Below are 57,332 nucleotides of genomic sequence, written 5' to 3'. Positions count from 1 at the left end.
CTTCTCCTACCTCACCCACAACCTGGTGCAGGAGCGGCTGGGTATCGCCGTCGGCGCCACCGCGGCGGCCCGTGCCGCCGTGGACTTCGCCGTGGCGTACGTCAAGGACCGCAAGGTCTTCGGCAAGGCCGTCGCCGACTTCCAGAACACCAAGTTCGTGCTCGCCGAGTGCGCCGCCGAGGTCGAGGCCTGCCAGGCGTTCACGGACCGCGCCCTCGACCTCTTCGAGGAGGGCCACCTGACCGTCGCCGACGCCGCGGCGGCCAAGCTCTTCACCACCGAGACGGCCGGCCGGGTGATCGACAAGTGCCTGCAGCTGCACGGCGGTTACGGCTACATCCTGGAGTACCCGATCGCCCGCCTCTACACCGACAACCGGGTGTTCCGGATCTACGGCGGCACCAGCGAGGTCATGAAGACCGTCATCGCCAAGTCCCTCGGGCTGTGAGGCCATGAAGATCTTCGCCTCGCCCGCGCAGCTGGCCGCCGCCGTCGGCACCGAGATCGGCGTCGGTGACTGGACCGCCGTGGAGCAGCACCGGATCGACCTGTTCGCCGAAGCCACCGGCGACCACCAGTGGATCCACACCGACCCCGAGCGCGCGGCCGCCGGCCCCTTCGGTGCCACGATCGCCCACGGCTTCCTCACCCTGTCCCTGCTGCCGGTCCTCGCCCAGCAGGTGTACCGGATCGACGATGTCCGGATGGGCGTCAACTACGGTCTGAACAAGGTCCGTTTCCCCTCCCCGGTCAGGGCCGGGTCCAGGGTCCGCGCACGGATCGCGCTCACCGCCGCCGACGAGATCCCCGGCGGTCTGCAGCTCACCACGCTGGTCACCGTCGAGATCGAGGGCTCGGAGAAGCCCGCCTGCGTCGCCGAGTCGGTCTCCCGCATCTACGTCTGACGTGATCGGCCCTATCAACTGACGAGGAGTCACCATGCGTACGAACACCGAGGAGGTGGCCGTCGTCACCGGCGGCGCCCGCGGTATCGGTGCGGCCACCGCGCTGCGCCTGGCCAGGGACGGGTTCGCCGTGGCCGTCTGCGACCTGGAGGAGGCCGCCTGTGCCGATACCGTCGCGGCGATCGAGAAGGCGGGCGGCCGCGCGCTGGCCGTCGGTGTGGACGTCGCCGACAGCGATCTCGTGGATGCCGCGGTCGCCCGGATCGCGGCCGAGCTCGGCGCCCCGGTCGTGCTGGTCAACAACGCCGGCATCACCCGCGACAACCTGCTGTTCAAGCTCACCGAGAACGACTGGGACTCGGTGATCGCCGTCCACCTGCGGGGCGCCTTCCTGATGTCCCGCGCGGTCCAGAAGTACATGACCGAGGCCCGCTGGGGACGGATCGTCAACCTCTCCTCGACCTCCGCGCTGGGCAACCGGGGCCAGGCCAACTACTCGGCGGCCAAGGCGGGCCTGCAGGGCTTCACCAAGACCCTGGCCATCGAGCTCGGCCAGTTCGGGGTGACCGTCAACGCGATCGCCCCCGGCTTCATCGCCACCGAGATGACGGCCACCACCGCGGCCCGGATGGGCATGGACTTCGAGGACCTCAAGGCGGGCGCGGCCCGGCAGATCCCGGTCCGCCGGGTCGGTGTCCCCGAGGACATCGCGGGCGCCGTCTCGTACCTGGTGAGCGAGGACGCGGGCTTCGTGTCCGGCCAGGTGCTGTACGTCGCCGGCGGCCCCCAGGGCTGATCCGGCCGCCTCCCGGTGTGGCGGCACGTCAGGGCGTGGCGGTCGGCCCTGACGTGTCGCGCCGGCCGCGGGTCACCATGGCGTCCAGACAGCGGGCCACCCTGCCGTCCAGTTCCTCGACCGGCACGTCGATCTCCCGGGCCAGGTGCTCGCGGAAGAGAACGTAGCCGTAGACGGCCGAGGCCACCACGGCCTGCACCCCGTCGGCGTCGTCCACGGGCAGTTCGCCGCGCGCGGCCTCGGCCGACAGCAGCCGGTGCTCCTGTGCACGCTGCGGCAGCGGGCGGGGCCGCTCGTCACCGTCGAGCACCAGCAGGGCCATCAGTCTGACCGGTTCAGGCCTGCGCAGCGCCGTCCAGAAGAAGCGGGACAGCCGCTTGCGCAGCGGCAGGGCCTCGGCTGCCGCCGCGGCGGCGTCCTGCACGCTCTCCTGGCCCTGGGCCCACAGCGCGGACCGCAGGAGATCCCGCCGCGACCCGAAGTACTGGTACACCAGCCCGCGGTTCACGCCCGCTGCGTCCGCCACCTCGCGCAGGTTCAGCCCGGTCAGCACGCCCTCGCGCTGGAGCAGTTCCAGCGCGGCGGTGCGCAGTGCCTCCTCCGTCGCCGCCCGGTCGTGGGACGAGCGGGCACGCTGCGGTGTCCGTGGGGTGCTCACCGGATGGCCCTCCGCGTCTGTGTTCTGTGCCGACGTGCACGCGAAGACTCTACGGCCTCCCTGAGCGCGACCAGGCCCCCAACCTGCGCGATCGCCAGTCCGGCAGCCTCCGCGAGCGCCGATCTGACGTGTCGGCACCGGGGAACCGGGCGTGCCCGGTCATGCCGGAATGGGTTGGAAGCAGCGCACGGTCTGCTGGCATGCTGGCTGCGTGGAGAGACCGGAGATCTGGATCACCTTTGCCCCTGAGCTGCACATTTTCGTCGCCGCCAGGCAGCGGGCAGGGCGATCGGCGGTACGAACGGACGGCGCCTCGACGCTCGGACACCTCGTGGAGTCCCTGGGGGTTCCGCTCACCGAGGTCGGCAGGCTCCTCGTCGGCGGACGGCAGGTGCGCCCCTCGCACGTCCCCACGGACGGGGAGGAGATCTCGGTGCACGGCGTGGCGAAGCCGCAGCAACTCGCCGGACCGGCCCGCTTCCTGCTCGATGTTCACCTCGGCACCCTGGCGCGGCGGCTTCGGCTGCTTGGCGTCGACGCCGCCTACGAGAGCCCGGACATCGGCGACGCGGCGCTGGCCGCGCGCTCGTCCGTCGAGCAGCGGGTGATGCTCTCGCGCGACCGTGGGCTGCTGCGGCGCCGGGAGATCTGGGCGGGCGCCTACATCTACAGCCACCGCCCCGCCGACCAGCTGAAGGACGTCCTGTCCCGGTTCGCACCCCCGCTCGCCCCCTGGACCAGGTGCACGGCGTGCAACGGAACGCTCCGCGACACCGCGAAGGACGCGGTGCACGGGCGGCTGCACGACGGGACGGAGCGCTCGTACGACGCCTTCGCGCAGTGCACCGACTGCGAACAGGTCTACTGGCGAGGCGCTCACCACGCCCATCTGAACGCGATCGTGGAGGAGGCCGTGCGCGAGTTCGGCGGCGAGCCGCCGGCCCGGCCCGGCCCCGACCTGCCGGTCAGCGGGCAAGCGGCGGTGTGACCGTCACTACTGGCCCTGCTCGACCGGTCCGACGGTGAGCGAGTGGATGGTCGGGCCTGCGCAGTGCTCGGTCTTCCACGGGAGGAAGAGCGCGGCCGTCTGGTTCGGCGGATAGATCCGCAGGCCCTCGGCGGGCGAGAGCTGACACTGCGCCGGGTCGTAGCCGCCGATGCCGTTGCTGTCGTGCAGTTTCGCGCTCGCCTTGCCGCCCGGCTGGAGGGTGACCGTGGTGACCGTGCCGTTCTCGCGCACGGCGGCGTTGCCGGACTGAACGCCGTTTGCCGCGACGTAGGAGACGCCCGGGTAGCCGGTGAGTGTGCAGCTGATGGCGGAGGTATTGGTGAAGACCAGGGTGGCGTAGCGCTGGCCTGCTGCCACGTCCGGATTGGTCTGGGTGACCGAGAGCCGACTGGTGGCACAGGCCTGCGGCGATGTCCCGGCCGGAGGAGCGGTGGGGCGCGCGCTGGGCGAGGCGGGGCCGGCGGGGGCCGAGCCGGGTGAACTCGCGCTGCTGGATGCCGAAGGCGGGGCCGGTGACGTCGGGGCCGCAGGTGAGGGCCCGGACGAGGACGAGCACGCGGTCATGGTCAGTGCGGCGGTGGTGAGGACGGCGGCCGGAAGAGCGACCGGCCGATTCCGCACTATCGCCCGGAGGACAGTCATCACGGCCATGGTCCGCTCCCTGCACGCCTCTTGGGACCTCGGTGTCCCCCCACCAGCGTGCGCGCCCGGAGGACGAATGTCGCCCCTCGTTCCAGGATTGGCAGCAGCGCCGAGCAGACCGGGCCCGCTATGCGGAGCGGGTCACTGCCGGCCGATCTCGCGGCCCAGCTCCAGTGCGAGGACCTGGTCCACCCGCAGGTAGGTCTCGAAACGGGCGCCGGGCGGCAACTCGGTGCGCTTCTCCAGGTCGTGGAGCGCCTGCAGCGCGGGCATGGCGTCCAGGTCGTCGGCGAGCCCGTCGAACGCGACCCTTACGGCATCGGCGACCAGCGGTTGGGAGGGGAAGCGGGCCAGGTCCGCGACGACGGCCCGCCACCGGGTGAGCGTGGCCTGGGCATCGGCAAGGCTCTCGGCGGAGAGCCGGGCGGGCGCCTCGTGGGCGTGGCCGAGCAGGGCCAGGCGCACGGCCAGCGGCTCCAGCCCGTCCAACGGGATGCTGCCGAGCGGACCGGCCGCCGTCGACGGGTCCGCGCGGCCGGCGGGGACCACGGCGCCGATGGTCACCAGCGGAGTGCCCTCCTGGTCGTCCCCTGCTCCCGGTCGGGCTGCGATCTCGAGGTCGGCCGGGCCGCCGGTGGTGCTGGTGATGTCGGCGGGTCGGCGGATGCCCAGCAGGTCGGCGTCCCGCAGCAGCGCCGTGACCCGGTCGTCGCCGGCCTCGGGCAGACTGAGCCGGGTCTCCACCTGCGGGCCGGTCGCCTCGACGATGCGCGCCAGCAGGTCGGCCGTGAGCAGCGCGCGCAGGTCTTCCAGGAAGAAGGGCTGCCCCGGCTGCCCGGCGCGGACGGTCACCCGCAGCAGACCGGCGCGACCGGGGTGGATCTCGGTGCTGCGGCCGGTGCGGGCGTCGGTGATACGCAAAGGGGCCTCCCAGCCAGGCATTGAGTTCGGCGAGCTCCCACCGCAGATCCTGCCGGATCTCTCGCAGCTACACGGCTGGCGCGCCGGGACGCCCTTCAGCTGGGCGCGGACGGGGCGCTGATCAGGCCAGCGACTTGAAGAGGTGCACGTCCGCGTGCCCGCCGGGGATGCCCTGGGTCCGGCCGGTCTCGGCATAGCCGTGGCGCTGGTAGAAGCCCGGGGCCTGGAACGTGAAGGAGGAGACGGCGACGCGATCGCAACCGCGCCGCCGTGCCTCCGCCTCGGCGGCCTGCAGGATCCTGCTCCCCCACCCGTCCTTGCGACTCTCATCGCGAACCCACAGCAGCTCGATGCCGCACAGACCGCCCCACGTCCACGCGGTCAGCCCGCCGACCAGCTCACCCGCTTCATCGGTGACCTTGACCGAGAACGTGCCGCGGTCGGCCGCACCTGTGGCGGCGGTGTTGAAGGCGACCAGTTCCTCGGTCAGCCGGTCGCTGAGTTCGGTGTCGCGTTCGCCGATGGCCAGCATCGGTCCTGAGCTGTCGTCAGTCCTCACGACGGGGAGTATGTCAGCCTGCCCGGCCTCACTGTCATGGCATCAGTCCACGAACCGAGCCTCGGGGTAGCGGTCCGAGGGAGCGTCGAGCAGGTGGTCGTCCCGGTGGCGCACCGTCCTGGGGATGATTTCGGCCGCAGGGCGGGCCTTCACCGGAGGCGGCGCAGGCCGTCGCGCAGGCGGCGGGCGTCACGCAGGCGCTGCTCGTAGGTCGCCCCGAGAACGAGCAGGAGCAGCCCGGCAACGGCGAGCGGGAGCCAGCGGGGAAGCAGCCCGAGTACCTGGGCGACGGTGGGGGCGAGCTCGTGAAAGGCGGTCAGGACGAGAGCAGTGCCACCGAGGAGCAGCAGCGACCGGAGCCGGAACCGGACGCCGAGCACCGTCACGGTGAGGGCGGCGGTTCCGAGCAGCAGCGGGCGCAGCCAGTACCCGTCGGTCCAGAGCACCAGCACGCTCGGCGTCATGGCGATGGACAGGCCGGGCCCGTACGTCGCCCAGGACGAAGCCGCCGGCTCTCGACGGTGGCGGAGATGACCCACCACCAGCGCGGCGCACGCCAGGGTCAGGGTGTACGCCTCGGGCGTGTCGACGTCCCAGAGTGCCAGCCGGACCCATGAGGAGCCGATGAGGAGGCCGGTGGCCGTCACAGCGGCCGCCGCTCGCCGGTCGGGGCGAAGGGCGATGGCAAGTGCCGCGACTCCGGCGACGGCGAGGGCGAAGGCGAGGCGGCCGGGGTACGGGGCCGTCAGGAGCAGCGCCACGGCGGCCAGGGCGTAGCCGGTGAACTCGAGAGACAGCGAGACGGAGTGCTGGACAGCCTCGGCGCTGACCGGACGCCCAGGACCGAAGGCGGCCACCGGCGCGGAGGCGGCGGCGACAGCGAGGACCACGAGCATGGTGGCCGGGAGCGAGAGGCCCAGCGTGGTACCGACGGCCGCAGCCTCGGCGCCGAGCGCGAGAACGGTGCCGGCGGCGGCGGTCGGCGCAACACGCGGGAGCTCGAGGGTGGCGACCGTGCGCCAGGTGACGACGGCACCGAGGGCGGCGCAGACGCCCAGGGCGGTGATGCTCGCAGCGCGGTCGGCCGACGCCCACAGCAGTGCGAGCCCGGGCGCGACGACGAGCGCGGCAGCCGCCGCCGGACGGGGCGGACCGATGGCGACCGCCGCGGCGGCGAAGGCGGCGAGCAGCAGGGCGGACGCGACCGCGACGCCGTACGGGAGCCCCAGGGAGGCCGGCAGCAGGGCGAGCGTGGTGACGGCAGCCGTGGCGGTCGCCGCTTCGAGGACGGCGACGGGCTCGGTGGTGACCCGCAGGGCCATGACGGCCGCCAGCGCGATGGCGAGCAGTCCGAGGCCGGTCAGCGCGGCGCCCGGGACGTGCCAGGCCCACGCGTGAGCGGGAGTACCGGCCCAGGTTTCCGGGGCGTGGGCCGGCGGTTCGAGGACGGCACGCGCGAGATCGGGGACGGCGGCGAGGAAGCTGGTCAGCAGCGCGAGCGCCGCCACGTGGAACAGTCCGGTGGGAGCGGCGGGCTGCCCACCGCGACGGCGCAGGAGCACCGCAGCGACGACCAGCAGCACGGCGGCCGGAACGCCGAAGGCGACCGGCGTCCAGACCGGGCTGAGCAGTTGACGGAGAGTCCCGCCGGCCGCCATCAGCAGAGCCGCGCCCGCACCGGCCGCCGCCAGGCGGCGTGCGACGTACGGGAGCGCCGGGTAGCGCACGGAGGCAAGCAGCCCGAGCAGCGCCAGAGTCCCGAGCGGACCGAAGGCCCAGGCTGCCTCACCCGGCTGATCGGCCGTCATCGACCCGAGGACGGCAAGCCCACCGCCCACCAGCGCCCAGGCAAGGGCGAACCCGGCCGCCGCCCGCCGCAGGAACCGGTGCGGGCCCCCGTGGTCGGCATCGGCGCCGTCGCCAACGAGCGTCTCGACGCGCCACAGCAGCGCGCAGTCGAGCGCCGCCGCGCCCACCAGGGCGGCGGCGTACGCCTGGACGTGGCTGACCCCGGCGGCCAGCAGCGCCAGCGGCACCGGCAGCCGCATCAGCAGGAACCCCGCCCCGAGCGGGAACCGCAGACGCTGCCCCCACCCGTACGCCGACGCGCCGCCCGCGACCAGGGCGGTGACCACGGCCCAGTAGCCGGACGTGTTCACCGCGTCGAGGCCGGCCGGTCCGGCGGCCCGGGTGGCGTAGCAGTCCAGGAGCACCAGTCCCAGGCCGACGGCGGCCGCGGCCTCGGCCGTGGCGGTCAGCCGCCGACGGCGCAGTGGACGAGGGAGCACCAGGGCGCAGGCGGTCAGTGCGAGGAGCACGGCCGCGCGCCCGCCGATGCCGAGGTATCCCCAGCTGACGACGGTGAACACCAGCGCGGCCACGCTGACGAGCAGCCCACCGAGGACCAGCAGGACCGCCTGCGCGGACCGTCCGGAGACCTCGGGCGGAGCGCTGAGCCCGGGGGCCGGACCCGTGACGGGCGGAGCTCCCCATACTGGCGGGGCGTCGGGCAGGAGCTCGGCGGGCGCGCAGCCCGGCGAGCAGGCCGTCGTGCTGCCGGATCAGCGCCGACCGGTGCTCGTCGAGCGCTCGCAGGGCCATCATCACCTGCCAGAGCGCGGCCGCGTCGGCGCCCGACAGCGGCAGGCGGCACTGCGGGCACCGCAGGTTCGGGCCGGGGCCGAGCGAGGTACCGCAGTCGGGGCAGGGCGACGAAGGGCTGGTCATGCCTCAGAGTGTGGCGGTGACGGTGATCGCCGTACATGAGTACGGGTACTCATGTACGGCAGTCCCCGGCCCCGGGTTCGCCGGACGGGCGGTCAGCCGCCCGCGGGGCCGGTCCAGTCCGCCGCCACATGGCCGAGGCGTACGCGCTGCGGGTGGTCACCGACCTGGACGGAGGCGGTCTTACGGCCGGTCGCGAAGTCGATCGCGGTGACCTGGTCGGCGCCGCTCTCGGAGATGACGCAGGACTTGCCGTCACCGCTCACGGTCGCCCAGTACGGCTTCGAGGCGGGCACCAGCGGCCCCTCCTGGAGTGTGGCCCGGTCGACGACCGTCGCGTAGTCGTCCATCGTGCCCGCGACGCACAGCTTGTCGCCGGCGGGGCTCATCGACAGGCCGTGGTGGCGTGAGTCGTTGACCCAGGTGGTCCGGTCCTCGCTGGTCGCGGGGTTCTTCGGCAGCGTCTTCACGCGGGTGATCCGGTCGGAGGCGACGTCGTACTCGACGAAGCCGTTGAAGAACGAGACCTGGAAGTAGAGCTTCGACTCGTCGGGCGTGAACGCGGCCGGCCGGATCGCGTTCGACAGGTCGGACCGGCCGGCCGCGTCGAGCCGCGACCGCATGTCGATGACCTTGACCGGGGCGAAGGTGTCGGCGTCGACGACGGTGATGTGGCGGTCGCCCTTCGTCCAGTCCAGCCACGGGGCGTCGAGGGCGGTGTTGACCTCGCCGATCGACATGTTCCAGATGCGCCTGCCGCCGTCGGTGAAGAGGTTCTCGTGGGGCTTGTCGCCGGTGCCGAACGACCCGAGCTGCCTTCCGGTCCGGATGTCGAGCACATGCACCGTGTTCGAGGTGGAGGCCGAGACCGCGACGCGCGTGCCGTCGGGCGACACCGCCATGTGGTCGGAGCGGTAACCCGACACGGGGAAGCGCCAGTTGATCCGGCCCGTGGCGAGGTCGATCGACACGACATCGGCGAAGCTCGGGCGCGAGACGACCACGGCCGACCCGTCCGGGGTCGAGTACATGTCGTCGGCGAACTGGTCGTGCCCCTCGCCCGGGCCCAGCCTGATCCCCAGGAAGTAGGCGAGCTTCACGGGGTTGAGGTAGATCTCGGTGAGCCGCTGGTCCTTGTCCGGGATGACGTTGACCCGGCCGATCCTGGCGAGGTCGCCGGTGGACCTGATGACGTCAGCGGTGCCGTCCCAGTTGTTGCCCACGAACATCACCTCCCGCAGGCCCGGGGCGCCGTCCGGCGCGGCGGTCGCCGTGGCGGAACCCGTGACAGCCATGCTGAGCGCGGCCGCGAGGCCGCCGAGGGCTCGCATGCGCCGCGAACGCCCGGAGCGCTCTGTTCGCCCTGAACGCCCTGTACGCCCTGTACGCCCTGTACGCCCTGTACGCCCTGTACGCCTGGAATCGGAGAGAGACATCGCCGCTCCTTCGCGGTGCACGCGGAGTCTGAAAAGACGGATTGTCAGATTGCGTTACTCGACGGTAAGGACGGCGCGACCACCCTGACAAGACCTGGGTAAGCGACAATTGGGCCGGGCGGGAACAGGCGTCGACCGAGGGCGGGAGCGGGTGCGGCAGACCACGGGTACGTACGGCGGCAGGTCGGCCCAGGAGCGGCGGGCCGAGCGGCGCGAGCGGTTCCTGCAGGCAGGGCTCGAACAGTTCGGCGACAAGCCCGGTTTCCGGGCCGCCTCCGTGACGGCGCTCTGCGAGGCGGCCGGACTGTCGACCCGTCAGTTCTACGAGGAGTTCCGCAATCTGGAGGAGGTGCTCGCCCAGCTCCACCTGCTGGTCAACGACTGGACCGAGGAGGCCGTCCTCCGGGCGCTCGCCGACACCGGCGGCCTCGCCTTCGAGCAGCGGATCGCGGCGGTCCTGCGCGCCTATGTCACCGAGGCGACGGCCGACCCGCGTCGGCTACGGATCGCGTTCGTCGAAATCATCGGCGTCAGCGCGGAGTTGGAGCGCCAGCGGCTGGTCCGCAGGTCCCGCTGGGTGGCGCTGATCGTTGCGGAGGCCGAGGCCGCCGTCGGGCGCGGTGAGGCCGCGCCCCGCGACTTCCGCATCGCGGCGACGGCGTTCATCGGTGCGGTCAACGGCCTTCTGCACGACTGGACGGCCGGCCAGTTCGAGGCCACGCTCGAGCAGGTCGTCGAGGAGCTGGTGGCCCTCCTGCTCGGAGCCGTCCGCCCCCCTTCCGCCCGCCCGTAGCCCGGGCAACCGATCAGGTTCCGCCCGCCCATAGCCCGGGCAACCGATCAGGTTCCGCCCGCCCATAGCCCGGGCAACCGATCAGGACCGGGAATCCCCGGTGCTCAGCCGCCCGAGCTCAGCCGGCGCCGCCGCGCAACACGGGCGCAAGGACGGCCGGGCGGAACAGCGAGGTCGGCGGGGCGACCAGTGACATCACCTCCTGGAAGGCGGCGCACACCCGCGGGTCAGTGGTCGCGCGGGCCAGGACCCGGTCCAGAAAGCGGTGTTGGACGCGGACGAGCGCACCCGATGGGCCGCCGGTGGTGGTCGCGAAGCGCACGTCCTCACTCGAGGACATCACCCAGGGATCCTTCGTCACGGCCGCGACCCCCTTGCGGGCGGCCCGCGCCGCCGCGTGGCCGATGCCGCCGTGGCGCGTGGTCGCTGCCCGCAGTGCCCTGGCTCCGAAGGCGGCGACGGTGATTCCCTGGCCGTAGACGGGGTTGAAGGTGCATGCCGCGTCGCCGAGCGCGACCAGCCCCTCCGGTGCGCGGCGCTCGTAGTGCCGCCACACGCCGGGGCCGGGGCGGAACCCGCGGACCTCGCCCGCCGGTTGAGCGGAGGCCAGCACCTCGCGCATACCGGGGTCGCGCAGCAGATCCAGCTGCTTGTTGAAGCCGGCCTCACCCGGCTCCGGTTCGGCGCCGCGCATGCCGCCGACACTGACGATCCAGCGGTCGTCCTCCACGGGCAGCAGCACCCCGAGGCGCGGCGCGTCGGGCGCCTTGGTCTGCAGATAGAGCGCGGTGTAGCCGAGGTCGAGGCCGGGCGGGCGGTGGAACAGCCGGCTGGCGTACGCGATACCGGCGTCGACGCGTTCCTCGGGCACCGGCGCGCAGCCGAGCTCCGCGAGCCAGGAGGGCAGCGCGGAGGAACGTCCGGAAGCATCCACGATCAACTCGGCCTGCAGGTCCCGTACTTCGCCCGAGCCGTCTCCCCGTTCCCGGACCTGGACACCCGTCAACGTCTGTGCCGAACCGAGCAGCCCGACGACCTCGGTACCTTCCAGGAACTCGATCGAGGACTCGCCGCGGACCCGGTCGAGCACCACCCGGTCCAGTACCGGCCGGGTGCAGGAGAGGAAGGCGAGGTCGCTCTCGAACTCGGCCATCCACCCGGCCGAGCTGAGCCAGCGCAGGTCACCTGCCAGCCTGACGCGGACCGCACCCGCGGCCAGCAGCTCCTCCCGCGCCCCGGGCATCAACTCCTCCAGGACCCGATGCCCCGCCTCCAGCAGCAGATGCGCGTGCCGCCCCTGGGGCAGCCCGGCCCGGAACCCCGGCTGTTCCGGGTAACGGTCGCGCTCCACGACCACGATCCGCTCGGCGAATCCCCGCAACGCCCAGGCCGCCAGCGTCCCGGCGAGCCCGCCACCGATCACTACCGCCGTGCCCCGCCCCTGACCCGTCTCCCGCATAGTCATGGCACGCAGGGTAACTGATTGGTGGTCGAACTGTAACCTCTCGACCAGGGGCCGTCATCGGTCCTCCGGACTCAGGGTGGGTACCGGTGTCTGGTTGAAGGCGTAGTACACGGCCAGCACGAAGTGGACGGCCAGGGCGAGCACGGCGGAGGCGAACGCCAGGGCGACGGTGGCGGGGTAGACGACCAGGCCGAGACTGAAGCGGGCACGGGTGGCCCGGGCGGCCCGGATGTCGACGCGGTCGTCGAAGCAGTGGCCGGTACGGGTGACGTAGTACCAGAACAGGGCCATGGTGGCGGCATGGCCGACCATGACCGCCCCGTACACGGCGACGGCGACGTTCGAGGCCTGAGGTTCCCGGAGGTTCTGCGCGACCAGCGCGGTGGGGAAGGGAAGCGCGGCCACCACGAGGAGCAGCACAAGGTTGAGGAAGATCAGGGTGCGGTCGACCCGGGCGATGTAGCTGAAAATGGTGTGGTGGTTCACCCACATGACGCCGATCACCATGAAGCTGACCACATAGGCGCTGTACGAGGGCCACTCGTCGCCGAGAGCGTGCCAGAGGTCGAGCCCGGTCCGGGCCGTGGGCACCCTGATCTCGAGGATCAGGAGAGTGATCGCAATGGCGAACACCCCGTCGCTGAAGGCCTCGACCCGGGCCGAGTCGGTCATCCTGGCCATCGCCCGATCTGTCGCCACCCCGCGAGGATGCCAGACGGCCGGACCGCGACCGTGGAGCCACGCGACGAGCCCGATGCTCTCGCGCCCGAGCACCCGCCCGCCGAACGGCTGCCGCTCCGGCCCGTCGGCGGCGCGCCCGGTTGACCCGTCGATCCGCAGGTGCTGACCTGGCCGGACGCCGCGCCGGGACGCACCGGGCAGGCCGTCCAGGAAGGGGCCGCTGTGACCGACGTGGATCAGCCCGCCGGACCCTCGCCCCGTCAGGGGTGAAGAAGATGCCCCGCGACGGCGAGACCCGCTACGCGATCGTCCGCAGGTGCGAGGAGTGGCGTGCAATGCTCCTCGGAACCTGCACCCGATGGGCTGACGAGGGCTCACACCGGTGCTCCCGGTGGAGGCGCGAAGGCAGCGAGCGCTGCAGGCGGTGGGCGCGCGAGGGCTCCCAGCGGCCCGGCGAGGTGGCACCACCGTCGTGGTTCTGGATCGCCATGCCGTTCGGCATCGCCTGGTACCAGGTCACCGGCGGAATCGGTCAAGCCTGGTACTGGTCGGCCCGCTGGGCATGCCGCGGCTTCGCCCGAGCGCTGTCCTGGGTGCTCGCCGCAGCCTCCTCTGTTCTGCGGTGAGCACATCCGACGCCGCCACTCCCGCTGAGCCGAGAGGCGAACCGAGCACCCGGCGCGGCGTGGACCCACTGGTACCGGGTCGTCTGCGAGCCTGAGGAGCGACCCGTACGGAAGGACAGGACACCTGCCACGGCCAAGCTGACCCTCACCACGGTCCTCGGCAGCGATGTGCCGGGCGAGGTCAGCAGGCTCAAGGAGCAGGTGTCCGACGGCGAGCTCCAGATCCACGGCAGCGGTGCACTCGCCCGGTCGCTGATGGCCCATGACCTGATCGACGAGTACCACCTGCTGGTCTACCCCGTCGTCCTGGGCAAGGGGAAGCGGCTCTTCCCGGACGGGGGGCTGCCCACCTCGTTCCGGCTCGACGAGTCCCGCACCACCGGCGCCGGCGTCGCCATTCACACGTACCGGCCGACGGGACGGGCGACCTTCGGTTCGTTCTGACCGGGGGCCCACGATCGCGGCCGGCGAGTCCGGTCGGAGTGCTGAGGGGCTACCGCTGTGCAAGGCTGGAAACGGAGGCTGCCGGTCAGCCCGTTCAGGTCGGCCGCGCGGCTTCGCTACCAAAGGAGGCCGATGTGGCCAGCAGCGCCAACGGGCCGCAAGCAGGCGGCGACATCACCCTGACTCCGAAGCATGTCGTCCAATCCGGTTGGACCATCCTTGCTGCGGTTCTGATGATCTTCGGTGGGGCAATGGCGATCTTCGAGGGGATCTCCGCCATCGCCAAGGACGACCTGTTCGTCACCGCGCACAACTACACGTTCAAGTTCAGCCTGACCAGCTGGGGCTGGATCCACCTCATCCTGGGCATCGTCATCGTGCTCGCCGGCTGCGCACTGTTCACCGGTGCCGTGTGGGCGCGCGCCATCGGCGTCATCATCGCGGGGCTGGTCGCGATCGCCAACTTCATGTGGCTGCCCTACTACCCCTTCTGGGCGATCGTGCTGATCGCGATGAACATCTTCATCATCTGGGCACTGTGCACCGGTCCGGCCAGGGAGGGTCCAACGGTCGCCTGAGGAGTCGGAGGCTGACCTGTCGTCACCGCTTCGCTCCACAGGCCCGCCGGCCTACCGCACGCTCTGCGGGTGGCCGGCGGGCAGGGCGGTCGGCGCCGGGGAGAGCCTGAGCGAGATGACGTAGGAGACCACCACCGCGACAATGACGAGCGGCATCACGGTGAGGCCCTCCGATCCCAGGAGCAGCGTGGCCAGCAGCACCGAGGTCATCGGGAGCTTCAGCATCGCCACGCCCATCGCCCCGACGCCCATGGCGAATCCGGACGTCACGTCAAGCCCCGGCAGATGAGCGAAGGCCAGCCCGCCCGCCGCTCCCACGAACATCGCCGGAAAGACCGGGCCTCCCCGGAAGCCGCTCATCGAAGCGCAGTACGCCAGCGCCTTGCAGGCCACGAGCACCAGGAGGGTGCCCAGCGAGTATGCGGCGTGATCCGCGAGCAGCGGGCCGAGCGCGCTCTGCCCCGAGTACAGCACTTGGGAGGCCTCGTTCCCGGTCCACTCGGCGTACACCAGCGCGATCGTTCCGATGATGGCGCCCATCAGTACGGTGGCCACCACCCGCCGCCGCTCGACCCTCGGCTGCAGGAAGAGAGCGAGCCGGTGGATCCCCGCGCCGACGAAAGCCGCCGCCACCCCGACGACGAGTGCCCAGCCGAAGCCGGAGAAGTCGGGTCGGTCGGCGTGGGGCACCTGTGGGAGTGCCAGGGAGTACGTGCCCAGACCGGTCCACGATCCCAGCCCCGTGAAGATGAGCGACCCGATTCCGGCCGCGAGCAGCCCCGGCACGAGGATGATCCCGAGCATCGCCCCGCCGAGGCCGGACACCTCCATCAGGAGGAAGGCGCCGAGCAGCGGCGACCCGAGCAGCGTGCTGACGGCGGCGAAGCTCCCCGAGACTCCCACCACGGCGGTCGCCTCCGCGGGAAAGCCCCTCTTGACCAGGCGTACGGCGCCGACGGCCAGCCCGCTGCCCAACGCGATGAGCGGCGCCTCGGGTCCGAGGACGACACCGAGTGCGAGGGAGGCCACCGCCGCGAAGGCGATGCCGGGCAGCTCGATCGGAGGGGTCGGCCCCGTGGCCTTGAGCCCCTCGGCCGGCTTGTGGCCGCCCTCGCCCGGCAGGTACCGGATGGTCAGTGCGACCAGCAGACCGGCCAGGATGAGAAGCGGCACCGGCCACCAGGACGGCGTTCCGTGGAAGCCCAGCGCCTTGGGCAGGTCCGTATACGTCAGCGACTGGAGTTCGGAGACGAGGGCGAGGAAGCCGAACGCCGCAGCCGAGATCGGGACGCCGAGCACCGCGGCCACCAGGAGCAGGACGGGGTACCCGCGGGTGCGGACGAGCGCGAAAGGGTCTTTCGGGGCTGCCGCAGGGTCTCCGACAGGCTCGGCCGACATGATCACCGTCTCCTCAGCACTGGACGCGGGCACCCGAGGGCATTCAGGCCCGTGATATCACGCGGTGGCGCCGCTACCCGGGCGCGCCGGACCCGACCGGGGGACGGCGGTCCCGTTGTCATTCCGATGGCCCAGCGCCGTCAGGAGGAGGTGGTTCCCGTCTGCACGGCCGGCAGCCGACCGTCACGGACCGCCTCCACCAGCGCCTGGTGGTCGCGCTCGTTCTGGTCGGCGTAGCTCTCGGCGAAGGTCGCCAGCGCACGGTCGAACGCGTCGCTCCGCCCCAGGTAGCCGGCGATGGCGATCCGGTCACCGGACCTCGCGTGGGCGCGGGCCAGGGTGGTACCGCAGAGCTCGCCGAACGCCCGCATGCCGGTCGGCACCATCAGCTCCGGGTCGGCGATTCCCTTCCAGTCGCGCAACTGGCGTACGTAGAAGTCGCGGCGTCGCCCGTCGATCCCGTCCACCCGCTCCCAGCCGAGGAAGATGTCGCTCGCCGCCTGCATCAGCCTCTGACCCGAGACCACCCGCTCGCCCTGGTTGTCGTAGTCGCTCGCACCGACGTGGGGGGCGAGCACCGAAGTATCGGCCTCCTTGGCCTGGAGGAAGAGCGGGTCGTCGTCGTCCCTGCCGAGCAGCAGGACGATCCAGCAGCGGGTGCCGACGCTGCCGACACCGACCACCTTGCGGGCCACGTCCACCAGACGGAAGTCCGCGAGCAGGGACCGGCGGTCGGACGGGAGGCTGCGGCCGGAACGCTCGATCAGCCGGCGGAACTCCCCCTCCAGGACACCGCGTTCGACGTCCGGGAGCAGATCGGCGAGCGGCACGAGAAGGGGTGGGTCAGCGGCGATCCGGGCGTGCCCGTCCACCGTCTCGGTGAGGCTGTCGAACGCCTGCAGACTGTCCCGGGTCCGGGCCTTCGCCACCGCCCGGGCCAGGCCCTTGCGGCCGCGCTTGGCCAAGTGCTCGGACGCCAGACTCTGGAGACGATCCGCATCGATGCTGGCGTACCAGAGGTCGAGATTGCGCATGCCCGCGAACCGCATCATCGACTCGCGGTAGGACCGCACGGTCGCCAGCACGATGTCAGCGCGCTCCGCGTCCGCGAAGTCGTTCGCCCGGCCCGCGATGACGAGGCTGGCCGCCAGTCGCTTGACGTCCCATTCCCAGGGACCGGGCAGCGTCTCGTCGAAGTCGTTGATGTCGAACAGCAGTTTTCGTTCCGGCGAGGCGAGCAGACGGAAGTTCAACATGTGCGCATCACCGCACAGTTGGGCCCTGATCCCGGAGTTCGGGGTACCGGCCAGGTCTGCGGCCATGATGGCGGCGGCACCGCGGTAGAAGCGGAACGGCGACTCGATCATCCTGCCGTACCGGATCGGGACGAGCTCGGTCACCCTGGTCGCCGACTGGGCTTCGAGGATGCCCAACGGGTCCGGTCGGTCGGCCGCCGGCACGAACTCGGCGTGGCTCGAACGGGGCGCGTCACGGCGGGCCGCCTTGCCCCGGGCCGCTCGTTCCGCAGGCGTCTCGGGCGGTAGGGCGTTCTTCCTCGCAGCAGAGTGCTCGGTCATCCTCCGATCATCACGGTTCGCCCCGGGTCTGGCATCACCGGCTAGGACGGACGCGGCGCGCGGCGCACTGATTGCCGGTGCCGCACCACTCTTTCGCGCATCCCCGGTGGTGGGCCGACGCCCGGACGTATCTCCTGGGAGGGCGAAACAGCCACGTGCCGTCCGCGGCGCGGGCAGAAGGCCCCAACCCAGGGAGAGTGCGATGGCCTCGAGTGACTCCGGATCGGAGCCGACGGAACCGGAACGCGCGCAGCCCGGCGAGGGCCCACCGCCGCAGGACCGGACACCGCAGGGGGACCGGCCGGGTGACAAGCCCGCCGCGTCCCCGTCCGACGGCCCGGAGAAGCACTCGGCCGGCGAGCCCGGTGAGGCCGGCGAGGCCAAGGAGCCCAGCGAGGTCGAGGAGCTACGGCACCGGATCGCCGAGTTGGAGAGCACCACGCCGAAGCCCGTCCGCAAGCACCGCCTGCGGACCTCGGGCGCCGTGGTGCTGATCATCCTGGCCTCCGTCCTGTCCCTGCTGTCGGTCATCTCGGTCTGGACGAGCGCGATCGTCGGCGACACGGACCGGTATGTCGCCACGGTCGCCCCGCTGGCCTCCAACCCGGATGTGCAGGACGCGGTCACCGCCCGGGTCACCACGGCGGTCCTGGACCAGATCGACGTGAAAGGCCTGGTGAAGCAGCTCTCCGACGCCGCTGCGGAGCAGGGCGTCCCACCCCGGGCCGCCGATCTGATCAACAACCTGAGCGGGCCGATCACCAGCGGCCTCACCGAGCTCGTCAGCACGACCGTCCACCGGGTCGTCTCCAGCAGTGCGTTCGAAACGGTGTGGATCAATGCGAACCGGGCCGGGCACAGCGCCCTGGACAAGGCGCTGTCCGGCAAGGGCGGCGGCGCGGTCTCGCTGAACGACAGTCAGGTCACGATCGACGTCGGGCCGATCGTCGCCAAGGTCAAGGACGAACTGGTGAACGCCGGCTTCGGCGCCGCCGCGAAGATTCCGACCGTCCACACGGACTTCGTCGTGTTCGCCTCGGACGACATCGGCAAGATCAAGGGGTACGTCCGCCTGCTGGAGATCCTCGGCAACTGGCTGCCGGTGGTCACCGTGCTGATCGCCGCAGCAGGCGTGTTCCTGGCCGTGAACCGGCGCAGGGCTCTGATCGGTGCGGCCCTGGGCGTGGCCGCCGCCATGCTGCTGATCGGGGTCCTCCTCACGGTGTTCCGGTCCTACTACCTCGACCACCTGCCCGCCGGGGCGAACCAGGCGGCGGCCGCGGCCGTGTACGACACGCTGATCCGGTTCATGCGCGCGAGTGTGCGCGCCGTGGGGGCGCTGGCCGTGATCACGGCGCTCGGAGCGTTCCTGATCGGTCCGTCGCGCGTCGCGGTCGCCGTCCGGACCGCCTGTCGCAGGGCCATCGGGGCCATTCGTGACGTGTTGTTTTCCTTCGGGCTCCGGCTGGGAGCGGTCGGCCGGTTCGTCCACCGCTTCAAGCAGTGGATCGGGGCCGCGACCCTCCTGGTGGCGGCGGTCGTGCTCTTCACCTGGAGTTACCCGACAGCGGCAGTGGTGGCGTGGATCACCGTCGCCGTGGTGGCCGCGTTCGCCCTCCGGGAGTTCCTCGACGTCGGCCCGGAGGCGGACTCCGCCCGAACGCCGCCACCCGGCTCCGAGGACGCTCCCCCACTGGCGGGCTGACGCTAGCGCTGGTCCGCCCGGCCACGCCGGGCGCCGACCCTGCGCCAGATCGCCCGCTGGCAGCGAAGCGCGCCGGTACCCACCACGATCAGCACGACGATGTTGAGCAGCAGCTGGACGAGCGACCCCCAGGCCTCGCTCCAGCTGCCGAACGCGACGGAGACACTGAAGTCCGCCGCGGCGGGGATCGTCGTGACCGAGATGAACACGCCGAGCAGCGCGCTCGTCCTCGCCTCGGTGAGAGAGACGATGCCGACGATCCCCGCCAGGGCCGCCACGGCGACCGACAGGAAGTTGGGCGTGTTGATCAGGTTGGAGACGGGCCGCAAGCCCAGGTCGAACGCCTTCGACTGCAGGCCGAAGCCTCGGATGAGCAGGCTGAAGAGGAACGTGACGACGATGGCCAGCAGGAAGCCGACGAACAGCGCGGACAGACCCTGCCGGATTCTCGGCCGGTCGTCCCGGTCGATACCCAGCGCGATGCTGACGATCGCCCCGTACTCGGGACCGACGACCATGGCCGCGACGATCAGGATCTGGGAGTTGGTGACGATCCCGACCGAACCGATGAGTCCCGCGACGACCAGGTAGAGGTAGAAGCTCGGCGCGTACGTCCCCTCGGCCCGGATCCGTGCCTCGACCTGCTCCCAGACGGGCGCGCCGGTGCGTGGCCCGAGTCTCCGCGACCCGGCGGCGGTGGCCCGCCCGGCGAAGGCGATGTCCACCGGTTCGATGACGATGGAGCCCCGGCGGTCCAGGTGCACCGCGCGGAGGCCGAGCAGGATCTCGTTCGCCGCTCCGGTCAGCACGTCGCAGGCGATGGCGTCGCCGTCCGGGTTGCGCGCGGCGCCGGGTTGCACGATCAGGTTGAGGACGCACGGGTCGCCGGCGAGAAGGCCGACGACCTCGTGGGTGAGATCCGGCGGGCTCACCGCGCGGACATGGATCATGTCCATCCTGAACCTCCACGAGTGCCACCGAGCCATGGGCCGGGCCGGGCGCTCTCTCCAGTAACACCGCACGCACGGCCTTCAGCAATCCAGGCTCTTTCACGGCGGCGCGGCCACAGCGGGCGCGCATGCGACACCTGTCAGATGGTCGGATAGTGGGTCGGGTAGGGATCTGTCTGAGATTGGATGCTCATGGACCGCTACCCCCCGATCGCCGAACACGGCCTGGTGGGCGACCTGCAGACCGCCGCACTGGTCTCGTCGCAGGGCGTGGTCGACTGGTTCGCCGCTCCTCGGTTCGACTCCCCCAGCATCTTCGCCGCACTGCTCGACCACGACCGCGGCGGCTACCTCCGGCTGGCACCCGACGGTCCGGACAACACCTGCAAACAGCTGTACTACCCGGACACCGCCGTCCTGGTCACGCGGTTCATGTCGCCGGACGGGGTCGGCGAGGTGCTCGACTGGATGACACCGGAACGCACCGGCACCGCGACCGACCGGCACACCCTGGTACGGACCGTGCGCTCGGTACGCGGCACCGTCCGGTTCGTCCTGGAGTGCAGGCCCCGGTTCGACTACGGCCGGGCCGCGCACGAACTCGACCTTCGGCCCGAGGGGGCCACGTTCCGGGCCCCGGGGATCACGGCGCACCTGCAGACCAGCTTCCCGCTGGGAGCGGGACGGCCAGGACGCCGTGGGCACCGTGACGCTCAACGTGGGTGAGGCGGCCGCAGCGGTGTTCACCGTCTGCGACCCCGGCGGCCCACCGCCGCCGCCCCCCACGGTCGAGGGGATCACCGAACAGCTCTGGGAGCTCGTCGAGTTCTGGCAGAAGTGGGTGCGCAGGTCCCACTACCGGGGCCGCTGGCCCGCGATGGTCAACCGCTCCGCCATCACCCTCAAACTCCTGACCTACGCTCCCACCGGCGCGCCGGTCGCCGCGGCGACGATGGGCCTGCCCGAGCAGGTCGGCGGAGAGCGCAACTGGGACTACCGCTACACCTGGGTCAGGGACGGCTCCCTCTCGGTCCGGGCCCTGCTGGACCTCGGCTTCGCCGAGGAGGCGACCGCGTTCACCCGCTGGCTCCGCAACCGGCTCCTGGCCGAGCAGGAGCGCGGCGGGAAGGAAGCCCTCCAGATCATGTACCGGGTCGACGGGGAACCGCTCCTGACGGAGGAGATCCTCGAACACTTCGAGGGATATCGCGGCTCGTACCCCGTGCGGGTGGGCAACGCCGCCGCCGACCAGCTCCAGCTCGACATCTACGGCGAGGCCCTCTACGCCCTCTCCGAGGGGAGCGAGGTCGCCAGGCAGGCGGACTACCAGGGCTGGAAGGCCGCCGCGCGGGCTCTCGACTGGCTCGCCGACGCGTGGGACAGGCCCGACGAAGGCATCTGGGAGACCCGTGGGGGACGCCAGGACTTCACGTACAGTCGCGTGATGTGCTGGACCGCGTTCGACCGCGGCCTCCGCATGGCGTCCGAGTTCCGCCGGCCCGCCGACGCGGCCCGGTGGACGCAGGCCCGCGACGCCATCCTGGAGCAGGTGATGGAGCGCGGCTGGAGCGACTCCGAGAAGGCGTTCGTCCAGTACTACGGGGGCGGCGTACTGGACGCCTCGCTGCTCCTGATGCCCCGGGTCGGCTTCGTGGCCCCCAGGGATCCGACCTGGCTCTCCACCCTGGACGCGATGGACCGCACCCTCGTCTCCGACAGCCTCGTCTACCGGTACGACCCGGCCGCCTCCCCCGACGGCCTTCGTGGCTCCGAGGGCACCTTCAGCCTCTGCACCTTCCTGTACGTGGACGCCCTGGCCCGGGCCGGGCGCTTTCGCCAGGCCCGCTACGCCTTCGAGAAGATGCACACCTACGCCAACCACGTCGGCCTCTTCGCCGAGGAGGTGGGCCCCAGCGGCGAGCAACTGGGCAACTTCCCGCAGGCGTTCACCCATCTGTCGCTCATCATGGCCGCCACCACCCTGGACAAGGTGCTGGACGAGCAGGCGCGCGGGTGACTCCCCTCCGCAAGGGCCGCTCCTGATGCGCACGCACACCGAGCCCGGCCGCGAGCCGCGCATGAGTCAGGAGGAATTCCGCTCCCTGTACCGGCGGCTTCGCGAGCAGGCCGGCGACGTCTCGCACAGCCGGGGCACCCTGGACACCATCACGCCGGCGACGGTACGCGCGGCTGCGGGCGAAGTCCGCTCGGGTCGTACCGTGACGCTGGCCGCGCCGGTGGAGACCCGGCCCGGCCCGGACAATCCGGAGCCCGCCGGGCACCGGATCACCAGCCCGCCGGAGGCTCAGGGCGGCACCTCCGGGCTGCACTTCGCGACGGACCGCTTCAGCATGAACATCCACGGCGACGCCGACAGCCACTTGGACGCGCTGTGTCACATCGCCTACGACGGCACCCTGCACGGCGGCATCCCCGCCGCAACCGTCACGGCGGCCGGAGCCACCGCGCTGTCCGTCGAGGTGGCCCACGACGGGATCGTCGGGCGCGGCGTCCTGCTCGACATCCCGCGGCTGCGCGGAGTGCCGTGGCTCGAACCGGGTGACCACGTGACCGCCGCCGAGACCGCCCAGCACGTCCGAGTCGGCCAGGGCGACCTGCTGTTCGTCCGGGTCGGCCACCGCCGGCGGCGCAGCGAATCCGGGCCGTGGGACGCCGCACACGCCCGCGCCGGGCTCCATCCCTCTGCAATGGAGTTCCTCGCGGAGCGTCGGGTCGCTGTGCTCGGCGGTGACGGCAACAACGACACGGCATCCGCTGCAACCGGGTCGACGGCTTCCCCTGCCTGGTACGCGGCAAGGCCGACGCGCAGGTGATCTGCGTCGACCCCGCGCTGGAGCACCCCAACGTGCAGATGGTCACCGGCGCCAACGTCCGCAGGCTCGAGACCGACCCGAGCGGACGCACCGTCAGCAGGGTGGTCGCCGAGCTGGAGGACGGCTCGACCGCCGGCTTCAGCTCGGACATCGTGGTGGTGGCCTGCGGGGCGGTGAACTCCGCGGCGTTGCTGCTCCGGTCGGCGAACGAGCGGCACCCGCGCGGCCTGGCCAACAGCTCCGACGTGGTCGGCCGCCACTACATGCGGCACAACAACCTTGCCCTGATGGCGGTTTCGAAGGAGCCGAACGACACCCAGTTCCAGAAGACCCTCGCGCTGTACGACTGGTACCTGGGCGCGGACGACTGGGACCACCCCCTCGGCGGCATCCAGATGCTCGGCAAGTCGGACGCCGACCAGATCCAGGGCGAGGCGCCGCGCTGGGCCGGCATGGCCTCGCCGGACATGCCCTTCGAGGTGCTCGCCACCACGCGGTCGACTTCTGGCTGTGCGGCGAGGACCTCCCGCAGCCGGAGAACCGCGTCACCCTGGACGGCGAGGGAGAGATCCACCTGGCCCTGGACGAGAAGAACAACATCGAGGGGCTGAAGCGCCTGCAGCACAGGCTTCAGGGCATGTTGGGGCGCCTGGGCATGCATCCGCACCACCTGCTCCCGCACAGCCTCTACCTGCACAAGGGGATGCCGATCGGTGCCACCGCGCACCAGGCGGGCACCGTCCGCTTCGGCGCCGACCCGCAGAGTTCGGCCCTCGACGTGAACTGCAAGGCCCACGACCTGGACAACCTGTACGTCGTGGACACGAGTTTCTTCCCGAGCATCGGCGTGGTGAACCCGTCGCTGACCGCCATCGCCGACGCCCTTCGGGTCGGCGACCACATCACGGACCGTCTGGCCTGAGGCAGGGTCTCAGGCCGGCCGTCACTCCTCGATGTCCTTGTCGGTCAAGGGTTCCAGCACACCGTGCGTGTCGAGGCGGTACAGCATGACGAGCGCGGGGCCGATCAGCACCAGTGCGACGAGCGAGACGATCATCAGCCACTGGAGCGTGGCGTCCGCCCCCGCCGCCTCCTGCACCGTGAGGGAGGTGGGCACCAGGTAGGGGCGCATGGCGAGCCCCCAGGCGGCGACCACCAGAGCCACACTCGCGACGGAGGTGTACCGCGCCCACCCGGCGGCCGGCCCTGCGACCAGCCCGCCGGTGGCGGCGGCGGCCACCGCCGCGACGATCACCAGGACGAGCCCGATCCCGTGGGTGAGGCCCTGGTAGACGTGCGAGGTGTGCTGGTGGGTCACGGCCAGGCCGATCAGCGCCAGCGCGCCGAGGACCGCCAGGCTGACCCAGACGCGCAGGCGGAAGTAGCCGACCAGGTCAGGGGCGTCGAAGCGGCTCGCGTCCACGGTGAGGAACGTCGCGCCGAGGAAGGCCGTGGCCGCCACGGTGAGCAGTCCGGCGAGGACCGAGGTCGTGCTGGCCCACACGTCGGCCGAGGCTGTGGTGCCGGGCGCGACCCGCCCGGAGGCCACGGCGCCCACGGCAGCGCCCAGGAAGAACGGCGTGAGCAGGGACGAGACGGCGAACACGGCGCCGTAGATCCTGCGTTCGGACAGTCGCCGGGTGGGCTTGCGCAGGGCGAACCCGGCTCCGCGCAGGACCAGGCCGACGGCCGCCAGTGCCAGCGGGAGCCACAGCGCGGTGAAGACCGTCTGGAAGAACACCGGGAATCCGGTCCACATGATGACCAGGACGAAGATCAACCAGACATTGTTGACCTCCCAGACCGGTGCCATGGCGTGGTCGATCAGCCATCGCGGCCGCTTCCCACGATCGGCACCACCTGCCAGCAGGTCCCAGAACCCGGCGCCGTAGTCGACGCCGCCCCCGCAGGCGTACGCGACGACGGCCAGCAGCAGGACCCACGCCACGATGTCGGCGGTCACTCGGGGCCCCCGGGTGCTCGTCCGGTTCCGGGTTCGGCGGGCGGCGCCGGCTTCGGGCCGGCGGTGGTGAGCTCCGGGCGCGGACCGTACGGCGTGTCGGTCTCCGGAGCGCCGCCGAGCGGGTGGGCGAAGCCGACGTCGGCGAGCCGCCATCGGCGGCGCATGGCCAGCACCACACCGAGGAACGCGCCGAAGACGAGCACGTAGACCACCACCACGATGCCGAACATGGTCCACAGCGAGGTGGCATGAGTCGGTGTCACCGCGTCCGACACCCGCATGTTCTGGTAGACGATCCAGGGCTGCCGGCCCACCTCGGTGGTGATCCAGCCGCACTCCACGGTCAGCAGGCTGGCCGCACCGGCGACGGCGGCGCACCGGAAGAACCAGCGCGACCGGGGAAGGTCACGGCGGCGCAGCCAGCACCAGCCGTACCAGAGCGCGAGCAGGATCAGCAGGCCGGCGATGGTCACCATGATGTCGAAGGCCCAGTGCGCGATCGTGGCCTGCGTCGTGGTGGGGCGGTCGGAGGCCGCTACCGAGGTGAGTCCCGTGACCTGGGTGCTGGGGCTGAACCCGGCCAGGATGGAGTCCAGTTGGGGGATCTTGAGGCCCCCCTTGATGCTTCCGTCCTCCTGCAGACGACCGAACATGTACTCGGGCACATGGGTGTCGGTGTTCCAGACGATCTCCATGGCGGCGAACTTGACGGGCTGCTTGTGGAACACCGCTCGCGCGGTGGCATCGCCCACCATGAACTGCACCGGCGTGAGGATCGCGGCGACCGTGAACGGTACGCAGAACCCGAGGCGGTGGTAGCGGTCCCGGCGGCCGCGCAGCCAGCCCACCGCGTAGACGCCGGCCACGACATAACCCGCCGTCAGGAACATCGCCACGACGAAATGCCAGTACTCCGGGCCGAACATGGGCGTGAACACCGCCGACCGGACGTCGACGTTCACGGGATTGCCCGTCGAGTCGAGGGCGAAGCCCTGTGGGGTGTTCATCCACGAGTTCGCGGCGATGATGCCGAACGCGCCCAGCAGCGCCGTCAGCGGCAGCGGTACGCCGAGCCAGAAGTGCGTCCAGGGCTTGAGCCTTCGCCAGCCGTAGAGGTAGATCGCGATGAGGATCGCCTCCAGGAAGAACGCCCACGCCTCCACGCCGAACCCGAGACCGAAGACATCCCCCCAACGGCCCATCATGCCCGGCCACAGCAGCCCGAACTCGAACGACAGGACCGTGCCGGTGATGATGCCCACGGCGAACTGGACGGCCATCACGGCGGACCAGCGCCGGGCGAGCAGGAGGGCGGCCGGGTCGGCCTTCCGCAGCCCCCGGTAGTGCATCAGCAGCGTGATGAAGGGCAGCGCCACCCCGAACGGCACCAGCATGATGTGGGAGGCCAAGGTGAAGGCCATCAGTTCCCGGGCCGGCAGCAGCTGGGCCGGAGCGTTCGCCAGGACGTCAGTTGCGGTCATCATTCGGCCGGCACGTCCCGGCGGGGCGTCATGTGGTCGTACACCGCGGGATCAGCCTCCGGTGGCGAAGCCGGGGAACAGGGTCATCCCGCCGTCGACGTACAGCGTGGTGCCGACGACGTAGTCCATCAGGTCGGAGGCCAGGACGGTCACCGCGTCGGCGATGTCCGCCGGGTCACCGACCCGGCGGTAGGGGATCAGCCGAAGGAGGTCGGCCTCGGCCTCGGGCGTCTCCCAGGCGCTGCGGTTGATGGGGGTGCGGATGGCCCCGGGCGCGACGGCGTTCACCCTGATCCCCTTCGGGGCGAGTTCCTGCGCCAGGGTCTGCATCAGCAACAGGACTCCGCCCTTGGAAGCGGCGTAGTTCGCGTGGCCCGACCAGGGGATGATCTGGTGGACCGAGCTCATGCAGATGATCTTCCCCGCGGAGCGGGACACCTCCGGAACGACACCCCGGCGGACGAACTCCTTGGTGGCCTCCCGAGCGCACAGGAACTGGCCGGTGAGGTTGACCTCCAGGACCTTGTTCCACTGCTCCAGCGTCATGTCCGCAATGGCTGCGTCCCGCTGCAGGCCCGCATTGGCGACCAGGACGTCGATCGTGCCGAACTCCTCGACCATGTGCTGGAACATCCCGACGACCTGGTCCTCCTGGGAGACGTCCGCCTCGTGGGCGTACGCCCGCACGCCGAAGGACTCGATCTCCTTGACCACCTCCTCGGCCGCCTCGCGGCCGAAGACGTAGTTCACGACGACATCGGCTCCGGCCCGCCCCAGTCCGATCGCCGTCGCCTTGCCGATGCCGGAGTTCGCCCCGGTCACCAAGGCCTTCTGGCCTCGGAGAATGGCCGGCAACACCGGTCGCCGGCCCTCGTCCACAGGTGAGGTCACTGCTGTCTCCTGTCGTCGTCCGCAAGCCGGCACCGAGGCACCACCATTCCGGGCGGCGTCCCGCGCCAGGGCAACGGCTCGCCTCGCTCGCCCGATGGGCCCAGTGCCGCCACTCCGATGGCGCAACGCACGCGGGACGCGCCGCCCGCGCACTCCTCAGGCGCCGGGCGGGACCACGACGTTCTCCAGCGGCTCGCCCGCCAGAAAGCGGTCCAGCTGGGTGCGGATCAGACGCAGGGCCCGTGGCAGGAAGGCCGAGCTGTTGCCGCCCGTATGGGGACTGATCAGGGTGTTGGGCGCCTGCCAGAGGGGGTGCCCGGCAGGCAGCGGTTCCGGGTCCGTGACGTCCAGGGCTGCGGCCAGCCGTCCTCGCTGCAGCTCCACCAGCAGCGCATCCGTGTCGACGACGGGGCCTCGTGCGACGTTGACCAGCAGAGCGCCGTCCTTCATCGAGGCCAGGAAACCCGCGTCCACGAGCCCGCGCGTCTCGTCGGTGAGCGGAAGGGTCAGCACCACGACGTCGGACCGGGGCAGCAGGGCCGGAAGCTCCGCCAGGGAGTGCACCGGCCCGCGGAACGCCGCCCGGGCGGTGCGGGCCACCCTCAGGACCTCGCACTCGAACGGTGCGAGACGGTCCTCGACGGCCGCGCCGATCGAGCCGTAGCCGATGATCAGGACCGTACGATCCGCGAGCGAGGCGAAGCTCCCGGGCGACCAGACCTGGGCGTCCTGCGCGCGGACGAAGACGGGGACACCGCGCAACGCCGAGAGGACGAGCGTCACCGCCAGCTCGGCCGTGCTCGCGTCGTGGACACCCCTGGCGTTGCAGAGCGTCACCCCCGGCGGCAGGACGGGCAGGATCTCCTCGACGCCCGCCGACAGGCTCTGCACGACCCGCAGCCGAGGCATCCGGCGGAGCAACGGCAAGGCAGCGGACGTGTACGTGTAGGGAATGACGAAGAACTCCACCTCGCCGAGCACCCGCTCCGGCGGCGCTTCGCCCCAGCCGTCCCAGAGCGCCGCGGGCAACTCCGGCAGGCCGCCCAGCTGCGAGGTCGGATAGGGAAGCAGGATCCTGACCGTAGGCCCGCCGGGGGCTGCGCTCGTGGGAGTCATGGACGGATCTCAGCAGCGACGGCCCGCCCCGGCAAACCGGCGAAGGCGGATCATCGCCCTTCCAGGGGCCATCCGGGTAGGTCTTGCCGGCCCTGCGGCGTCGCGGGCGCCCCACCCGCCTGCCCGCCCCGCAGGATCTCGGCGGGGGTGGCGAGATCGCCCGAGGCCCCGGAAGGAGCACGGTGGAGACGTCCGGAACGGCGCCGACGATCGTGGTGGTCATGGGTGTCGCCGCATCCGGCAAGAGCACCGTGGGGCGTCTGCTCGCCCGCCGACGAGGCGTGCCCTTCGTGGAGGGCGACGACTTCCACTCGCCGGAGAACATCGCCAAGATGGCTGCGGGCCGAGCGCTCGACGACGAGGACCGCGAGCCATGGCTCCGCTCGGTGTCCGGCTGGATCCGGGAGACCACCCACGCCCGACAGGGAGCCGTCCTCTCCTGCTCGGCCCTCAAGCACGAGTACCGGGTCCTCCTTCGTGCGGCCGGCCCGGGCGTCTGGTTCCTTCACCTGGCCCTGGACCGGAAGATCGCCCGCGCCCGGATCTCACAGCGGGCCGGACATTTCATGCCACCGGGGCTCCTGGACTCCCAGTACGACGCCCTGGAACCACTGCGCACGGACGAGCCAGGACTGACCGTCGACGCGACCGCCGACACCGAGGGCAACCTCGACCTGATCCAGGACGCCGTCGCGCGATTCGAGGCCAAGGAGCAGGCATGACCGGGCGCCGTCCGCCCCTCGACCGAGATGCGCTCGGGTCCGCCCACTGCTGGAATGACGAGTGGAACGACGAAGGCGGCGGTGACCGGCCGGATCCCCGGTCGTGGGCCGGCCGGCCGACCGGACGAGGAGCTGACGTGAGCAACGAGCCTTATGAACCTGGACCGATCGACTACCTGGTGGTCGAGTTCCCGGGAAGCCGGATGACCGGCGAAGGACTGCCCCTCCTGGTCGACCTCGTCGATCGGGGCATCATCCGGATCCTGGACCTGATCTTCGTCAAGAAGGAAGAGAACGGAACGGTCGAAGGAGTACAGCTCGTCGACCTGACCGGCGACAGCGACTACGACCTCACCGTCTTCGAGGGCGTCTCCTCGGGCCTGCTCGGCCAGGACGAGATCGACGACGTGAGCGCCATTCTCGAGCCGGGCAGCTCCGCGGGCATTCTGGTCTACGAGAACGTGTGGGCCGGACCGTTCGCGGCAGCGCTGCGCCGCGGCGGCGGCCGGCTCGTCGCCAACGGGCGCATCCCGGTCCAGGAGATCCTGGCCTCGCTCGACGCTGCCGAGTCCAAGGCCTGACCCTTTCCCGGCCATTCCCGCCCGGCCCTTCGAAATCGGCCGGCCAGCAGAGGAGAAACATCATGCCAGGCCTTCTTCGCGGTGTCGCTCGTACCGCCGTGGTCGCCGGGACCGCCACCGCGGTCTCCAATCGCGTCTCCCGACGGCAGGCCGGCCGCTGGGCCCAGCAGGACGCCGCCGCTCAGCCCGTCTACGCCGAACCGGCTCCGGCTGCACCAGCTCCGGCCGCACCTGCTCCGGCCGCACCGGCGGACGACATGAGCAGCAAGATCGCCCAGCTCAAGGAGCTCGGCGAGCTCAAGAGCCAGGGCCTGCTCACCGAGAGCGAGTTCGAGGCGCAGAAGGCCAGGATCCTCGGCTCCTGACCACATCGGGCTCTCCGGATACACCGCCTGACGTACAGTCAGTCCGTCCACGCTCCGTGGGACTGAGCTCAGCGGTCGAACAGGAGAAGCCCCCGTGGCCACGGAATCCCACCTCGCCTCCGCCCCTCCGTCCGCTCCGGGCGCCGGTCGACCGGTCCCCGAGCTGGATGCCGCCGTCGTGGAACGGTGGCGCTCGGGCGGGGGCGAACTGATCGACCTGCTGGCCCAGGCGCGCGACCGGCTCGGCGGCATCGCCGCCTTCCGCCTCGGGCCGCGCCCCACGGTCCTGGTGACGGAACCGCGAGCCGTCCAGCACGTCCTCGCCCAGCACCCGGATCGATACGTCAAACGCTCCCACCGCGCCCGCCTGCTGGTCGGCGACGGAGTCCTCGCCGCCACCGGCGAGGCCTGGAAGAAGCAACGGCGCCTGCTCCAGTCCCAGTTCACCGGCACCGGGATGCGCCGGTACGGGCAGCGGATCATCGACGCCGCCCGCGTCACCGCCGACCGCTGGGCCGGGTACGCCCGCACGGGGCAGACCATCGACGTCGGCGAGGAGATGCGGCGCTTCGCCCTGGACACCATCTGGCGCTCCCTCACCGGACACCCCCTCGACGAGACCACCGAGCTCGAACTGTCCGCCGTCGGAACGGTGGTGGCCGCACTGCCGTCCCTGCCCGCAGACACCGTCGACGCCCCGGAGGCCGTCGCCGCTGACCTCGCCAGGATCGACACCGTCGCCCGGCACGCCATCGAAGCCGCCCGCCGGGGCGCGACCGGCCCCGACGGCCCGGGCCTGCTGCACGTCCTGCTCGACGCCGCCGCCGACCGCCCCGAGTACACCGACCGGCTCATCCGCGACGAACTCGTCACCCTCCTGGTCGCCGGCCACGAAACCACCGCCACCACCCTGACCTGGCTCTACCTGCTCCTCGACCGCCACCCCGAGGCCCGCGAGCAGGCCCTGAACGCCGGCGGCGAAGGATCACCGGAACGCAAGGAAGCCGTCCAGGCCCTCGTCAGCGAAACGCTACGGCTGTACCCGTCGGCCTGGCTGCTCCCCCGCCACGCCACCGAGGACGACACCCTGGCGGGCCGTCGCGTCGAAGCGGGTACCGACGTCCTGGTCTGCCCGTACCTCACCCACCGCGACCCCGCCCTGTGGCCGGACCCCGACCGCTTCGACCCCCGGCGCTTCACCACCCCCGGCGGCCGCCCCACCCACCTCGGCGCGTACTTCCCCTTCGGCATCGGCGCCCGCGCCTGCCTCGGCCTTCAGTTCGCCCTCCGCGAGGCGACCGTCCTGCTCGAGCACCTCCTGCCCGCCCACACGCTCACCTTCCACGCCATCCCCACCAAGGCCGCCTACAGCATCACCGTCCGCCCTGACGGCCCCACACCCGCCGTCCTCCGGGCAACGGGGTAGCCACACGGGGCTCATTCGGCCTGACCGAGTGCCTGGGTCACCAGTGCCCTGGCCTCGTCCTGGACCTGGGCAAGGTGGTCGGGGCCGTGGAAACTCTCGGCGTAGATCTTGTACACGTCCTCGGTGCCGGAGGGACGGGCCGCGAACCAGGCGTTCTCCGTGCAGACCTTCAGGCCGCCGATGGCCGCCCCGTTGCCCGGTGCCTCGGTGAGGATCGCCGTGATCGGCTCGCCGGCCAGCCGGTCCGCGGTGACCTGGTCGGCGGAGAGCTTCGCCAGCAGGGCCTTCCGGGTCCGGTCGGCCGGCGCGTCCACCCGGGCGTAGGCGGGAGCACCGAAGCGGTCGGTGAGCGCACGGTAGTACTCGCTCGGGGTGCTCCCGGTCACGGCGGTGATCTCCGAGGCGAGGAGCGCCAGCAGGATGCCGTCCTTGTCGGTGGTCCACACCGAGCCGTCGCGGCGCAGGAAGGAGGCCCCGGCGGACTCCTCGCCGCCGAAGGCGATCGAAGCGCCGACCAGGCCGTCGACGAACCACTTGAAGCCGACCGGCACCTCGACCAGCTCGCGCTTGAGGTCGGCCGCCACCCGGTCGATCATCGAGGAGGAGACCAGGGTCTTGCCGACGGCGGCGTCGGCCGGCCACTCGGAGCGGTGCCGGTAGAGATAGTCGACGGCCACCGCCAGATAGTGGTTGGGGTTCATCAGGCCGCCGTCGGGGGTGACGATGCCGTGGCGGTCGGCGTCCGCGTCGTTCCCGGTGGCGATGGCGTACTCGTCCCGACGGCCGATCAGCGAGGCCATGGCGTACGGGGAGGAGCAGTCCATGCGGATCTTGCCGTCCCAGTCCAGCGTCATGAAGCGCCAGGTGGGATCGGTGAGCGGATTGACCACCGTCAGGTCCAGCCGGTGGGTCTCGGCGATCCGGCCCCAGTACGCGACCGACGCGCCGCCCAGCGGGTCCGCCCCGATCCGCAGGCCGGCCGCGCGCACGGCGTCCAGGTCGAGGACGGAGGGCAGGTCCTCGGTGTAGCGGCCGAGATAGTCGTACCGGCCTGTGGTCGCGGCCACCAGCGCCCGGGCGTACGGCACCCGGTGCACACCGGTGAGGCCGGCCCGGATGAGGGCGTTGGCGCGGTTCTGGATCCACCCGGTGGCCTCGGATCCGGCCGGGCCGCCGTTCGGCGGGTTGTACTTGAAGCCGCCGTCTGCGGGCGGGTTGTGGGAAGGGGTCACCACGATGCCGTCGGCCCGGTCGAGCGGGCTGCTGCTGCGGTTGTGGGCCAGGATCGCGTGCGAGACGGCGGGTGTGGGGGTGTAGCCGTCGGCGCTGTCGAGCAGCACGGTGACGCCGTTGGCGGCGAGCACCTCGAGCGCGGTCGTCCTCGCCGGCTCGGACAGGGCATGGGTGTCCGCGCCCAGAAACAGCGGGCCGGTGATGCCCTGGGCGGCACGGTACTCACAGATCGCCTGGGTGGTCGCGGCGATGTGATCGTCGTTGAACGCCGTGTCCAGGGACGAGCCGCGGTGGCCCGAGGTGCCGAAGGCGACCTGCTGGTCAGGCACCTCCGGGTCGGGGTGGAGGGAGTAATAGGCGGTCACCAGCCTGGCCACGTCGACCAGATCGTCGGGAGCAGCCTGCTGTCCGGCCCGCGCGTGCACCATCACGTCTCCTCAGCTCATCGCAGTACGTCCGGCCCGGCGGTGATCGCCGACTGGCCGCCGGGGGTCTCGGCAGTGCCTGGCTACGGCACACTCCCCCATCCCCGGCGGATCAATCGTCACCTTTCTGCCAGGCGTACGCCCGATTGACGCGCGGGTGGCAGCGCACCCGCCGAAGGCATGGCCGCTTCCGGCGAACCGTCGGCCGGTGAGACGGAGGACCCAACAACTAATTCCGCCCGAACAGTTGACCTCATTGATGCGGTCATGGCAGTTTCGTGCGGCCTGGGCGTTCGCAACCGGTCGTACGCCCGGCAATCCCCCACAAGGAGAGTCATGTTCAAGAGACTTGCCGCCGGACTCGGCACGGCCGCGATCGTCGCCGGCGTGTTAACCGCCGCCACGCCCGCACAGGCCGTCCAGGCAGGCGATCTGACGGCCACCATCGCACTGAGCAACTGCTCCGCATCGCTCGTGCGCTACCCCTCGTCGGTCGACACCGACCGGGCCCTGATGCTCACCAACGGGCACTGCCTGCCGACCATGCCGACCGCCGGCCAGGTGATCCAGAACGCCAGCAGCAGCCGAACCGGCACGCTGCTCAACGGGGCCGGCACCTCGCTGGGCACCGTCCAGGCGGACAAGGTGCTCTACGCGACCATGACGGGCACCGACGTCGCCCTCTACCAGCTGACCGACACCTACGCGTCCATCAGCACCAAGTACGGCACGACGGCGCTGACGATCAGCGACACGCACCCGGCCAACGGCTCCTCGATGTTCATACCGTCCTCGTACTGGAAGCAGGTGTGGAACTGCTCCGTCAACGGGTTCGTCGACACCCTGCGCGAGGACCAGTGGACCTGGCACGACTCGATCCGCTACAGCTCCGGCTGCAACACCACCCACGGCACCTCCGGTTCGCCGATCGTCGACGCCACCACCAAGAGGGTCGTCGGCATCAACAACACCGGTAACGACGATGGCGCGATGTGCACGCTCAACAACCCGTGCGAGGTCGCGGCCGACGGCACCACCACGGCCACCAAGGGCCAGAGTTACGGCGAAGAGACCTACTGGTTCACCACCTGCCTCGGCGCCGGCCGCGCCATCGACCTCAGCGTCAGCGGCTGCCTTCTGACGAAGCCGGCGGGCACCGCCGTCTCGGTGACCAACCCGGGCAACCAGTCCACCACGGTGAACTCCTCCGCCAACCTGCAGATCCAGGCGAGCGGCGGCACCGCCCCGCTGACCTTCACCGCCACCGGCCTGCCGACCGGCCTGTCGATCAGCTCCAGCGGCCTGATCACCGGCACCGCGACCGCCGCGGGCACGTACAACGTGACCGTGACCGCCAAGGACGCGGCCAACAAGACCGGCTCCACCGGCTTCACCTGGACGGTCAGCACCGGTGGCGGCACCTGCACCCCGGCCCAACTTCTCGGCAACGCCGGCTTCGAGACCGGCACCGCCGCCCCGTGGACGACGACCAGCGGCGTCGTCGACAACAGCAGCAGCCAGGCCGCGCACGGCGGCTCCTGGAAGGCCTGGCTGAACGGCTACGGCTCCACCCACACGGACAGCGCCTCGCAGTCGGTGACCATCCCGGCGGGCTGCAAGGCCACCCTCAGCTTCTGGCTCCACATCGACACCGCTGAGACCGGCTCCACCGTCTACGACAAGCTGACCGTCACGGCCAACGGCACCACGCTGGCCTCGTACTCCAACGTCAACGCGGCCACCGGCTACGCGCAGAAGACCTTCGACCTCTCCTCCTACGCGGGCCAGACGGTCACCCTGAAGTTCAACGGCACCGAGGACTCCTCGCTGCAGACGAGCTTCGTGATCGACGACACCTCGATCCAGACCAGCTGACCCCAACCAGCTGATCGCTTCCGGGCGGACGGCTTCGGCCCCTCTCCCGACTCCGGGCGAGGGGCCGAAGTCTTCTGCGGGCCAGGAGGATCAATGCGGCGCTGCACCAGGTTGGCCAGAACTGGTGCCTCGCACCATGGTTGACGCGGGTAGCCTCCCTGCACGGGCGCCGTCGGCGCGTCCGTTCGGCCCATCACCAGCATGTGACATCGGCGACGCTGAACGGAAGCGCAGCGAGTGAGGTGACCTCATGGACGAGGCGGCGCAGAATCAGGCGGCCGCCGCCGCGCCGGGCGTGGTTCGTAACGAGATCTCCGTCGGGACAGCGGTGTCGATGTCGGTCGTGCAGGCCGGACTTGTCATGGGAGGGATTCACTACCATTTCGAATTCCCCAGCAACCTCTCGACTCCGCCACAGCTGCCACCGCCACCCGAATCCTTCGCCCTGCCGGACGGACTCCTCACCGAGGCGCAGGCCGAAGAAGCCTACGAGGCCGCCTGCCGACTGGAGATGGAGTGGAGCGACGGCGACGGGACCGAGAACCTGCCCAGGATCGAACAACTCCACCGTCTGGCCGCAGGTGCCGGGAACGCCGACGCGATGGCCCGGTTGGGCCTCATAGCCGAAGGCCGCATGCGCGCCAGACTGCGAGGGGAGATGCCGGAGGAGCCGTCTGCCGCAGAGCTCGAAACGGCCATGCACTGGTACATGAGGTCCGCGCAGCTCGGCAGCACTTTTGGCGCGCTCTTCCTGGGAACTCTCTTCGAGGAGCGGCTCGGCAACCCGACCGAAGCGCTGAAATGGTACAAGAAGGCGGCCGACGCCGGTCACCAGACAGCTCGTTCGCGGTATGACGGCCTACAGAAGAGACTTTCCCTCGGGCTCGGCGCGCTGGCCGGCAGGAAGCAGTTCGACGACGGGAAGCATCGAGCCACGGCTCGACGAGAGCCGATGGGAGAGAAGCCTGTGAACGCCCAGTCAGCCTTCGAGCACTGGATCGAGCAGGAATGGCAAGGCAACGAGGCCAGTGCTTTCGCGGCCTGCCTGTTCGAACTCGCCGATGCGTGTGGTGGCCCCCATGGCGAATGGGGAACGCTGACCGAGAACGAGCAGGCGGTCATCCTCGGGCACTTCAGCACACTGCAACCCACACGGGTCGCCCTTCCGGCCGTCGCCTTCGAGTACCAGGAAAGCATCGGCGACGGGAATCTGCGAGCATTCGCAGCGCGGTTGAGCGCCGATCCGCGTACGGCCGCGTCCGCCCAGGAACTGGCTCCGGTGTGGTGCCAGAAGATGCGGGAGAACAGGGTCGGTTCGCAGGAGCTCACCTACACCATCGAACTGGACTTCCAGGACTACGACTGGATGAAGTCCTTGCTCGACAGCCTCGCCGAGCAGATGCAGGAGAACCCGCCCGCGGGGAGCCGGCTTCCCGAGTACCTGCTCGACCTCAAGATGATCTCACGTGAACTGGCCAAGGGGCGCAACCGCGCCGTTCCGGCGGTGAGCGGGGACAACCGGTGGGAGTTCTTCGTCATTCTCACCCCGGAGTACATGGAGGTACTGAAGGCACATTCCGCCCAGTACTCCGAGGATCGAGGCGCTCCGGCGGATTTCCAGGCCTTCTGGAAGCGCGTCGACGACGCCCTGAACTCGGCTCCTTCCACGCCGTTCCCCTAGCCTCGCGTTTCTGCTTCACCTGATCATCTGTCGGACAGTCAGCTCTGTGAAAGCGAGGCCGGCCAGGTCGTCACGGGTTCGAGCCGCAGCCGCCGGGTCGGCCAGGGTGGTGGCTCCGTCCGGCCGAACCAGACCCGGACGTCCTCCCCGGTGCGGACGGGCAGGAGGGGGTAGTCGTTCTCGGCGTGCTCGGTGCGGTGCAGCGCCTGGCCCGGGCCCAGGTGCCGGGCGGCGTACGCGTCGAAGGCGGCCGCGTCGGACGGATGGCAGACGGTCGCGACCACCTCACGGGTGCCCGGCTCCGGTGTGAAGCCCGGGCCGCGCAGCAGCAGGACGTCGTCGCTGTCGATCACCGTGGCGTTGGCCGCGTCGCGGTGCTCCCGCCAGACCGGGCCGGTGTAGAAGGCCTCCAGCGAGCGCCGACGGCGCGTCATGTCGGGGAACGCGCGCAGCCAGACGAAGCGGTCCGGGTCGGCCAGGTCGCGGAATCGGCCGCCGACGGTGATGCCGACCGACTGCTGGCCGATCACGAACTCGCGCTCGAACAGCTCGATCAGCGTCTCCCGGGCTCCGGGGTGCAGGGTGTACTGCCGGAGTTCGACGATGCTCATGCGCCGGCGCGCCCGGTGCGGGTGAGGTCCATGGTCCAGTTGAGCTCCCAGGTGCGGCCGTTGTCGGCGGAGAACTCCTGCTCCCAGCGGGCGGTGTCCGGGCCGAGGCGGTGCCAGGTGAAGTGCACCCGGATCGCGCGGCCGTCGTAGGTGTCCTCACCGTGGAAGTCACCGCGGTCGCCGGTGAAGCCGCCAACCACCGGCGGATCCAGTCGGCCCGTCCGGCTGTCGGACCAATGGATCGACCAGCGCCCCGTCTCGCGGTCGAACAGCCGCAGGGTCACGCCCTGGCGGCCGAGCGTGGGGAAGGTGATCTCGTCGATGTTTCCGGCACCCCCGAACAGCGGCCGGACCACCGCGTGACCGGGGAACTCCACCCAGGTCGCGGGGCCTGAGCCGAGCGGTGCGGTGAGACGGCGGTTGGCCACGTCCCAGGAGCCGTGCAGGAAGTCGAAGTCGTCCATGCGCCGCAGGCTATGGGCACTCTCCTGACATCCACTGTCAGTGGATACTGAGCGGCATGCGCGCGAGCCGACTGGTCACCCTGCTTCTGCTGCTCCAGAACCGGGGCCGGATGACGGCCCAGCAGCTGGCCGAGGAACTGGAGGTCTCCGTCCGTACGGTCTACCGGGACGTCGAGGCGCTCGGCGCCGCCGGTATCCCGCTGTACGGCGCCGCTGGACACGCGGGCGGCTACCGGCTGGTCGACGGCTACCGGACCCGGCTCACCGGACTGACCGCGGACGAGGCTCAGGCCCACGGAGAGTTCCTGCGGCTGGGCACCGACATCGAGGTGATGGCACCGGCCGAACTCCGCAACCGCATCGCCGGGACCGTACGGACCCTGGCCACCCGCTACGAGGGTTGACCCCCTGGGCACAGGGTTCTCCCGACCGGGGCACCGGCCGGCCGCACCCTCGCAACCCACCCGAGACCCGCACACCCGTGTAGGACCCGATGCGCTTCCTCACCGACGGCTCACGCGTCGTCGGGCTGGTCGGTCCGGGTGGGCAAGATGCGCCCGAGCTGCCCGAGACCGTGAGCCGGATCGGCACCAGGGGCTTCGGCGAGGAGCTCCGTGGGGTCTCCGCCGGAGGCGTCCCGGCGTGTGCGGGACTCGCTGCGCTGCTGGGCCATTGCTCCGGCGCGTATCTGGCCTCCGGCTCCTTGACCCCGGGGGGTGCTGCCGCCGGCTCCCTGACCCAACTGGACCGGACCGAGCATTCCGGGGGTCTGCATGACCGGCTGGCGGGCACCACCGCTCTGTTCCGCTCCCACACGACCGCCGTCGGCCTCGAGGTTCTTCCGGGAGACCGCTCGACCGTTCTCCTGAGTCGTGGAGACGCGGCCGAGTCCGCCGGGCAGGCCGAGTTGCTGCCGGGGCACGGCGGCTGAAAGATCGGATCCTCCCTCACCCAGGGCCTGTGCGGGCACGCCCGCCTGCGGGCCACGCATGCCGCCGAGGACGTTGAGCCCACCGTGGAGGCCACCGTGGCCGTCCGCTCCGCCTGCCCCGCCTGCGCCGATCTGGCCGAGCTTGGGACGCAAGCCTTCGAACGCCGCGAGGCCGGCATCGTGGCTGCCGCCGGAGGCCGGGCCACCCGCTCCGCCGGCCAGCCGGAGCCCGCCGGGACCGGTCGGGGTCTGCCAGGCCATACCGCCGTTCATCTCGCGGGTGTGGGTGTCCTCGTTCTCCGTCAGGTTGCGGGCCACCAGATCCATCCGGTTGGCGGTGTCCCGGAACGAGCCGAGCACCCGCTTGAGCACCTCCTCACCGACGCTCTTGGCGATCTGCTCGGCCGCGGCGACCGCCAGCTTGCCGAACATGTCGCCGGGATTCCCCACGTCCAGGCCGTCGACGATCCGCCGGAACGAGTTGCCCTGTGTGTCCATGTCGTCGGCATGGTGCCGCAGTTCGAGCGCACACGCGCCCAGCTGGGCCAGGTCCACGCCGAATCCCTGGCCGTTCGACCCCGCCACGGCGCTGCCGGTCACCTTCCTGACGGCGGTCTCCGCCAGGTCGCTCACCGGCTCGGCCAGTGCCTTGCCGAGCTTGGCCACCGCCTGCTCCAGGATCCGGGAGACGATCTCCTTGGCGATCCTGATGACGGCCGCGGTGCTCCAAGGACCGGTCGACGAGGCTGCCGCCAACTCTGCCTGAGTGGTGACCAGCTGGGCCAAGGTCTCGCCCTTGCACACCTCGATGACCAGCGCAGCCGCGTTGAGTGCTTTGGCGGTGGTCCCACAGGCCTCCACCACCATGCCGGAGTACTTCGAGATGCTTCCCCACAGCTCGGCGAGCTTGTCCGCGGAGGCACCGTGGTAGACCTCGCCCAGCCTGGTGAGAGCCTTGTCGGCGGCCATCTGGGTCGAGTCGATGGTCGAGGCCAGCTTCGTGAGCTGATCCGCGAGTTTGACCAGCTCGTCCTCGTTCGCCTGTGGCCACTTCAGTCCCAGCAGTTCAAGAACGAACTGAAGTTCCGACGGTAACTCCACTGCCATGCTGCTGCCCCCCAGCTGCTCCCTGATGTGCGACTGATCGCACACGGCGACGATACACATTGAACCCAGTTGTCACTACCGGGTGATGACGACGTGGTCCACTGGTGAATCATCACAGCTGCCACTGACATTCGGGAAGCGACATTGTTCAGGATGTCGAGGTCACCGAGGGAGGAGCCTCACGGTCTTGCCTTCGCGAGCCCGCGCTGCGGCTCTTCGTGGGACGAGGGGGCCGAGAGCCGGTCGCCGGCGGGCCCTTGATTACTCGGTCGGCGGGCTCGCGCCGGGCCAGGTCCCGGCGTTCGGTCCGGGGATCTCCTGCTCGGTCCAGATGGTCTTGCCCTGGTCGGTGTGGCGGCTTCCCCACCTGTTGGTGAGCTGGGCGACCAGGTAGAGGCCGCGGCCGCCCTCGTCGGTGAGACGGGCCCGGCGCATCCTGGGCTGGGTGCTGCTCGGGTCCGAGACCTCGCAGATCAGCCGCTCCACCCGGATCAATCGGACCCCGACCCGGCCGCCGCCGTAGCGGATGGCATTGGTGACCAGCTCACTCACCACCAGTTCGGTGGTGAAGACCAGGCTGTCGAGGCCCCACCGCTCCAGTTGCTCCGCCACCGCCTCGCGGATCCGGGACACCGCTGCCGGTTCGGGGTCGAGGTCCCAGGCAGCGGTGTCGTCCGTGGGTAGGACCCGGGTCCGGGCGAGCAGGAGGGTCACATCGTCCGGCAGGCGGTGGACCGGCAGGCTCTGGGTGATCTCCCGTCCGGCCTCGGCGAGCCGGCGGGTCGTCACCCGGGCGCGGTCGAGCCTGGTCCGCAGCGCGGCCATGCCCTCGTCCAGGTCGCCCTCGCCGCCGCCGATGAGACCGTCGGTGTACAGGACCAGCACGCTGCCGGCGGCCGGTTCGATCTCCGTAACCTCGAACGGGAAGCCGCCGACGCCCAGCGGCGGCCCGGGGCTGAGCTCTACGTACCCGACGGCGCCGTCCGGGTGGACCATCGCGGGCGGCGGATGACCGGCACTCGCCATCACACAGCGGCGCGAGACCGGGTCGTAGACGGCGTACAGGCAGGTCGCGCCGGCCGGGGCCGGTTCGCGGTGGACGCCGTCCCCGCCCTGGTCGGCCTCCACCACCAGCTGGGCGACCAGGTCGTCGAGGTGGACCAGCAGTTCGTCGGGCGCCAGGTCGAGGTCGGCAAGAGTGCGGACGGCCGTGCGCAGCCGTCCCATCGTCGCGGCCGCCTCCAGGCCGTGGCCCACGACGTCACCGACCACCAGGGCGATCCGGGCCGAGGACAGCGGGATCACGTCGAACCAGTCGCCGCCGACTCCGCCGTCACCGGTGCCGGTGGGGAGGTAGACGCTGGCCGTGACCGCGGCCGGTGTGTCGGTCGCGGCGGGTGGCAGCAGGCTGCGCTGGAGGCTGACGGCGGCGCGGTGCTCACGGGTGTAGCGGCGGGCGTTGTCGAGCGCGAGGGCCGCCCGGGAGGCGATCTCCTGGAGCAGCTGCAGATCGGCGCCCTCGTAGCCTTCCGAGCCCTGCTCGTGGTGGACGCGGATCCGGCCCAGCATGATCCCCCGGGCCCGCAGGGCCACCGTCATGGCGGGTCGGCCGGCGTCCTCCTCCAGCGTCGGCTCCGAGGACTCCGCCCGGTCCACAACGACGGGGACACCGGTCGGCAGGAGTCCGGCGGCGGCGCCCGCCACGGCCGTGCGGCGCAGGGTGAGCGGTCCGGCTCGGGCGTGCTCGGGTTCGTCGCCGTTGAGGACGGCCTCCGCGACCTCGACGACGACGGCGTCCGCCAGGCCCGGGACGAGGACCGCCGCGAGGTCCGCGCAGGTGCCGGTGACGGACAGCGAGCCGCCGACCGCCGCGGTCGCACCGTGCAACAGCTCGAGCCGCCGACGGGACCGGCCGAGCTCGGTGATGTCGGTGAACAGGGCGGTCACCCCCACCGGCTTGTCGCCGTCCGCCTGGAGGCGGAACGCGGATATCCCCATCACGCGCCCACCCTTCGGGTCGACGACGGTCCGCACCAGTGCCTCGGGCAGCGCCAGCGGCCGGCCGGTCTGCAGTACCTCCCGCAGCAGGCTCTCGATCGCCTCGGCGTCCTCGGCCCGCAGGAAGTCCGCGAGACGCCGGCCCCTCAGATCGCCTGGAACACCTGTGTACGGGAGCAGGTGGGTGTTGGTCCGCGTGAGCCGCAGCTCCTCGTCGAACACCGCCAGACCGATCCGGTCCTGCAGGAAGAGCTCCCGGGTGAAGGCGTCGTCCTCGCGCCAGCGGGCCACCTCCGCGGCCGGCGCGCCGATCACCAGGTAACGCCCGGGGCCGTCCTCGATCAGGGGCAGCACCCGGAAAGCGACGTCCGTCGCGTGGCCGCGCCCGTCCAACAGCGCCGCCGTGCCGGCCCGGCCGGCCGCGAGGGCGGCCCAGTGGCTCGGGTCGGCCAGCAGTTCGCTCATCCGTCGGCCGCACACTTCACCGGCCGGCCGGCCGAGCAGCTCCTCCGCCGCCTCGGTCCAGCTCACGACGACGCCCTCGGTGTCCACGACGGCCGCTGCCATGCTCCCGATGAACGGGTGGCGGTAGTTGTCCATGGTGTGCGCACCTCACGCGGTCGGCGGGCGAGCCGGTCCACTCTCCTCATCCTGCATCGGATGCCGGTACGGCGCGTTCCCGTCGGCCGCCGGCGGGGCGGTCAGATCCGGGGTCGGAAGGCGAGCAGCGCGATGTCGTCCCGGCGGTCCCCCACCCTGCGCAGCTCGTCGCAGAGCTCCTCGACCGGCAGGTGGCGGGCGGCTGTCGCCGTGGCCGCCAGACGGTCGAGGCCTTCGGTCAGGCCTGCCTCGGGGGTCTCGACCAGGCCGTCGGTGTACAGCAGCAGGGTGTCTCCGGCGCCGAAGGTCCGCCGGTGGACGCTGCGGCCGGTGTCCGGGTCCACGCACAGCGGCAGGTCGGCCCGGCGGCCTGCCAGGTAACGGGCAGGGCCGTCGGCGGGGATCAGCAGCGGTGGCGGGTGCCCGGCGTTCGCCCAGACCGCGTGCCAGCCGTCGGCACGCAGGACGAGGTGGACGAGGACGATGGTGACGAACGGAGCGACGTCCAGACCCTCGGCGGCCCGGTCGAGCTGCGCGAGGATATCGGCCGGGGTGGCGGGCCGGTTGCTGTTGTAGGCGAGCGCGCGCAGCATGCTGCGCAGCTGGCCCATCGCGGTGGCCGCGGTGAGGTCGTGACCGGCAATGTCGCCGATGGCCAGCGCCAGGGTGCCGTCCGGCAGGAAGAAGGCGTCGTACCAGTCCCCGCCGATCTCGGCGGTGGTGCTGGCCGGCTGGTACCGGGCTGCGACGTCCGCGCCGGGCACCGAAGGAGCGGGGGTCAGCTGGGCCCGCTGCAGGATGAGCGCCATGCGCCGGGTGTGCTGGTGCTCCAGGGCGTCCCGTAACGCCTTCTGCGCCTGCTGGAGCACCTCGGTCAGCAGGGCGATGTCCGCGGCACTCGGGGGCGGGCTGTCGCCGCAGCCGGCCGCCGCGGCGAACGCGACAACCGCGGAGTCGACCACGATCGGTACCAGCACGAGGCTGGTGGCCTCGGCTGCGGCCAGCCAGCGCACCGAGACGTCCGGCAGGACGCCATCGGGGGGATGCCCGGCCGCGAAGGTCAGCAGCCTGGGCAGGCGGCTGTCGATGACCTCGCGGGCCACCGGCCCGACCCGGTAGCTCTGGCTGTGGAGCGCGGGCAGGGCGGGCAGCCCCGGGCGGGCGGCCGAGGCGACCCGGGTCGCGATGACGTCCTCCGCGGCCTGGCCGTCACCGTCCGGCAGGCGGAACACCGCGCAGGCGTCGGTGAGGTCGGGCACCACGGCCTCCGCCATCGCCGCGAAGACGCCCCGCAGGTGCTGGCCCGGTGCCGCCGACACCCGGGCGAGCAGCCGCTCGCGCAGCCGGGCACGCCACTCGTCCTCCATGTCGGCGGTCGCCCCGATCCACTCCGCGACCCGGCCCTCGCGCAGCACCGGCACGGCACGGGACCTGACGTGCCGGTACTCGCCGGAGGCGGTCAGCACCCGGAAGGTGGCCTCGAACATCGCCGGCGGACCGGCGACCGCGTCCGCCCAGGCCTGGACCAGCCTCGCGGTGTCCCGGGGGTGGATGAGCTCCAGCCACCCCTGGTCCATCACGGGCCGCCAAGGGGAGCCCGTGAAGTCCTCCCAGCCCTCCACGAGCTCGGTCATCGACCCGTCGGGGCGCAGCAGCCAGACCATCTGGGACACCGCCGAGACGAGCGCCTCGTAGCGTTCCAGCGCCTGCTGGCGCTGCTGGGACAGCTCCTCGGCGCGTTCGGCCGCCACGACCTCGGTGGTGGTGTCCACCGCGACGACCAGGACGCCGCGTCCGTGACGGGAGGCGACGGACGTGCAGCTGTAGACGAAGTAGCGGGGTCCCGGGGCGCCCGGGGCGGTTCCGGCACTGGCTCTCGGGGAGGTCACCTGGCGGGCCAGGCCGTCTTCGTAGACCTGGTCCAGCAGGGTGATGAACGGCGCTGCCTGCTCGTCGGCGAAGGCCTCTGCTGCCGGGGCGTCGATGGTCCGGGGGCCGAACAGCCGGCGGAAGGCGTCGTTGTAGTAGACCAGCCGGTGCTCGGGGCCGCGGAGCAGTGCGACCGACACGACGGCCGTGTCGAAGACCTCCGGTACCAACTTCGGTTCGACGGCGTCCACGGGCTGCGCGCTCCTCTCGGGCTCGGTGCGCGGGCCGCGCGGCCCCGGGGTGACCACTCTCGTCCGACGCTACGAGACGCACCGGCGAAGCGCATGCCGTCACGTGCACGTGCCGCGTGGTGCGACCGCGGAGGCCGCCCGGCCGGGGTGCCGGGCGGGGGTGGGTCCGGCGCGGGGAACTCAGGGCGTCAGTGACGCTCTGTATCGGCTGAGGGCGTACCGCCGCGGCGCGGTTCGATGTGGAAGTCGAAGGCGGCCGTCCCGGGATCGAGCGCGGTGATCCCGCCGTCGACCGTCAGGACCGCGCCGTTGACGAAGCTCGCGGCGGGCGAGAGCAGCCAGCTGATGACCTCGGCGACTTCGTGCGGCTCGCCGGGGCGGCGGGCGGGGGTGAGACGGGTTGCCTCCTCGTAGGCCGCCTCGGTGTCACCGCCCATCCCCTCCTCATCCGCGAACCGTGTCATCCGCCGGTCGGCCATCTGGGTACGCACCCAGCTCGGGCACACGACATTCGCCCGTAGCCCGCGGTGACCGTAGTCGACCGCAAGAGAGCGGCAGAGCTGAAGCAACCCGGCCTTGGAGGTCGCATACGCGGCATTGCCGAATCCGTTGCGCAGGGCTGACACGGAGGCGACTGCGACGACCGACCCTCGCGTTTCCAGCAGGTGGGGCAGCGCGGCCCGCTGGAGCAGGAAGGGGCCGGTGAGATTGATCCGCATGACGGCCTCCCAGTCCTCGATCGAGAGGTCGCCGACGGCGCCACCGCGCCCGATGCCGGCGTTGAGGACGAGACCGTCGAGCCGTCCGAACCTGGACACGGCCGTGTCCACGAGGTCCGCGACGTCGCCGGGATCAGCGGTGTCGGAGGGGTGGGCCACGGCACCGGTCTCCTCGGCGACTCGGTGCAGCGGCCCGGGTCGCCGCCCGGAGACGATCACCTGATGGCCTCCGGCCCGTAGCAGCCGGGCGGTTGCCTCACCGATACCCGTACCACCGCCGGTGACAATGACAACTCGCTGGTCGGCCATGGGTTTTCAGTCTCCGATGCAAGCACGTACGGACCACACGATCATATGCGGACGTGCTGCACGACGGCCTGAAAAGCCGTCAGGTGAGCGACCGCCTGCTCCAACGCTCAGGGTTTGCCCGAGGAGATCCAGATCTTGACGGTGCTGCCCGGTTCGACCGCTGCGAAGCTCTCGGGCTCCTGCTTGACGACCTTCCCTGCGTCCCAGGTCTCGCCCGGGACGGTGTGCTCCTCCAGCTTGAGATGGGCGATGTCCGCACAGGCGCGGGCGTCGGCGACCGTCATGTACACGAAGTGGGGTGCGTCGGGCTTGTCGCTGGTCGCGTCGGAATCGCAGTCGGAGAGAGTGCCCGTGGCCCGGGGGTCGCCTCCGGACGAGACCCATACCTTGACAGTGCTGCCCGCCGTGATCGTCTCCGGCCCGGGCTCCTGCTTCGCCACCTGTCCGGCGGGCGTGCGCTTGTCCTGCACGGTCCCGGCCTCAACGAGCTTCAGATGGGCGATGTCCGCACACACCCGCGCCTTGGCCGCCGTCATGCCCTTGAAGGTGGGATTGAAGATCTTGCCGTGGCTCTCCTCGACCTCACAGTTGGCAAGATCCCCGACGGCCCGGGGATCGCCGCCCTTCGACACCCAGATCTTCAGGGTGCTGCCGGACTTGGCCGACTGGTAGGCCGCCGGCTCCTGCGCCACCACGGTGTCCTTGTCCTGCTTTCTGCCGAGCGTGGAGTTCTCCTCCAGCTTCAGTCCGGCGATCTCGGCGCAACTCCTCGCCTCCGCGGGCGACATGCCCGTGAAACTGGGGACACTCCAGGAGGACGGGGAGCATCCGGACAGGGCCCCGGTGGCCCGCGGATCAGGGGTGCGGGATCCCGCGTCGTGCGAGCTCCCCGAGGTGATCTCCGGCAGGAGCACGAAGGCGCCCACGCAGAGGCCGGCGAACGCGAACCCCCAGACGAGAAGGCTGTAGACCAGCGCGACGCGCCCCGTCCGCCGCAACCGGGGATCGTTGACGCCCCATCGGGGGGACATCGTGATCCGGATGTCTGCGGTGGTGGGAGGTTCCTGCGGCGGCAGCTGCCGCGTACGGGCCTGGTCGGCCGTCACGGTAGGGGGTTCGTGCGGCGGCAGTTGCCGGGTGGAGGCCTGGCCCGCGGTGATCCGGCGTATGGCATCCGCCATGGCCTTGGCGTCCGGGTACCGCTCGGCGGGGTCCTTGCTCAGGGCGCGGGCCACGATCACGTCGACGGCCGGGGGCAGCGACGGGTTCACCGAGGACGGGATCGGCGGGGCCTCCTGGACGTGCTGGTAGAGCACGCTCATCGTGGACTCACCGGTGAACGGCAGGGTGCCGGTGGCCAGTTCGAAGAGCATGCAGCCGACCGAGTAGATGTCGGACCGGGCGTCGGCAGGCTTGCCCAGCGCCTGCTCCGGGGAGAGGTACAGCGGTGTGCCGAGCACCGTGCCGGTCCGGGTCATCGAGGTGGCCTCGGACTCCAGGGCGCGGGCGATGCCGAAGTCCATCACCTTGACGGTGCCGTCGTCCGTCACCATGACGTTGGCGGGCTTGATGTCCCGGTGGACCAGACCCTGCCGGTGGCTGCAGGCCAAGGCGTCCAGGACGGATGCCGTTATCTCCAGCGCACGATCCAGCCCGATCGTGCCGCCCTCGGAGGCGGCGTCCCGGACGAGTTCGGGCAGCGAGCGGCCCTGGACGTACTCCATGACGATGAACTGCACGACGCCGGCGTCACCCGAGTCCTCGCCACTGTCGTGGACCGCCACGATGTTGGGGTGACTGAGCGCGGCGACCGCCTGGGCCTCCCGGCGGAACCGCTCACGGAAGGACCGATCGCGCGCCAGCTCCGCGTGCAGCATCTTCACCGCGACGGTGCGGCCCAGCACCGAGTCGTGAGCCCGGTGAACGGACGCCATGCCACCCTCGCCGAGAGGCGCCTGAACGACATAGCGGCCCCCGACCATTCGCGGCAACGCACCTGCGTGCAGCTGCTCGGTCTCCCCCGTGTCCATTGCCAACGCCCTCTCCCCGGACCCGCCCCGTATTGCCCGCCGAACCTCTCCCCGGACACTCTGGTCGGCGTCAGGAGGAGGCTCCTGACGCCTGGTCATCGACGGGGCAGCACTCCCGAGCAGATCGGCGTGCGGGCCACAACCTACCGGATCGGGTCAGTGGGTTTCATCGCGGAACCGCTCGCTCGCGTGCGGCATCCCTCGCCTCCACTCCTGCCCACGACGGCTCCTCGCTCGGCTCAGAGGTACTCGGTGAGATCGATGGCGTGAACGCGCAGCGGGAAACCGTGTTCCGGGTGGGTCGTCTCGCGCTCCGGCTCCATGCCGAGCTTGCGCATCACGTTCTCGGAGGCTTCGTTGCCCAGCCGGGCGATGCTGATGACCCGGTCGAGGCCGCGGTCCTCGAGTGCGAACTCCAGCACGGCATGGGCGGCTTCGGACGCGTAACCCTGGCCCCAGAACTGGCGGCCGAACCGCCAGCAGATCTCCACAGCCGGCAGCACCTCGGGCAGGAACTCGGGTACGGAGAGGCCCGCGAACCCGGCCAGTTCACCGGAAGCCAGGAGTTCGACGGCGAAGAGACCGAAGCCCTCCTCGTCCCATTCCTCCTCCCACCGCTCGATCGCCTCCGCCGTCTGCTCCAGGTCGAGGACCGAGCCGTCACCGATCCAGCGCATGACCTCCGGATCCGCATTGATCTCCGCCATGGGGGCGAGGTCGCCGTCATGCCAGCGGCGGAGGACGAGTCGGGGGGTGTGAATCTCGGTCATGCACCCATCCTGTCGAACACGAGAGCCGCAGCGGTAATCGGCGCCCGACGGATGCCGTGTGCCGTGCGCACCCGGCGGAGCGCTCGGCGGTCTCAGTAAGGGTGGTTGTGCCTCGGCATGGCGGGCTGCCGGCCGTCCGCCGGCGCATCCCAGAGCTCGACCACCGGCTCCGGGTCGGACTCGCCGGTCCACGACAGCCGGACCTTGACGCCCGGCCGCACCGCCTCCCGGGCGCCGACGACCCGGCACCGCACCACGAAGCCCTCACTCATGAACACGGGCCACCGGTCCTCGACAGCGCTGACGTGGCGGTGCATACAGACGGCACCCTCGCCCTCGCTGCGCTCCATCTCGAAGTCGGTCGATCCGCAGCCGGTGCAGAGGAGGCGCTGGTACGAAGCGGTTCCGCACCAGCGGCAGCGCTGGAAGTAGAGCCGCGGGCCGGCTTCCGGTTCGCGGTCCTGGACGAGCGTCGCGGCGCTGTGGCTGGTCTGCAACACGGTTCATCTCCCTGCGACGGGCCGACATCCGATGCGTGCGGCGGCACGCGGGAACGATATGGCACTGAGTTCATCCATGTAAAGGAACTCAGTACCATCAAGCCTCTACCACGCCACTCGGCCATCGAAATCGGCACCTGGGCGCCACATCGACACGGCGACAGGCGGCCAGGACTGGCAAAGGTGGCACAGAGTGTGTTCTATTAGGGGAACTGAGTTCCCTACCGTCTTTGATCACGCTACGCGCCCGATCGGCGCGGGCGGACTGGAGCGCCACACCATGGACAAGGTCTTCGATCTCTTCCGGCTCAGCGAGGAGCACGACATGCTCCGTGAGGCGGTGCGGTCGCTCGCCGAGGCGAAGATCGCTCCGTACGCGGCCGAGGTGGACGAGCAGGGCCGCTTCCCGTCCGAGGCGCTGGAGGCGCTGCAGGCCAACGACCTGCACGCGGTGCACGTCCCGGAGGAGTACGGCGGCGCGGGTGCGGACGCGCTGGCGACGGTGATCGTGATCGAGGAGGTCGCGCGGGTGTGCGCGTCCTCCTCGCTGATCCCGGCGGTCAACAAGCTGGGCTCGCTGCCGGTGCAGCTGTCCGGTTCGGAGGCGCTGAAGCAGAAGTACCTGGGTGCGCTGGCGCGTGGCGAGGGCATGTTCTCGTACTGCCTGTCGGAGCCGGACGCCGGTTCGGACGCGGCCGGGATGAAGACCCGCGCGGTGCGCGACGGTGACTTCTGGGTGCTGAACGGCGTGAAGCGCTGGATCACCAACGCCGGCGTGTCGGAGTTCTACACGGTGATGGCCGTGACCGACCCGGAGAAGCGCTCGAAGGGCATCTCGGCGTTCGTGGTGGAGAAGGGCGACGAGGGCGTGTCCTTCGGCGCGCCGGAGAAGAAGCTCGGCATCAAGGGCTCGCCGACCCGCGAGGTCTACCTCGACAACGTCCGGATCCCGGCCGACCGCATGATCGGCGAGGAGGGCACCGGCTTCGCCACCGCGATGAAGACGCTGGACCACACCCGCGTCACCATCGCCGCCCAGGCGCTGGGCATCGCCCAGGGCGCCCTGGACTACGCGGCCGGGTACGTCAAGGAGCGCAAGCAGTTCGGCAAGCCGATCGGCGACTTCCAGGGCGTCCAGTTCATGCTCGCCGACATGGCGATGAAGCTGGAGGCCGCCCGCCAGCTCACCTACGCGGCCGCCGCCAAGTCCCAGCGCACCGACGCCGACCTGACCTTCTTCGGCGCCGCGGCCAAGTGCTTCGCCTCGGACGCCGCCATGGAGATCACCATCGACGCCGTCCAGCTCCTCGGCGGCTACGGCTACACCCGCGACTACCCGCTCGAGCGGATGATGCGCGACGCCAAGATCACCCAGATCTACGAGGGCACCAACCAGATCCAGCGCATCGTCATGGCCCGCAACCTCCCGTAACCAACATTCCGTCAGAAAGGAGCAGACACCGTGAGCTTGAGGATCGTTGTCTGTGTGAAGTACGTGCCCGACGCGACCGGTGACCGTCGCTTCGCGGACGACACCACCACCGACCGGGAGGGCGTGGACGGCCTCCTGTCGGAGCTGGACGAGTACGGCGTGGAGCAGGCGCTGCGGATCGCGGAGGCGCACGGTGATGCCGAGGTGACCGTGCTGACCGTGGGTCCGGACGATGCCAAGGACGCGCTGCGCAAGGCGCTGTCGATGGGTGCGGACAAGGCCGTTCACGTGAACGACGACGACATCCACGGTTCGGACGTGATCGCCACCTCGGGGATCATCGCGAAGGCGCTGGAGAAGACCGGGTTCGACCTGGTGGTCGGCGGCATGGCCTCCACCGACGGCACGATGGGTGTGCTGCCGGCGCTGCTGGCCGAGCGCCTGGGCGTGCCGCAGGTGACCCTGCTGTCCGAGGTGACGGTCGAGGGCACCACGGTGAAGGGCCGCCGGGACGGCGACGCGGCCACCGAGGAGCTGCAGGCGGAGCTGCCCGCGGTCATCTCGGTCACCGACCAGTCCGGCGAGGCCCGCTACCCGTCCTTCAAGGGCATCATGGCGGCGAAGAAGAAGCCGGTCACCGAGTACGACCTGGACGACCTGGGCATCGACGCGGGCGAGGTCGGCCTGGCCGGCGCGTGGACCGCGGTGGAGACCATCACCGCCCGCCCGCCGCGCACCGCGGGCACCATCGTCAAGGACGAGGGTGAGGGCGGCAAGCAGCTCGCCGCCTACCTCGCCGCCCAGAAGTTCATCTAACCGACCGCCGTTAGCGCCAATTTCACGATCGATCAGGAGCAACGAATCATGGCTGAGATCCTGGTTCTCGTGGACCACGCCGACGGTGTGGTCCGCAAGCCGGCCCTCGAACTGCTGACCCTGGCCCGCCGCATCGGCGAGCCCGCCGCGGTGGTGCTGGGCGCCGGTGCGGCCGCCGCCGACATCGCCGCCAAGGCCGGCGAGTTCGGCGCGGCCAAGGTGTACGTCGCCGACGGCGCCGAGTTCGCCGACCAGCTGGTCGTCCCCAAGGTCGACGCGCTCGCCCAGATCGCCAAGGCCGCCGACGCGGCCGCGGTGCTCGTCACCTCCTCCGGCGAGGGCAAGGAGGTCGCCGCCCGCGTCGCGCTGCGGCTGGGTTCGGGCATCATCACCGACGCGGTGGACCTGGAGGCCGGCGACGGTGGTCCGGTCGCCACCCAGTCGGTGTTCGCCGCGTCGTTCCAGGTGAAGTCGAGGGTGTCGCACGGCGTGCCGGTGATCACGGTGAAGCCGAACGCGGTGGCCCCCGAGGCGGCCCCGGCGGCCGGCGCGGTGGAGAACGTCACGGTGGCGTTCACCGGCAACGCGGCCACGGTCGTCGCCCGCACCCCGCGGGTCTCCTCCGGCCGCCCCGAGCTGACCGAGGCCGCGATCGTGGTCTCCGGTGGCCGTGGCGTGGGTGCGGCGGAGGGCTTCGGCGTGGTCGAGGAGCTCGCGGACGCGCTGGGCGCGGCCGTCGGTGCCTCGCGGGCCGCGGTGGACGCGGGCTGGTACCCGCACACCAACCAGGTCGGCCAGACCGGCAAGCAGGTCTCCCCGCAGCTGTACGTCGCGGCGGGCATCTCCGGCGCGATCCAGCACCGGGCCGGCATGCAGACCTCGAAGACCATCGTGGCCATCAACAAGGACCCCGAGGCCCCGATCTTCGAACTCGTCGACTACGGCGTGGTCGGCGACCTGTTCACCGTCCTCCCCCAGCTCACCGCCGAAGCCAAGGGCTGACGGCAACCGGGCCTGCACAGCGCGAAGCCGGCCGGCAGCACCTGCCGGCCGGCTTCGCCGCGTTCTCAGTCCTGGCCGAGGCCCGCCTCGACGTCCCTGACGACCCGCCACATCGGGGTACTGCGCTTGGTGATGACGATGACCACGTCGTCCTGCTCCTCGGCGGCACCGGAGGGGGCCTGCTTCGACGTCCAGGCACTGGTGACGTACTCGAGGGCGCGGTCCATCTCGGCCGCCGCATCCCCCTGGCCGTCGGCGCGCAGCCAGGCGCGCAGCGCGTGGTTGTGCGCGGCGACCACGGCAGCGGCGATCACGTCGGCGCGCAGCGTACCGTCGCGGCGGGCGGAGAACCGGGCGCGCAGGTACTCGGCGAGCGTGCGCTCGTAGCGCCAGACGACCGACAGTTCATAGGTGCGCAGGCCCGGGACCTTCTTGGTCAGGCGGTAGCGCTGCACCGAGAAGGTGGGGTTCTCGGCGTACATCCGCAGCACCAGGCGGGCCGCGTCGCAGACCCGCGCCACCGGGTCGTCGCCGTCCTCGCTCGCCTGCAGGAAGTCGGTCATGTCCGCCAGGCACTTCTCGTGGTCGGGGAAGACCACGTCCTCCTTCGAGGGGAAGTAGCGGAAGAACGACCGGCGGCCGACGCCCGCCAGGGAGACAATGTCGTCGATCGTCGTCTGCTCGTACCCACGGTCCAGGAACAGCTGGAAGGCCGCCGCGATCAGAGCGTCGCGCATGGCCGGTTTCACGGGCGCGACGGCGGTCTCCTGGCTGGGGTTCTGGGCGTCGGTCATACCGTGAACCTAGCATTTTCGGCCGCGAATGGCACTCAGTACACTGCCGGAGCGGCACAGAGTGCCAGCGGCGGGGACGGATTCAGCCCAGGGCGCGGATCTCCGCGAGGACGTCCAGCATCAGCTCGGGATCTGCGCCGTCCGGTCCGCTGACCGAGAGACGGGTGACGACACCGGCGTACCGGCGGTGGATCTCACGGGCGACCTCGGCCGGCTCCCCGGCCACCGCGAAGGTGTCGTACACCTCGTCGTCGATCAGTTCGCCCATCTCCTGCCAGCGGCCCCGCGTGGACAAACGGTTGAGCTCGTCGTGGAGTTCTCCCCAGCCGTGGGTCTCCAGGACGGCACGGTAGGCGGGGGTGGAGGCGTAGAAGGCGACCCGCTCGCGTACGGCGCGGCGGTTGTCCCGCAGCTCCTCCTCGGTGCAGCCGGTGGCGGTGAGCACCGAGCCGACCACCTCGAACGGGCGCGAGGTCCAGGCAGCGCCCTCGGCCTCCGCCTTGGTGCGGGCGGCGCGCACGCCGGGGAGCACGGTGCCCGTCAGGTACTCGACCGAGGTGAAGGGGTGGCTGATGAAGCCGTCCGCGACAGCGCCCGCCGCCGCGCTCATCAGCGGGCCGACGCCGGCGAGCAGGATCGGCGGGGCGCCCTGCGCGATCGGGTCGGGGGCGAAGACCGGGGTCATCAGAGTGTGCGAGTAGAACTCGCCCCGGAACGCGAGGCGTTCACCGGTCTGCCAGCTGTGCCAGATCGCACGGACGGCCGCGATGTACTCCTTCATCCGGGCGGCCGGCCGGTCCCACGGCATGCCGAAGCGGCGCACGATGTGCGGCTTGACCTGCGAGCCGAGGCCGATGACGGCCCGTCCTCCCGACGCCTCGTGCAGGCCCCACGCCTCGTACGCGAGGGTCATCGGCGTCCGGGCGAAGGCGATGGCGACGCCGGTGCCGAGCTCGATCGACTCCGTCCGGTCGGCCGCGCGGGCGAGCTGGAGGAAGGGGTTGTGCGAGGTCTCGGACATGATGAACCGATCGAGCCCGCGGCGCTCGGCCGCGCGGGCGGCGGCCGGGATCCCGGCGGCCGCGCCGGTGGCGGTCACGTCCAGCAGGAGCGGCGGGGCGGCTTCGGTCATCGAACTGTCCTCCGGTGCGGAAACGGGCGTACCGGCACCCCGAGCGGAGGCCGTGTCGCGGTTGATCCGAAAGGTAGCGCGACAGATGAGGGCCGGCGAAACATCGGTGCGATGCGCCAGAGGGGTGGATGCGGCGCCGCCACTTCTTCACGGAGCTCTGCCGCTGAACCTGGCAGACGCACCGCCTTCGGCGCTCAGACTTCCCTGGCATTCACTCAAGACCCACTGTCGCCGACTCGCAGGCTCTGTCGGATGCGCGCGAGCCTCCGAAGGCTGGGCGGTGATCATTCCTCTTGTCCATCCACGACCGGCCCTTGGGGCAACTTCGAGCAACACGGGGCGCTGACATGGCGCCCTCTGCGCGTCCCCGAGATGTCCTGGGAGCACCTCGAGTCCCTGGACGACGTCGCCCCGATCGGCCGGCGGATCCGCGCCGACGTCCTCCACGTCGACTGGGCGTGGGAACGCGTGAGCCTGTTGGGTGTCGCCGCCCATCGAGCAGCAGCCGTGGAAGCAGGTGACGCCATGGGGCCGGCCGACGCCAGCAACATTATCGCGCGGCGGTGACGCAACGAACTGGTACTGCCCCGCCGCGCGATCCGCTTTAACTGCCGGCCCTCCTGATCCATGACTCTGCGGACCCGATCAGAGCCCTAGCGGTTGGCCGGCGTTCGCGAGGTGTTGGTGACGAGTTGGACGGAGCTGATGGTCCGGGTGAACCGGGAGACCGAGATTCGCACCGTGGTGCCGGGCCCGAAGACCGGCATGGTACGCGGCACTGCCCAGGCGGTGGTGCGGTCGCTGATGCCATCGTCAAGTGCAAGGTAATGAGCCGCAGTTGAGCTCCTCCTGGCCTCCACTCGCAGGACCTCGCCGGTCAGCACGGCGGGCTGGCGCAGCCGGTCCAGGGCAGCGAGCAGCAGGTAGGCCACGGTCAGCGCGCCGAGGAGTACCAGAGCGACGGTCTCGCCCGGCAGCGGGCCGCGGTGGTCCAACGCATTGGCCAGCCACCCCTGATGGCTGGCGTACTCGACGGCGCTGAGCGGCAACAGGAGCAGCACGAACCGTACGATCGTCAACCGCCCGGCCACCCCCACCGCGAATATCAGCAGGAACAGCCAGATGCCGCCCAGCAGCGACGCCGCCTGGCTCGGGCTGGGAGCCGAGTCGGCCACCCAGGCCGGGGAGCGGTACCAGGCGAACAGTGCGAGCCCGACGGCGGCGCCGGCGGTCGCCGCCGACGATCGCAGCAGCTGCCGTGGCGAGGCGCCGAAGGCCGGACGCAGCAGCGGGTAGCGCACCCGTACCTGGCGCCAGGTTCCGCCGTAGTCCGACCAGACCCGGCGGCGGTCACCGGATTCGAAGCCGAGCAGCCGGCTGGTCCGGCTGGTGACGCCGAGCGCCGTGCCGTAGGCGAGGTAGCGGTCCCACAGGGCCACCGAGGCGGGCGGCAGAGCGGCGAACTCCTCGTGCGCCCGCAGCCACGCGTGCAGCCCCGACCAGTGCCCGGCCCGGACCAGGCCGGTCGGCGTGGACCGCTCGCCCTTCGACAGTTGCAGCAGGGCGAGGAGTGCGAGCATGGGCACAACCATGACGCCGAAGGCGAGCTGCGTATCCACTCTGTGCTTGGCGGCAACGGTGGCGAACATGAACAGCAGCCCACAGGCGAAGGCGAGGCCCCCCAGCCCGCTGGTGAGCCGTGGGTCGAAGCGCGGTCGGGACAAGCCGCGCCCGCGCGCCTCGGCGATGATGTCCTTGCGCAGCTCGCGGTTCCACGCCTTCGCGTACCGCTCGCCGCGGAAGGCGATCGCCCCGATCGGCGCCCCGCCGACGCCGGCCTGACTCGCCACGCGCTCGAGCACCCGGCGCTCGTAGGGGGCCAGTTGCCCAGCTCGACCGACCGTCAGGTGAATGGTGCTCTGGGCTGGATCGTCGCCCGGCTGGCGCAGCTCGATCAGCTCGCGCGCCGCGAGGTCCAGCAGGATGGCCGGGGCGGCGTGCCGCACCGAGCGCCAGCGGTTGCCGAGCAGGCTGACCACCGCCGGCGACTCCGGGGTGGGGCCCAACTCCTGGGTGGCGGGCGCGGGTTCCACCGCGCCGTTGCGGGTGGTGAACATCGCAACGGTGTAGATCAGCAGCCACAGCGCCGTCGCCACGGCGCCGGACCAGGTCAGCAGAGCAGGGGTGGCCCAGTCCGGCAGCGGGCCGGACGGAGCGACGGGTGTCCAGTGGGGCGCAAGGGTGCGCGCCATCAGAACCGCACCTCGACGATGTCGCGCGCGGCGGCGTCCGCCTCGAAGTACTCCTTGGGCCCGTGCGAGCCGAGGCCCGCCACCAGATTGGCCGGGAAGGTCTCCAGTGCGGTGTTGTAGCTCTGCACGGCGCTGTTGAAGAACTGCCGCGCGTAGGCGATCTTGTTCTCGGTGGTGGTGAGTTCGGACTGCAGCACGGCGAACCGCCCGTCCGCCTTCAGCTCCGGATACGTCTCGCCCAGGGCAAACAGCCTGGTGAGGCTCGTGCTGAGCGCGTTCTCGGCCCGCGCGCGGTCGGCGGTGCCGAGCCCGCCGGTGATAGCGGCCGCCCGGGCGGCGGTGACCTCCGCCAGGGTGGCCCGCTCGTGGGCGGCGTAGCCCTGGGTCGCCTCGACCAGATTGGGTATCAGATCGTGGCGACGCCTGAGCTGCACGTCGATCTGCGCCCAGGAGGCCTGGGTCTGATTGCGCAGGCGGATCAGCCGGTTGAAGGTCCTGACGGTCCACCAGACCGCCGCCAGCACCAGAACCGCTATGCCCGCACCCACGATGACACCCATGGTGTCGACACCCCCGGACGTATCCGAACTCCACTGACCAGCCCCTGTGGCCGATCGGGATGATCTTAGGGGACTTGTCGGACAACAATTCCCCGCTTATCGGCGAGCGGCGAGGGCGGGGCGCCTCCGCCCTCGCCCTTGTTCGGCGTGATCCAGTGCTGCACGGCGTTAGATCGTTGAGGATGCGCTTGTCCAGGCGGTTGGGCCGTTGAGGCAGAGGCCGCCGCATGTGCAGTCGAGAGCTTCTTCCGGATGCCGTGAGCGGGGATGCCGCCGACGTCCTCCGTCACCGCCGGGGGCGATGCCGGGCCGGGGTCACCTCCTGCCGGGGCATGTCCCGGGCCCGGGCTCCCATCTGCCCCCAGAACTGCCGAAGCTCCATGGCGGACGTCTTGCGCTGCCACCGGGCCTTGCGCCGGAAGCGGAGCTGACTCCACGCCCGAGGCTGCCACCGCCCCAGCAGGGCATGCTGGTTCATGCAGAAGACCTCGCTGAGTTCCACTCGCAGGTCCGGAATCTTCGGCGGGCTGGGGCAGAAGGTGAACGGGCAGTTGTCCGCACAGTTCGACTTCGACGGCGTCGACATCGCGTGGGCGGTCGTCCGGGTCGGATCCAGTGTGGTGCGGTCGTGGGTCAGGCACGGCGGGAGTCTCGACGGAGAGGCGTCGGCCAGCGCCAAGCGCCGGAAGAGCTCCCGCGGGCGGTCCGCCCGTTCGGTGAGCGTC

At 71.1% G+C, this 57,332-nt stretch carries 49 protein-coding genes and 5 pseudogenes (2 of these 54 only partly in view); 24 read left to right on the top strand and 30 right to left on the bottom strand.

All coding sequences use genetic code 11. The features are described from left to right. The 3 genes in view from FB465_RS33775 to fabG are tightly spaced (at most 34 nt apart) and all read left to right on the top strand, a layout consistent with a single transcriptional unit that may run on beyond the window. On the top strand, positions 1-448 hold the 3' portion of the coding sequence (locus FB465_RS33775; protein WP_145796699.1) for an acyl-CoA dehydrogenase family protein. Its footprint begins 710 nt before the window's first position; only the last 448 of its 1,158 coding nucleotides appear in the window; the start codon falls outside the window, past its left edge; the stop codon is at positions 446-448. A gap of 4 nt (positions 449-452) precedes the next feature. Next, positions 453-905: a MaoC family dehydratase gene (locus FB465_RS33770; protein ID WP_145796697.1), complete on the top strand. Its 453-nt coding sequence runs from the start codon at positions 453-455 to the stop codon at positions 903-905. Positions 906-939: 34 nt separating this feature from the next. Then, positions 940-1,701 carry a 3-oxoacyl-ACP reductase FabG gene (gene fabG, locus FB465_RS33765; RefSeq protein WP_145796695.1) on the top strand — a complete coding sequence of 254 codons (762 nt, stop codon included), beginning with the start codon at positions 940-942 and terminating at the stop codon, positions 1,699-1,701. Between the two features lie 28 nt (positions 1,702-1,729). Here the strand turns inward: fabG and FB465_RS33760 are convergent, their stop codons facing one another. After that, complete coding sequence (locus FB465_RS33760; protein WP_170290758.1) at positions 1,730-2,359, bottom strand: TetR/AcrR family transcriptional regulator; 630 nt, start codon at positions 2,357-2,359, stop codon at positions 1,730-1,732. Between the two features lie 211 nt (positions 2,360-2,570). Here FB465_RS33760 and FB465_RS33755 point away from each other — a divergent pair, with 211 nt between their 5' ends. Next, positions 2,571-3,347: a Mut7-C RNAse domain-containing protein gene (locus FB465_RS33755; RefSeq protein ID WP_145796691.1), complete on the top strand. Its 777-nt coding sequence runs from the start codon at positions 2,571-2,573 to the stop codon at positions 3,345-3,347. Between the two features lie 6 nt (positions 3,348-3,353). Here FB465_RS33755 and FB465_RS33750 read toward each other — a convergent pair whose 3' ends face one another. The 5 genes from FB465_RS33750 to FB465_RS33730 all read right to left on the bottom strand — a co-directional run bounded on the left by FB465_RS33750 (position 3,354) and on the right by FB465_RS33730 (position 9,545). Next, positions 3,354-4,019 (bottom strand): DUF4232 domain-containing protein, encoded by a 666-nt coding sequence (locus tag FB465_RS33750; RefSeq protein ID WP_145796690.1) that lies wholly within the window; start codon positions 4,017-4,019, stop codon positions 3,354-3,356. Between the two features lie 132 nt (positions 4,020-4,151). Continuing rightward, a complete protein-coding gene (locus FB465_RS33745) occupies positions 4,152-4,931 on the bottom strand; it encodes a hypothetical protein (RefSeq protein ID WP_145796688.1) in 780 nt (259 codons plus the stop codon). Positions 4,932-5,052: 121 nt separating this feature from the next. After that, positions 5,053-5,490 carry a GNAT family N-acetyltransferase gene (locus tag FB465_RS33740; RefSeq protein WP_342791869.1) on the bottom strand — a complete coding sequence of 146 codons (438 nt, stop codon included), beginning with the start codon at positions 5,488-5,490 and terminating at the stop codon, positions 5,053-5,055. A gap of 149 nt (positions 5,491-5,639) precedes the next feature. Next, positions 5,640-7,871, bottom strand: coding sequence for an SCO7613 C-terminal domain-containing membrane protein (locus tag FB465_RS33735; protein WP_145796685.1), 2,232 nt, complete (start codon positions 7,869-7,871; stop codon positions 5,640-5,642). A gap of 438 nt (positions 7,872-8,309) precedes the next feature. After that, positions 8,310-9,545, bottom strand: coding sequence for a YncE family protein (locus FB465_RS33730; RefSeq protein ID WP_145796683.1), 1,236 nt, complete (start codon positions 9,543-9,545; stop codon positions 8,310-8,312). A gap of 256 nt (positions 9,546-9,801) precedes the next feature. Here FB465_RS33730 and FB465_RS33720 point away from each other — a divergent pair, with 256 nt between their 5' ends. Next, the gene (locus tag FB465_RS33720) at positions 9,802-10,443 is read left to right on the top strand and encodes a TetR/AcrR family transcriptional regulator (protein WP_246193048.1); all 642 of its coding nucleotides are present in this window, start codon (positions 9,802-9,804) and stop codon (positions 10,441-10,443) included. A 118-nt stretch (positions 10,444-10,561) separates the two neighbouring features. Here FB465_RS33720 and FB465_RS33715 read toward each other — a convergent pair whose 3' ends face one another. Both FB465_RS33715 and FB465_RS33710 read right to left on the bottom strand, forming a co-directional pair. Further along, complete coding sequence (locus FB465_RS33715; protein ID WP_246193047.1) at positions 10,562-11,908, bottom strand: NAD(P)/FAD-dependent oxidoreductase; 1,347 nt, start codon at positions 11,906-11,908, stop codon at positions 10,562-10,564. A gap of 54 nt (positions 11,909-11,962) precedes the next feature. Continuing rightward, entirely contained in the window at positions 11,963-12,607 is a 645-nt protein-coding gene (locus FB465_RS33710; RefSeq protein ID WP_246193045.1) for a TMEM175 family protein, read from the bottom strand. A 470-nt stretch (positions 12,608-13,077) separates the two neighbouring features. Between FB465_RS33710 and FB465_RS36095 the strand changes: the two genes are divergently transcribed. The 3 genes from FB465_RS36095 (at position 13,078) to FB465_RS33700 (ending at position 14,237) form a co-directional block, all read left to right on the top strand. After that, complete coding sequence (locus FB465_RS36095; RefSeq protein ID WP_170290757.1) at positions 13,078-13,215, top strand: hypothetical protein; 138 nt, start codon at positions 13,078-13,080, stop codon at positions 13,213-13,215. 24 nt (positions 13,216-13,239) lie between these two features. Beyond that, positions 13,240-13,659, top strand: a complete 420-nt coding sequence (locus FB465_RS33705) for a dihydrofolate reductase family protein (RefSeq protein ID WP_145796680.1) — start codon at positions 13,240-13,242, stop codon at positions 13,657-13,659. Between the two features lie 173 nt (positions 13,660-13,832). Further along, positions 13,833-14,237, top strand: coding sequence for a DUF7144 family membrane protein (locus FB465_RS33700; protein ID WP_425461272.1), 405 nt, complete (start codon positions 13,833-13,835; stop codon positions 14,235-14,237). A 51-nt stretch (positions 14,238-14,288) separates the two neighbouring features. Here the strand turns inward: FB465_RS33700 and FB465_RS33695 are convergent, their stop codons facing one another. Then, entirely contained in the window at positions 14,289-15,635 is a 1,347-nt protein-coding gene (locus tag FB465_RS33695) for a chloride channel protein (RefSeq protein WP_145796678.1), read from the bottom strand. Between the two features lie 140 nt (positions 15,636-15,775). Further along, positions 15,776-17,212: a DUF2252 domain-containing protein gene (locus FB465_RS33690; RefSeq protein WP_145796676.1), complete on the bottom strand. Its 1,437-nt coding sequence runs from the start codon at positions 17,210-17,212 to the stop codon at positions 15,776-15,778. Positions 17,213-17,414: 202 nt separating this feature from the next. Here FB465_RS33690 and FB465_RS33685 point away from each other — a divergent pair, with 202 nt between their 5' ends. Continuing rightward, positions 17,415-18,917 (top strand): hypothetical protein, encoded by a 1,503-nt coding sequence (locus FB465_RS33685; protein ID WP_246193043.1) that lies wholly within the window; start codon positions 17,415-17,417, stop codon positions 18,915-18,917. A gap of 2 nt (positions 18,918-18,919) precedes the next feature. Here FB465_RS33685 and FB465_RS33680 read toward each other — a convergent pair whose 3' ends face one another. After that, positions 18,920-19,873, bottom strand: coding sequence for a DUF389 domain-containing protein (locus FB465_RS33680; protein ID WP_145796674.1), 954 nt, complete (start codon positions 19,871-19,873; stop codon positions 18,920-18,922). A gap of 186 nt (positions 19,874-20,059) precedes the next feature. On the opposite strand from FB465_RS33680, the pseudogene FB465_RS33675 reads away from it, so the two are divergent. The 3 genes and pseudogenes from FB465_RS33675 to FB465_RS33665 all read left to right on the top strand — a co-directional run. Then, positions 20,060-21,884: pseudogene (locus FB465_RS33675) on the top strand (glycoside hydrolase family 15 protein). Between the two features lie 25 nt (positions 21,885-21,909). Further along, complete coding sequence (locus FB465_RS33670) at positions 21,910-22,701, top strand: cyclase family protein (RefSeq protein ID WP_246193041.1); 792 nt, start codon at positions 21,910-21,912, stop codon at positions 22,699-22,701. Then, positions 22,638-23,623: pseudogene (locus tag FB465_RS33665) on the top strand (GMC oxidoreductase); the annotation flags it as partial. The gene FB465_RS33670 and the pseudogene FB465_RS33665, both read left to right, overlap by 64 nt. Before the next feature lie 21 nt (positions 23,624-23,644). Here FB465_RS33665 and FB465_RS33660 read toward each other — a convergent pair. The 4 genes from FB465_RS33660 to FB465_RS33645 all read right to left on the bottom strand — a co-directional run bounded on the left by FB465_RS33660 (position 23,645) and on the right by FB465_RS33645 (position 28,152). After that, positions 23,645-24,664, bottom strand: a complete 1,020-nt coding sequence (locus FB465_RS33660; RefSeq protein WP_145796672.1) for a cytochrome d ubiquinol oxidase subunit II — start codon at positions 24,662-24,664, stop codon at positions 23,645-23,647. Further along, the gene (locus FB465_RS33655) at positions 24,661-26,148 is read right to left on the bottom strand and encodes a cytochrome ubiquinol oxidase subunit I (protein ID WP_145796670.1); all 1,488 of its coding nucleotides are present in this window, start codon (positions 26,146-26,148) and stop codon (positions 24,661-24,663) included. The genes FB465_RS33660 and FB465_RS33655 overlap by 4 nt, the downstream gene beginning before the upstream one ends. A gap of 48 nt (positions 26,149-26,196) precedes the next feature. Further along, entirely contained in the window at positions 26,197-26,991 is a 795-nt protein-coding gene (locus FB465_RS33650; protein WP_145797756.1) for an SDR family oxidoreductase, read from the bottom strand. Between the two features lie 201 nt (positions 26,992-27,192). Further along, positions 27,193-28,152, bottom strand: coding sequence for a 2-hydroxyacid dehydrogenase (locus FB465_RS33645; protein WP_145796668.1), 960 nt, complete (start codon positions 28,150-28,152; stop codon positions 27,193-27,195). Positions 28,153-28,373: 221 nt separating this feature from the next. Here FB465_RS33645 and FB465_RS33640 point away from each other — a divergent pair, with 221 nt between their 5' ends. The 4 genes from FB465_RS33640 to FB465_RS33625 all read left to right on the top strand — a co-directional run bounded on the left by FB465_RS33640 (position 28,374) and on the right by FB465_RS33625 (position 31,246). Then, on the top strand, positions 28,374-28,874 hold the full coding sequence (locus FB465_RS33640) for a gluconokinase (RefSeq protein WP_145797755.1): 501 nt from the start codon (positions 28,374-28,376) through the stop codon (positions 28,872-28,874). Between the two features lie 137 nt (positions 28,875-29,011). Beyond that, positions 29,012-29,455, top strand: a complete 444-nt coding sequence (locus tag FB465_RS33635; protein ID WP_211785917.1) for a DUF6325 family protein — start codon at positions 29,012-29,014, stop codon at positions 29,453-29,455. A gap of 62 nt (positions 29,456-29,517) precedes the next feature. Next, positions 29,518-29,820, top strand: a complete 303-nt coding sequence (locus FB465_RS33630) for an SHOCT domain-containing protein (protein WP_145796667.1) — start codon at positions 29,518-29,520, stop codon at positions 29,818-29,820. A gap of 94 nt (positions 29,821-29,914) precedes the next feature. Next, a complete protein-coding gene (locus tag FB465_RS33625; protein WP_145796665.1) occupies positions 29,915-31,246 on the top strand; it encodes a cytochrome P450 in 1,332 nt (443 codons plus the stop codon). Between the two features lie 11 nt (positions 31,247-31,257). Here the strand turns inward: FB465_RS33625 and pgm are convergent, their stop codons facing one another. Next, complete coding sequence (gene pgm, locus FB465_RS33620; RefSeq protein ID WP_145796663.1) at positions 31,258-32,907, bottom strand: phosphoglucomutase (alpha-D-glucose-1,6-bisphosphate-dependent); 1,650 nt, start codon at positions 32,905-32,907, stop codon at positions 31,258-31,260. Positions 32,908-33,084: 177 nt separating this feature from the next. Between pgm and FB465_RS37775 the strand changes: the two are divergent. The 3 genes and pseudogenes from FB465_RS37775 to FB465_RS33610 all read left to right on the top strand — a co-directional run. Further along, positions 33,085-33,855, top strand: a pseudogene (locus tag FB465_RS37775) (S1 family peptidase); the annotation flags it as partial. Positions 33,856-34,056: 201 nt separating this feature from the next. After that, positions 34,057-34,779 (top strand): annotated as a pseudogene (locus tag FB465_RS37295) (Ig domain-containing protein); the annotation flags it as partial. Between the two features lie 250 nt (positions 34,780-35,029). Further along, positions 35,030-36,460 (top strand): tetratricopeptide repeat protein, encoded by a 1,431-nt coding sequence (locus FB465_RS33610; RefSeq protein ID WP_145796659.1) that lies wholly within the window; start codon positions 35,030-35,032, stop codon positions 36,458-36,460. A gap of 38 nt (positions 36,461-36,498) precedes the next feature. On the opposite strand, the gene FB465_RS33605 is transcribed toward FB465_RS33610, so the two are convergent. Then, positions 36,499-37,071 carry an NIPSNAP family protein gene (locus FB465_RS33605; RefSeq protein ID WP_145796657.1) on the bottom strand — a complete coding sequence of 191 codons (573 nt, stop codon included), beginning with the start codon at positions 37,069-37,071 and terminating at the stop codon, positions 36,499-36,501. Continuing rightward, positions 37,068-37,535 carry a hypothetical protein gene (locus FB465_RS33600; RefSeq protein WP_145796655.1) on the bottom strand — a complete coding sequence of 156 codons (468 nt, stop codon included), beginning with the start codon at positions 37,533-37,535 and terminating at the stop codon, positions 37,068-37,070. Before FB465_RS33600 ends, FB465_RS33605 begins: the two co-directional genes overlap by 4 nt. 56 nt (positions 37,536-37,591) lie before the next feature. On the opposite strand from FB465_RS33600, the pseudogene FB465_RS33595 reads away from it, so the two are divergent. Continuing rightward, positions 37,592-37,900, top strand: a pseudogene (locus FB465_RS33595) (helix-turn-helix transcriptional regulator); the annotation flags it as partial. 149 nt (positions 37,901-38,049) lie between these two features. Here the strand turns inward: FB465_RS33595 and FB465_RS33590 are convergent. From FB465_RS33590 to FB465_RS33555, 7 genes are all read right to left on the bottom strand, one after another. Then, a complete protein-coding gene (locus FB465_RS33590; protein ID WP_145796653.1) occupies positions 38,050-39,573 on the bottom strand; it encodes a WXG100-like domain-containing protein in 1,524 nt (507 codons plus the stop codon). 261 nt (positions 39,574-39,834) lie between these two features. Then, complete coding sequence (locus FB465_RS33585) at positions 39,835-42,171, bottom strand: SpoIIE family protein phosphatase (RefSeq protein ID WP_145796651.1); 2,337 nt, start codon at positions 42,169-42,171, stop codon at positions 39,835-39,837. Positions 42,172-42,272: 101 nt separating this feature from the next. Beyond that, positions 42,273-44,291 carry a SpoIIE family protein phosphatase gene (locus FB465_RS33580; protein WP_170290755.1) on the bottom strand — a complete coding sequence of 673 codons (2,019 nt, stop codon included), beginning with the start codon at positions 44,289-44,291 and terminating at the stop codon, positions 42,273-42,275. 188 nt (positions 44,292-44,479) lie between these two features. After that, a complete protein-coding gene (locus tag FB465_RS33575) occupies positions 44,480-45,319 on the bottom strand; it encodes an SDR family NAD(P)-dependent oxidoreductase (RefSeq protein ID WP_145796648.1) in 840 nt (279 codons plus the stop codon). 107 nt (positions 45,320-45,426) lie between these two features. Next, a complete protein-coding gene (locus FB465_RS37290) occupies positions 45,427-47,253 on the bottom strand; it encodes a protein kinase domain-containing protein (protein ID WP_246193040.1) in 1,827 nt (608 codons plus the stop codon). Between the two features lie 335 nt (positions 47,254-47,588). Continuing rightward, a complete protein-coding gene (locus FB465_RS33560; RefSeq protein WP_145796644.1) occupies positions 47,589-48,119 on the bottom strand; it encodes a GNAT family N-acetyltransferase in 531 nt (176 codons plus the stop codon). Between the two features lie 92 nt (positions 48,120-48,211). Then, a complete protein-coding gene (locus FB465_RS33555) occupies positions 48,212-48,619 on the bottom strand; it encodes a zinc ribbon domain-containing protein (RefSeq protein ID WP_145796643.1) in 408 nt (135 codons plus the stop codon). 280 nt (positions 48,620-48,899) lie between these two features. Between FB465_RS33555 and FB465_RS33550 the strand changes: the two genes are divergently transcribed. From FB465_RS33550 to FB465_RS33540, 3 genes are read left to right on the top strand one after another with little or no spacing between them, the layout of a single operon-like run. Continuing rightward, positions 48,900-50,051 carry an acyl-CoA dehydrogenase family protein gene (locus FB465_RS33550; protein WP_145796641.1) on the top strand — a complete coding sequence of 384 codons (1,152 nt, stop codon included), beginning with the start codon at positions 48,900-48,902 and terminating at the stop codon, positions 50,049-50,051. A 30-nt stretch (positions 50,052-50,081) separates the two neighbouring features. Then, on the top strand, positions 50,082-50,867 hold the full coding sequence (locus FB465_RS33545; protein ID WP_145788025.1) for an electron transfer flavoprotein subunit beta/FixA family protein: 786 nt from the start codon (positions 50,082-50,084) through the stop codon (positions 50,865-50,867). Positions 50,868-50,915: 48 nt separating this feature from the next. Further along, positions 50,916-51,869 (top strand): electron transfer flavoprotein subunit alpha/FixB family protein, encoded by a 954-nt coding sequence (locus tag FB465_RS33540; RefSeq protein ID WP_145796639.1) that lies wholly within the window; start codon positions 50,916-50,918, stop codon positions 51,867-51,869. A 65-nt stretch (positions 51,870-51,934) separates the two neighbouring features. Here FB465_RS33540 and FB465_RS33535 read toward each other — a convergent pair whose 3' ends face one another. Both FB465_RS33535 and FB465_RS33530 read right to left on the bottom strand, forming a co-directional pair. Continuing rightward, on the bottom strand, positions 51,935-52,606 hold the full coding sequence (locus FB465_RS33535) for a TetR/AcrR family transcriptional regulator (RefSeq protein WP_145797753.1): 672 nt from the start codon (positions 52,604-52,606) through the stop codon (positions 51,935-51,937). A 139-nt stretch (positions 52,607-52,745) separates the two neighbouring features. Continuing rightward, positions 52,746-53,795: a TIGR03617 family F420-dependent LLM class oxidoreductase gene (locus FB465_RS33530; RefSeq protein ID WP_145796637.1), complete on the bottom strand. Its 1,050-nt coding sequence runs from the start codon at positions 53,793-53,795 to the stop codon at positions 52,746-52,748. A 372-nt stretch (positions 53,796-54,167) separates the two neighbouring features. On the opposite strand from FB465_RS33530, the gene FB465_RS36090 reads away from it, so the two are divergent. Beyond that, positions 54,168-54,362 carry a hypothetical protein gene (locus FB465_RS36090; RefSeq protein WP_170290754.1) on the top strand — a complete coding sequence of 65 codons (195 nt, stop codon included), beginning with the start codon at positions 54,168-54,170 and terminating at the stop codon, positions 54,360-54,362. Positions 54,363-54,448: 86 nt separating this feature from the next. Here the strand turns inward: FB465_RS36090 and FB465_RS33520 are convergent, their stop codons facing one another. The 3 genes from FB465_RS33520 to FB465_RS33510 all read right to left on the bottom strand — a co-directional run. Further along, the gene (locus FB465_RS33520; protein ID WP_145796635.1) at positions 54,449-56,047 is read right to left on the bottom strand and encodes a DUF2207 family protein; all 1,599 of its coding nucleotides are present in this window, start codon (positions 56,045-56,047) and stop codon (positions 54,449-54,451) included. Beyond that, positions 56,047-56,607 (bottom strand): LemA family protein, encoded by a 561-nt coding sequence (locus FB465_RS33515; RefSeq protein ID WP_145796634.1) that lies wholly within the window; start codon positions 56,605-56,607, stop codon positions 56,047-56,049. Before FB465_RS33515 ends, FB465_RS33520 begins: the two co-directional genes overlap by 1 nt. Before the next feature lie 286 nt (positions 56,608-56,893). Continuing rightward, positions 56,894-57,332 carry the end of an NACHT domain-containing protein gene (locus tag FB465_RS33510; protein WP_170290753.1) on the bottom strand. Its footprint extends 3,065 nt past the window's final position, so only the last 439 of its 3,504 coding nucleotides appear in the window; its start codon lies off the right edge, out of view — the gene reads right to left on this strand; it ends in the stop codon at positions 56,894-56,896.

It is taken from the genome of Kitasatospora atroaurantiaca, assembly GCF_007828955.1.
GTDB lineage: Bacteria > Actinomycetota > Actinomycetes > Streptomycetales > Streptomycetaceae > Kitasatospora > Kitasatospora atroaurantiaca.
Note: the sequence above shows the minus strand (reverse complement) of the source record. Positions and strands in the feature narration are given on the sequence as shown.

Bases quoted from the DNA above. Each gene is read 5' to 3' on its own strand.
- FB465_RS33540 (WP_145796639.1), top strand. From the start codon at position 50,916: ATGGCTGAGATCCTGGTTCTCGTGGACCACGCCGACGGTGTGGTCCGC.
- FB465_RS33585 (WP_145796651.1), bottom strand. From the start codon at position 42,171: ATGGACAACTACCGCCACCCGTTCATCGGGAGCATGGCAGCGGCCGTC.
- FB465_RS33645 (WP_145796668.1), bottom strand. From the start codon at position 28,152: ATGACTCCCACGAGCGCAGCCCCCGGCGGGCCTACGGTCAGGATCCTG.
- FB465_RS33770 (WP_145796697.1), top strand. From the start codon at position 453: ATGAAGATCTTCGCCTCGCCCGCGCAGCTGGCCGCCGCCGTCGGCACC.
- FB465_RS37290 (WP_246193040.1), bottom strand. From the start codon at position 47,253: ATGGCGTCCGTTCACCGGGCTCACGACTCGGTGCTGGGCCGCACCGTC.
- FB465_RS33670 (WP_246193041.1), top strand. From the start codon at position 21,910: ATGCGCACGCACACCGAGCCCGGCCGCGAGCCGCGCATGAGTCAGGAG.
- FB465_RS33680 (WP_145796674.1), bottom strand. From the start codon at position 19,873: ATGGACATGATCCATGTCCGCGCGGTGAGCCCGCCGGATCTCACCCAC.
- FB465_RS33575 (WP_145796648.1), bottom strand. From the start codon at position 45,319: ATGGCCGACCAGCGAGTTGTCATTGTCACCGGCGGTGGTACGGGTATC.
- FB465_RS33715 (WP_246193047.1), bottom strand. From the start codon at position 11,908: ATGACTATGCGGGAGACGGGTCAGGGGCGGGGCACGGCGGTAGTGATC.
- FB465_RS33695 (WP_145796678.1), bottom strand. From the start codon at position 15,635: ATGTCGGCCGAGCCTGTCGGAGACCCTGCGGCAGCCCCGAAAGACCCT.
- pgm (WP_145796663.1), bottom strand. From the start codon at position 32,907: ATGGTGCACGCGCGGGCCGGACAGCAGGCTGCTCCCGACGATCTGGTC.
- FB465_RS33600 (WP_145796655.1), bottom strand. From the start codon at position 37,535: ATGGACGACTTCGACTTCCTGCACGGCTCCTGGGACGTGGCCAACCGC.
- FB465_RS33535 (WP_145797753.1), bottom strand. From the start codon at position 52,606: ATGCGCGACGCTCTGATCGCGGCGGCCTTCCAGCTGTTCCTGGACCGT.
- FB465_RS33590 (WP_145796653.1), bottom strand. From the start codon at position 39,573: ATGGCAGTGGAGTTACCGTCGGAACTTCAGTTCGTTCTTGAACTGCTG.
- FB465_RS33560 (WP_145796644.1), bottom strand. From the start codon at position 48,119: ATGACCGAGATTCACACCCCCCGACTCGTCCTCCGCCGCTGGCATGAC.
- FB465_RS33630 (WP_145796667.1), top strand. From the start codon at position 29,518: ATGCCAGGCCTTCTTCGCGGTGTCGCTCGTACCGCCGTGGTCGCCGGG.
- FB465_RS33685 (WP_246193043.1), top strand. From the start codon at position 17,415: ATGGCCTCGAGTGACTCCGGATCGGAGCCGACGGAACCGGAACGCGCG.
- FB465_RS33730 (WP_145796683.1), bottom strand. From the start codon at position 9,545: ATGCGAGCCCTCGGCGGCCTCGCGGCCGCGCTCAGCATGGCTGTCACG.
- FB465_RS33750 (WP_145796690.1), bottom strand. From the start codon at position 4,019: ATGGCCGTGATGACTGTCCTCCGGGCGATAGTGCGGAATCGGCCGGTC.
- FB465_RS36090 (WP_170290754.1), top strand. From the start codon at position 54,168: ATGTCCTGGGAGCACCTCGAGTCCCTGGACGACGTCGCCCCGATCGGC.
- FB465_RS33610 (WP_145796659.1), top strand. From the start codon at position 35,030: ATGGACGAGGCGGCGCAGAATCAGGCGGCCGCCGCCGCGCCGGGCGTG.
- FB465_RS36095 (WP_170290757.1), top strand. From the start codon at position 13,078: ATGCCGTTCGGCATCGCCTGGTACCAGGTCACCGGCGGAATCGGTCAA.
- FB465_RS33550 (WP_145796641.1), top strand. From the start codon at position 48,900: ATGGACAAGGTCTTCGATCTCTTCCGGCTCAGCGAGGAGCACGACATG.
- fabG (WP_145796695.1), top strand. From the start codon at position 940: ATGCGTACGAACACCGAGGAGGTGGCCGTCGTCACCGGCGGCGCCCGC.
- FB465_RS33520 (WP_145796635.1), bottom strand. From the start codon at position 56,047: ATGGCGCGCACCCTTGCGCCCCACTGGACACCCGTCGCTCCGTCCGGC.
- FB465_RS33515 (WP_145796634.1), bottom strand. From the start codon at position 56,607: ATGGGTGTCATCGTGGGTGCGGGCATAGCGGTTCTGGTGCTGGCGGCG.
- FB465_RS33640 (WP_145797755.1), top strand. From the start codon at position 28,374: ATGGGTGTCGCCGCATCCGGCAAGAGCACCGTGGGGCGTCTGCTCGCC.
- FB465_RS33690 (WP_145796676.1), bottom strand. From the start codon at position 17,212: ATGACCGAGCACTCTGCTGCGAGGAAGAACGCCCTACCGCCCGAGACG.
- FB465_RS33530 (WP_145796637.1), bottom strand. From the start codon at position 53,795: ATGACCGAAGCCGCCCCGCCGCTCCTGCTGGACGTGACCGCCACCGGC.
- FB465_RS33655 (WP_145796670.1), bottom strand. From the start codon at position 26,148: ATGATGACCGCAACTGACGTCCTGGCGAACGCTCCGGCCCAGCTGCTG.
- FB465_RS33605 (WP_145796657.1), bottom strand. From the start codon at position 37,071: ATGAGCATCGTCGAACTCCGGCAGTACACCCTGCACCCCGGAGCCCGG.